The 57,671-nt window shown below is 67.6% G+C and carries 40 protein-coding genes and 1 pseudogene (1 of these 41 running past the window's edge); 12 read left to right on the forward strand and 29 right to left on the reverse strand.

Going from position 1 to position 57,671, the window contains the following annotated elements:
- Nucleotides 1-132 precede the first annotated feature (132 nt).
- Nucleotides 133-1,257: a Gfo/Idh/MocA family oxidoreductase gene (locus AB0M47_RS17890; RefSeq protein WP_363414494.1), complete on the reverse strand. Its 1,125-nt coding sequence runs from the start codon at nt 1,255-1,257 to the stop codon at nt 133-135.
- Nucleotides 1,258-1,362: 105 nt separating this feature from the next.
- Between AB0M47_RS17890 and AB0M47_RS17895 the strand changes: the two genes are divergently transcribed.
- Entirely contained in the window at nt 1,363-1,977 is a 615-nt protein-coding gene (locus AB0M47_RS17895; protein ID WP_363414497.1) for a TetR family transcriptional regulator, read from the forward strand.
- A 104-nt stretch (nt 1,978-2,081) separates the two neighbouring features.
- Nucleotides 2,082-2,554: pseudogene (locus AB0M47_RS17900) on the forward strand (DUF4158 domain-containing protein).
- A 668-nt stretch (nt 2,555-3,222) separates the two neighbouring features.
- Here AB0M47_RS17900 and AB0M47_RS17905 read toward each other — a convergent pair.
- The 11 genes from AB0M47_RS17905 to AB0M47_RS17955 all read right to left on the reverse strand — a co-directional run bounded on the left by AB0M47_RS17905 (nt 3,223) and on the right by AB0M47_RS17955 (nt 15,451).
- Nucleotides 3,223-3,579: a MerR family transcriptional regulator gene (locus tag AB0M47_RS17905; protein ID WP_363414500.1), complete on the reverse strand. Its 357-nt coding sequence runs from the start codon at nt 3,577-3,579 to the stop codon at nt 3,223-3,225.
- A gap of 748 nt (nt 3,580-4,327) precedes the next feature.
- Nucleotides 4,328-5,920 (reverse strand): FAD-dependent oxidoreductase, encoded by a 1,593-nt coding sequence (locus AB0M47_RS17910; RefSeq protein ID WP_363414503.1) that lies wholly within the window; start codon nt 5,918-5,920, stop codon nt 4,328-4,330.
- A complete protein-coding gene (locus AB0M47_RS17915) occupies nt 5,917-7,056 on the reverse strand; it encodes a hypothetical protein (protein WP_363414506.1) in 1,140 nt (379 codons plus the stop codon). The genes AB0M47_RS17910 and AB0M47_RS17915 overlap by 4 nt, the downstream gene beginning before the upstream one ends.
- Nucleotides 7,053-8,024, reverse strand: a complete 972-nt coding sequence (locus tag AB0M47_RS17920; RefSeq protein ID WP_363414509.1) for an acetylxylan esterase — start codon at nt 8,022-8,024, stop codon at nt 7,053-7,055. The genes AB0M47_RS17915 and AB0M47_RS17920 overlap by 4 nt, the downstream gene beginning before the upstream one ends.
- Nucleotides 8,025-8,037: 13 nt before the next feature.
- The gene (locus AB0M47_RS17925) at nt 8,038-8,847 is read right to left on the reverse strand and encodes a hypothetical protein (protein ID WP_363414512.1); all 810 of its coding nucleotides are present in this window, start codon (nt 8,845-8,847) and stop codon (nt 8,038-8,040) included.
- Nucleotides 8,844-9,731: a carbohydrate ABC transporter permease gene (locus tag AB0M47_RS17930; protein WP_363414515.1), complete on the reverse strand. Its 888-nt coding sequence runs from the start codon at nt 9,729-9,731 to the stop codon at nt 8,844-8,846. Before AB0M47_RS17930 ends, AB0M47_RS17925 begins: the two co-directional genes overlap by 4 nt.
- Nucleotides 9,728-10,564 carry a sugar ABC transporter permease gene (locus AB0M47_RS17935; RefSeq protein WP_363414518.1) on the reverse strand — a complete coding sequence of 279 codons (837 nt, stop codon included), beginning with the start codon at nt 10,562-10,564 and terminating at the stop codon, nt 9,728-9,730. Before AB0M47_RS17935 ends, AB0M47_RS17930 begins: the two co-directional genes overlap by 4 nt.
- Before the next feature lie 143 nt (nt 10,565-10,707).
- On the reverse strand, nt 10,708-12,069 hold the full coding sequence (locus AB0M47_RS17940; protein WP_363414521.1) for a sugar ABC transporter substrate-binding protein: 1,362 nt from the start codon (nt 12,067-12,069) through the stop codon (nt 10,708-10,710).
- A 55-nt stretch (nt 12,070-12,124) separates the two neighbouring features.
- The gene (locus tag AB0M47_RS17945; RefSeq protein ID WP_363414524.1) at nt 12,125-13,399 is read right to left on the reverse strand and encodes an enolase C-terminal domain-like protein; all 1,275 of its coding nucleotides are present in this window, start codon (nt 13,397-13,399) and stop codon (nt 12,125-12,127) included.
- The gene (locus AB0M47_RS17950) at nt 13,396-14,301 is read right to left on the reverse strand and encodes an NAD(P)-dependent oxidoreductase (protein WP_363414527.1); all 906 of its coding nucleotides are present in this window, start codon (nt 14,299-14,301) and stop codon (nt 13,396-13,398) included. Before AB0M47_RS17950 ends, AB0M47_RS17945 begins: the two co-directional genes overlap by 4 nt.
- A 151-nt stretch (nt 14,302-14,452) precedes the next feature.
- On the reverse strand, nt 14,453-15,451 hold the full coding sequence (locus AB0M47_RS17955; protein WP_363414530.1) for a LacI family DNA-binding transcriptional regulator: 999 nt from the start codon (nt 15,449-15,451) through the stop codon (nt 14,453-14,455).
- A gap of 143 nt (nt 15,452-15,594) precedes the next feature.
- On the opposite strand from AB0M47_RS17955, the gene AB0M47_RS17960 reads away from it, so the two are divergent.
- Nucleotides 15,595-19,122 carry a hypothetical protein gene (locus tag AB0M47_RS17960; RefSeq protein WP_363414533.1) on the forward strand — a complete coding sequence of 1,176 codons (3,528 nt, stop codon included), beginning with the start codon at nt 15,595-15,597 and terminating at the stop codon, nt 19,120-19,122.
- 39 nt (nt 19,123-19,161) lie between these two features.
- Here AB0M47_RS17960 and AB0M47_RS17965 read toward each other — a convergent pair whose 3' ends face one another.
- Nucleotides 19,162-19,896: a helix-turn-helix transcriptional regulator gene (locus AB0M47_RS17965; protein ID WP_363414536.1), complete on the reverse strand. Its 735-nt coding sequence runs from the start codon at nt 19,894-19,896 to the stop codon at nt 19,162-19,164.
- A 72-nt stretch (nt 19,897-19,968) separates the two neighbouring features.
- Between AB0M47_RS17965 and AB0M47_RS17970 the strand changes: the two genes are divergently transcribed.
- Entirely contained in the window at nt 19,969-21,525 is a 1,557-nt protein-coding gene (locus tag AB0M47_RS17970; protein WP_363414539.1) for an FAD-dependent oxidoreductase, read from the forward strand.
- Between the two features lie 75 nt (nt 21,526-21,600).
- On the opposite strand, the gene AB0M47_RS17975 is transcribed toward AB0M47_RS17970, so the two are convergent.
- Nucleotides 21,601-22,662 (reverse strand): alpha/beta hydrolase, encoded by a 1,062-nt coding sequence (locus AB0M47_RS17975; RefSeq protein WP_363414542.1) that lies wholly within the window; start codon nt 22,660-22,662, stop codon nt 21,601-21,603.
- 135 nt (nt 22,663-22,797) lie between these two features.
- Here AB0M47_RS17975 and AB0M47_RS17980 point away from each other — a divergent pair, with 135 nt between their 5' ends.
- The 3 genes from AB0M47_RS17980 to AB0M47_RS17990 all read left to right on the forward strand — a co-directional run bounded on the left by AB0M47_RS17980 (nt 22,798) and on the right by AB0M47_RS17990 (nt 25,302).
- Nucleotides 22,798-23,940 carry a sensor histidine kinase gene (locus AB0M47_RS17980; RefSeq protein ID WP_363414545.1) on the forward strand — a complete coding sequence of 381 codons (1,143 nt, stop codon included), beginning with the start codon at nt 22,798-22,800 and terminating at the stop codon, nt 23,938-23,940.
- Complete coding sequence (locus AB0M47_RS17985) at nt 23,937-24,656, forward strand: response regulator transcription factor (protein WP_363414548.1); 720 nt, start codon at nt 23,937-23,939, stop codon at nt 24,654-24,656. Before AB0M47_RS17980 ends, AB0M47_RS17985 begins: the two co-directional genes overlap by 4 nt.
- A gap of 190 nt (nt 24,657-24,846) precedes the next feature.
- Nucleotides 24,847-25,302, forward strand: a complete 456-nt coding sequence (locus tag AB0M47_RS17990; protein ID WP_363414622.1) for a MarR family transcriptional regulator — start codon at nt 24,847-24,849, stop codon at nt 25,300-25,302.
- A gap of 143 nt (nt 25,303-25,445) precedes the next feature.
- Here AB0M47_RS17990 and AB0M47_RS17995 read toward each other — a convergent pair whose 3' ends face one another.
- The 10 genes from AB0M47_RS17995 to AB0M47_RS18040 form a co-directional block, all read right to left on the reverse strand.
- Entirely contained in the window at nt 25,446-26,756 is a 1,311-nt protein-coding gene (locus tag AB0M47_RS17995) for an SGNH/GDSL hydrolase family protein (RefSeq protein WP_363414551.1), read from the reverse strand.
- A gap of 79 nt (nt 26,757-26,835) precedes the next feature.
- Nucleotides 26,836-27,873, reverse strand: a complete 1,038-nt coding sequence (locus tag AB0M47_RS18000; protein WP_363414554.1) for a hypothetical protein — start codon at nt 27,871-27,873, stop codon at nt 26,836-26,838.
- Between the two features lie 573 nt (nt 27,874-28,446).
- A complete protein-coding gene (locus AB0M47_RS18005; RefSeq protein ID WP_363414557.1) occupies nt 28,447-29,124 on the reverse strand; it encodes a hypothetical protein in 678 nt (225 codons plus the stop codon).
- Nucleotides 29,125-30,067: 943 nt separating this feature from the next.
- Nucleotides 30,068-32,161 (reverse strand): hypothetical protein, encoded by a 2,094-nt coding sequence (locus AB0M47_RS18010; protein ID WP_363414560.1) that lies wholly within the window; start codon nt 32,159-32,161, stop codon nt 30,068-30,070.
- A 162-nt stretch (nt 32,162-32,323) separates the two neighbouring features.
- The gene (locus tag AB0M47_RS18015; RefSeq protein WP_363414563.1) at nt 32,324-33,253 is read right to left on the reverse strand and encodes a carbohydrate ABC transporter permease; all 930 of its coding nucleotides are present in this window, start codon (nt 33,251-33,253) and stop codon (nt 32,324-32,326) included.
- Nucleotides 33,247-34,164: an ABC transporter permease subunit gene (locus AB0M47_RS18020; protein ID WP_363414565.1), complete on the reverse strand. Its 918-nt coding sequence runs from the start codon at nt 34,162-34,164 to the stop codon at nt 33,247-33,249. The genes AB0M47_RS18015 and AB0M47_RS18020 overlap by 7 nt, the downstream gene beginning before the upstream one ends.
- A gap of 9 nt (nt 34,165-34,173) precedes the next feature.
- Entirely contained in the window at nt 34,174-35,784 is a 1,611-nt protein-coding gene (locus AB0M47_RS18025) for an extracellular solute-binding protein (protein ID WP_363414567.1), read from the reverse strand.
- 2 nt (nt 35,785-35,786) lie between these two features.
- On the reverse strand, nt 35,787-39,182 hold the full coding sequence (locus AB0M47_RS18030) for a hypothetical protein (protein WP_363414569.1): 3,396 nt from the start codon (nt 39,180-39,182) through the stop codon (nt 35,787-35,789).
- Nucleotides 39,183-39,184: 2 nt separating this feature from the next.
- Complete coding sequence (locus AB0M47_RS18035) at nt 39,185-40,696, reverse strand: FAD-dependent oxidoreductase (RefSeq protein ID WP_363414572.1); 1,512 nt, start codon at nt 40,694-40,696, stop codon at nt 39,185-39,187.
- Nucleotides 40,696-42,369, reverse strand: a complete 1,674-nt coding sequence (locus AB0M47_RS18040) for an FAD-dependent oxidoreductase (RefSeq protein WP_363414575.1) — start codon at nt 42,367-42,369, stop codon at nt 40,696-40,698. The genes AB0M47_RS18035 and AB0M47_RS18040 overlap by 1 nt, the downstream gene beginning before the upstream one ends.
- 191 nt (nt 42,370-42,560) lie before the next feature.
- Between AB0M47_RS18040 and AB0M47_RS18045 the strand changes: the two genes are divergently transcribed.
- Nucleotides 42,561-44,171 carry an FAD-dependent oxidoreductase gene (locus tag AB0M47_RS18045; protein WP_363414578.1) on the forward strand — a complete coding sequence of 537 codons (1,611 nt, stop codon included), beginning with the start codon at nt 42,561-42,563 and terminating at the stop codon, nt 44,169-44,171.
- On the forward strand, nt 44,168-45,211 hold the full coding sequence (locus AB0M47_RS18050) for a LacI family DNA-binding transcriptional regulator (protein WP_363414581.1): 1,044 nt from the start codon (nt 44,168-44,170) through the stop codon (nt 45,209-45,211). Before AB0M47_RS18045 ends, AB0M47_RS18050 begins: the two co-directional genes overlap by 4 nt.
- 443 nt (nt 45,212-45,654) lie before the next feature.
- On the opposite strand, the gene AB0M47_RS18055 is transcribed toward AB0M47_RS18050, so the two are convergent.
- From AB0M47_RS18055 to AB0M47_RS18075, 5 genes are all read right to left on the reverse strand, one after another.
- A complete protein-coding gene (locus tag AB0M47_RS18055) occupies nt 45,655-47,523 on the reverse strand; it encodes a family 43 glycosylhydrolase (protein ID WP_363414584.1) in 1,869 nt (622 codons plus the stop codon).
- Nucleotides 47,524-47,708: 185 nt separating this feature from the next.
- A complete protein-coding gene (locus AB0M47_RS18060; protein ID WP_363414587.1) occupies nt 47,709-48,527 on the reverse strand; it encodes a carbohydrate ABC transporter permease in 819 nt (272 codons plus the stop codon).
- Between the two features lie 47 nt (nt 48,528-48,574).
- A complete protein-coding gene (locus tag AB0M47_RS18065; protein WP_363414590.1) occupies nt 48,575-49,537 on the reverse strand; it encodes a sugar ABC transporter permease in 963 nt (320 codons plus the stop codon).
- Between the two features lie 60 nt (nt 49,538-49,597).
- Nucleotides 49,598-50,866, reverse strand: coding sequence for an extracellular solute-binding protein (locus tag AB0M47_RS18070; protein ID WP_363414593.1), 1,269 nt, complete (start codon nt 50,864-50,866; stop codon nt 49,598-49,600).
- Between the two features lie 115 nt (nt 50,867-50,981).
- Nucleotides 50,982-53,294 carry a non-reducing end alpha-L-arabinofuranosidase family hydrolase gene (locus AB0M47_RS18075; protein ID WP_363414596.1) on the reverse strand — a complete coding sequence of 771 codons (2,313 nt, stop codon included), beginning with the start codon at nt 53,292-53,294 and terminating at the stop codon, nt 50,982-50,984.
- Between the two features lie 625 nt (nt 53,295-53,919).
- Here AB0M47_RS18075 and AB0M47_RS18080 point away from each other — a divergent pair.
- The 3 genes from AB0M47_RS18080 to AB0M47_RS18090 all read left to right on the forward strand — a co-directional run.
- Nucleotides 53,920-54,948: a LacI family DNA-binding transcriptional regulator gene (locus tag AB0M47_RS18080; protein ID WP_363414599.1), complete on the forward strand. Its 1,029-nt coding sequence runs from the start codon at nt 53,920-53,922 to the stop codon at nt 54,946-54,948.
- A 52-nt stretch (nt 54,949-55,000) separates the two neighbouring features.
- Entirely contained in the window at nt 55,001-56,545 is a 1,545-nt protein-coding gene (locus AB0M47_RS18085; RefSeq protein WP_363414602.1) for a ricin-type beta-trefoil lectin domain protein, read from the forward strand.
- A gap of 101 nt (nt 56,546-56,646) precedes the next feature.
- Nucleotides 56,647-57,671 carry the 5' portion of a family 43 glycosylhydrolase gene (locus tag AB0M47_RS18090; protein ID WP_363414605.1) on the forward strand. 751 nt of this gene lie beyond the right edge of the window, so the window shows 1,025 of its 1,776 coding nt (coding positions 1-1,025); it begins with the start codon at nt 56,647-56,649; its stop codon lies off the right edge, out of view.

A 57,671-nucleotide genomic window follows, 5' to 3' on the forward strand; every position in this document is an offset into this window, starting at 1 on the left:
CACGTCATCCAGTGTCGCGGTCATCACGGCCGCCTTCCTCGCCGAGCACCACGCTCAGCGTGTCAGGCCGGAAACACCGTTAGATCCACAGTCCCGGCCTGGAACCTGGCTACCGCTGACTGTGGTACTTGGTCAGCGCTGGACTGACTGTCGAAGTCCCGTTTCCGCGGATCGGCGGATCGTGTCGAGCAGGCGGTGCAATCGCAGGCCGGCCGCGAAGTCAGGGACGTGCCGCGTGCCGCTGCGGATGTCGTGGGCGAGCTGTGCGTAGAGTTGGGCCACGTTGCGGACCGCGACGGCGGGCACCGCATCCGGGACGTTCAGGTAGCTGTCGGGTACGGATAGCTCGTGCCAGGTGCCACCGGGCTCCTGGATCCCGTACAGCTGCGCCTCACCTACCTGGATCTGGGCCGCGAGGGGGCCACCGGCGACGACGATGGCGAGGTCGCCGTTGGTGCCGGCGAATTCCAGCCGGGTACGAGTGTCGCCGACCTTGGCGTCGTGAAGGTGGGCCGAGGCGACTGCACCGTTGGTCAGGGTGGCGTGGAGCAACACCTGATCGGGGCTGGTCGCTTCGACGGTCTGGCCGGTCTCGGCGATGGTGTAGCGGGGGCGCTGTACGGAAAGGGCGGCGGAGAGTTCGGTGATGTCGCCGAGCAGGTGCTCCAGGACGTCGAGGGTGTGCCCGGCGGCGACCTCCAGCAGACCGGCGGCGTTCGCCAGGTCGAGTGTGTACGCGGCCCAACTGGGCATCTCCTCGGCGGCGCCCTTGCCACGAGCCGCATAGATGTTAGCCGACGTGACACGGCCGACGTAGCCGTCTGCGAGCAACGTCCGCGCGTAGTTGATCGCCGGGCTATACCGGGCCTGCAGACCCACGACGTGATGCACGCCGGCCTGTTGGGCCGCCTTGGTCAGGATTTCGGCTTCCTCGGTGGTCAGCGCCAGTGGCCACTCGCAGTAGACATGCTTGCCTGCATCGAGCGCGGTCTGGACGAGTTCGGCGTGGGCCGGCACCTTGACGGTGATGACGACCAGGTCCACATCCGGGTGTTCGGCCAGGTGGCGAGCATCGGTGAAGGCGTGTGGCACGCCGAACCGGGTCGCCGCCCGCTGCGCGCTCTCGGCCCTGCTGGTGGCTACGGCGGTGATCTCATACTGCGCGAGCGCCTGCAGCGCCGGGATGTGGGCGCTCGTCGCCCACCCGCGGTCGGGGTTCGCGCCGATGACGCCCACCCGGATCTTGTGTGCAGCCATGTGTTTGCCTCCAGCTCCGAGCAATTAAGCGGACGCGGTACGTCCGCTTGACGGAAGGCTAATCTAACCGGACGCGATAAGTCCACTTATTGCTAGGATCCCCTCATGAGCCACCCACCCCGTTCCGCCCAGCGGTTACTGCCGGGCGGTGCGGCACGCCAACCTCGAGCCGACGCACAGCGCAACGTGGAACGGTTGGTTGAAGCCGCACGGGCGGCCGTCGCCGAAGTGGGGATCGCCGTCACCGCACACGAGATCGCGCGCCGCGCCGGCGTCGGAATCGGCACCTTCTACCGCCGGGTCCCCTCCCGAGAGGCACTCCTTGAAGCCGTGCTGGCCGAACTGCTCAGCGAAGCCGTCGAGGAAGCCGACCGCGCCCTGCGAAACGCGGATCCCTGGACTGGACTAAGCGAATTCGCCACCGCCTACGTACGACTACGCACGGCCAGCTGCGGCGTCAACGAGGCACTGGGCGAGGCATCCGGACTAGACCTGGAACTACCCCTGGCCGAACTAAGGGACCGAATCCAGCGCCTTGTCCAGCGCGCGCAGACCGCCCAGGCGGTACGCGGCGACGTCACCTGGCAGGACGTCGCCTTCCTGCTCGCCGCAGTAATACCCGGACAACACACGATCGGTCTGCGCGCCGACGATCAACAGTGGCACCGCAATCTCCAGATCGTCCTCGACGGGCTACGTCCGACCGACTCGCCCGCATAAACGGCCCTTGACCAACGATCTTGCGGAGACTGGCGTTAGGCCGGTTCGGTGCTGGCAGGGCAGCGTGCGCGGGAATCGGCGCGTATGTTGATCGCCTGTGGTCGATGCTGACGTTCGATGTTGTGGATGAGGACGCGCCGCTCTTTCTGAGCGCGAAGCAGCGTAAGGGGTTCGGCCTGCACGAAGTGCCGCCGACCCGTGACGAGCTGGAGCGGTTCTTCCTGCCGGTCGATCAGGACCGAGCGCTGATCGACCGGCATCGTACGGATGCGAGTCGGCTCGGGTTCGCTCTCCAGCTGACGACGGTGCGGTTCCTGAGGAAGATCCTGGAGGATCCGATCATGTGCCGCTGGTGGTCTTGGACTACATCGCGGCGCAGCTAGGCGTGGCCGATCCGTCGAATGTGAAGCACTATCTCGATCGCGAGAAGATGCGGCTCGATCATCACTGGGAGATCAAGCGTATCGACGGGTGGAGCGACTTTCGGCGTACAGCGATGAGCTGTCCCGGTGGATTGATCACCGGGGCGTGGACGACGGGCGCGGGGCCGAAGGCGTTCGAAGAGGAGGTGGCGTAGCTGCGGCAGCGGCAGGTTCTACTTCCGGCCGTGCACGAGCTGGACCGGCTGGTCAGTCGGGTCGTGAGGCAGGCGCATCTTCGACACCCGGTCAGTCGGTCAGTCGCATCAAGCCACCGATACTGGACGCCACGCCGCGTCTCCGGCAGCGCGGCCAACGACATCGACCACCTTAGCCCTGACCGGGCAGAAGAGGCCTAACGCCAATTTCCGGAAGATCGTTGGTCAAGGGCCATAACCGGAGTCGCCACCGTCAACGTCCCCGCCGCCATCACGATCGCCGTTAACGCCGAACCTTGACCACCACCGGCTCGCGGAGGATCGACGACGGCAGGGCGTCGATCAGCGTGCCGGCGAACCACACGCGCAGGAATCCGGTCCGGGGCAGCGCGGTGGCCTCGGGCCGGGTCGGCTGGTGCTCGCAGGGTCAACGCGGTCCAATATCAAGACATTGACCTTGATCGCCGAGATCGTGAAACCTGCGGATTGTGAAGGGCATGCCGTCGCGGCAGCCAACAACGGAACCTAACAGCTCGCACACAAGCGATGCCCGAAAGTATCACAAAAGGCTCAACCCGGGCCCTGATTCAGGAGAATCAGCAATGCCCCACTGAGCCCGCAAAACGTTCCATCCTGCAGGCGTGAACAGCGGGCCAGCGGTCGGCTGATCAACGCTTTGCTTCGCCGCTCGATGAGTCGCTGATCTCCGCCGCCTCGCTTTCGTAGCGCCTGTTCAGTTCCAGCGCCTCGGCGAGCTGGTCTTCCAGAATCACGATGCGGCATGCCGCTTCCACCCCGGTGCCTTGATCGGCGATGTCCCGTACGCGGGCGGCGAGCCGTAGCTGATAGCGGCTGTAGCGACGATGGCCGCCTTCGGATCGAGCGGGAGCGAACAGCTTGGCCGCCTCGACGGAACGCAAGAACGCGGCAGTGGCGCCGATCATCTCCGCAGCGCGCCCCATGGTGTAGGCCGGGTAATGCTCGTCGTCGAATCGGTCCGGCGACGCAGTGCCGTCAACTGTCATACACGTCCTTTCTGTGATACGTGATAGGGGTCCCGGTGCCATATGGCGGCACCGGGACCCAGGGAGTATTACGGGTTCTAACCATCACCGGCCGTTACGTTGCACCGGTTTTCGTCTGCCCCGCCACCATGCCATGGGACGGCATCGCGGGACTCTGGCGTGGATGTGACCGAGGACCACCTCCCGTTCCTGGGGTCTACGGCTCCCACCGGCGCTGAGCGCGACCAGGTGGGCGATCCGATGGCGTCGCTCCCCTCCCTTCCCTTCTGACCATCACGTGCCGATGACTCGGCAGTTCCGGGCCATCACCCGGCCAGCCACCCTGCAGCCCTGTTCACTTGCCTGGCCGCCGAGCCCGCCTGGCACGGGCCTTTCTTCAGTCTTGTCTTTCGGTGCGCCAGTTCGGCTGTCGCACTCAATCGACCCTCGCAACACCTGTTACTGTACCGACGCTCGTGCCGAATGTCTACAACCGCGCCTAGAGAATTTCCCATATGCGGGGGCATCCTCAATCGGCGCCCGGGCGCCGAAGAATCCGCGCCTCTTCGAGGACGACCGTCCGTGGAGCAGCACTTCGCTGCCATGCGCGCGATCAGACCCAGAACCAGTCAGCGAGCGCACTCCATGAACAGATGTACGCTGCCGGACACCCACACGGACCCACGAATCGGCTCCACCGCGGGCTTGCTCGCCTACGCCGGAATCGGCAGATCCCAGTCCGCACTACAGAGGATGATCGGCTAACCGATCATCCTCTCGAGGTGCGTATCTCGTCGGGCCAGGCCAGGGTGATGCCGAGGGTGTCGCTGAGCAGCCGCTGATAATCGGCGAGCTCGGTGTTGTCGGCGCGCACCTTGCGGGGAGGCAGCCTCCGGTCGAGGCAGTACGCCGCGAGGGCGCCGGCGGCTTCGCCGACGCTCCATTCGACCGGATGCAGCCGATAGCAGCCGTTGGTGATGTGGGTCGTGCCGATGTTCTTGCCGGCTGCGATCAGGTTGTCGGCCCGGCGAGGGAGCAGAGCGCCCAGCGGAATCTGGAATGGATACGACTCGATGTCGACGTAGGTGCGTCCGCTTGTGCTGGGGTGCAGGTCGATGCGGTAATGGCCGATGCCGACGCTGTCTTTGAAGATCTCGCTCCCCGCGCCGCGCGGGCGGGATGCGACACCGACGTGCTGCTCCAGGACGGTGAACTCGGGTTGGATGCGACGCGACTCGCGAATGTACGGGGCGAGGGCCAAGCCGTCGAGGGTTCCGGTGGTGTCGCCCCGCAGCCTCAGCCCGGGATATCCGGCGCTGTTGCCGTCAGGGTGGGGTGCTTCGGTTTGCATCCAGTGGAGGAATGACAGCGACAGGTCGCGCGCGCCGTCGAGGGCCGCGGCCCGGGTCGCGGCGTCGACTCCGAGAAGAGGCTTCTGCCAGTAGTCGATCTGTGGCCAGTTGACCAGCGTGATGTCCCTGAAGCCGGCGTGGGTGAAATTACTGGCGGCCAGAATGCGCCGGTAGTGCCACAGGTCGTCGGCGGGTGGTCCGCCCGGTTCGGCGGCGAAGATCGGCCGATGGCGAGTCTTGAGGCTGACCGGTTCGACGTCGGTCCAGGACAGCTGCGGGCCGGGCCAGAACGGGGCGACCTCTGAACGCCAGAAGTCGTATCCGGCTGGGCGGTCGATGGTGTGGTCTTCGCCGGGCCGGTGTTCGACCGCGAAGCACCACGAGATCGCCTGCTGGTCGAGCGGATCTGCGATGGCCGGAGCATGTAGTTCGCCGGTGGTGTTCTGACTTTCGGCACCGATGACGTGTTCGACGCCGGCCAGGGGCAACACGTCGCCGAGTTCGGTCGCGTCGAGAACGTAGTCGGCTGAGACGGTGAGCTCCGTGCCGTCCAGTCCACGCAGGACTACCGCAGTGATCCGGTCGTCGGCGGTCTCCGCCGCGATCGGCTCATACCGCAACAGGACGGTGAGGCGACCGGTGGACCGCCACGGCGCGAGGAGCTGGTCGATGACGGCGAGCGCCGCCCGCGGTTCGTGGCAGACCCGGCTCACATGTCCCAGTCCGGGGTTGAGCAATGGGTCGGCCGCGGCCCGCGCGGACACCGGATAGTTGTCCCGATAGTAGCGGCGGATACGCTGCCGGAAGTCGGCGTACCCGGTCGCGGTCAGGTCGGTCTCTATCCACGCGTTTTCGTCCGGCGGCACCGCCTGGCTCGTCAGCTGGCCGCCGAGCCATTCGGTGGCCTCGGTGAGGATCACCGTCCGGCCGAGCTTGGCGGCGACGAGAGCTGCGGCAACGCCACCGACTCCCCCGCCGACCACCAGGACCTCCGCACGCAGCTGCGTCATTCGGCGGTCGTCCCCTTCTCGCGTACGATGCGCGGACCGACGTCGGCGCCCATGCCCGCAAACCACTTCTCCGCGAAGTCCAGGTCCGGCACGACGTTCGGCGGCAGTGCGATGGTTTCAGGACCGGGCTCCGGCCTCTCGCGGGCACGCAACTCCGCGACGACGTCGCGGACACGCGCTCCGACCAGCTTGATGGTGTTCGCCGCGTCGATCAGGCCGAGTCCGTACTCCAGCTCGTCGAAGCCGGCGAATCGGTGGTCGATGTCGTGCGACGCCCACCAGGTGACCGCAGCGACTTCGGGGACGGCGGCGATTCGGCGCAGCATCCGCTCGGCGAAGTCGGGTACGGAAGCGTGCTCAAGCCACAGTTCGGACACTCCCACTTCCTGCACCCATAGGGGTTTGCCACGATCGCCCATGGTGGCCACCGCGATCTGCGCCAGGTAGTCGGGGATCGCCCAAGCGCCCCGCTCACCCTCGCCGAATCGCCCCAAGGCCCCGGTGAAGTACGGCCACGCGTGGATCGCGATCAGATCGGAGACCTCCACCACGGCGTCCGCGCTCAGCGCGCAGTCGCTGGTCATCCAAGGCTCGTGGTCCACACCCACAGTTATTGGTACGCCGGGAGCCCCGTCGCGAGCGGCGGCGACCATGCGATGCACCCATCCGTCGCACGTGCCGGGCCCGAGGCCCGCCTTCCGCATGAGGACATTGGGTTCGTTGGCGATGTCGAGGCACCACAGGGCCGGGTGCCCCGCGACGGTCTTGCCGACCTCGGTCACCAGGACGGCCGCCGCCTCTACTGCGGCCGGGTCGGTGAAGGGGTCGGCGTCGCGCAGCCAGGCCGGGCGGAAGTCGAATCCGCTCAGCCAGCCGTCGAGCACCGTCGGGCAGACCGCGAGACCGCGTTCGTGGGCAAGGTCGAGCAGCCGGACGAGCCGGGACAGCAACACCGGGGAGATGTGCGCCGGGTTCGGCTGGAACAGCGGCCACAGGCACTGGATGCGGATGTGGTCGAAGCCGAGTCCGGCGATGACGTCGAGGTCGCGGGCGATGTCGGCGTCGTTCCAGTCGACCCAGGCGTACCACCAGTCGCGGCTGGGCAAGTAGTTCACGCCATAGCGGACGGTGCTCACGAGGCGAGCCGGGCGGCGAGGAAGGCTGCCTGTAGCGGCCATTGGCTCGCCGCACCGCCTTCGTGGTCATTGTAGTGATGAACGGTGATGTCCTTCTCCCCTGCGTACGCGTTGTAGGCGGCGAACACGGTGGACGGCGGGCAGGTCTGGTCGAGCAGTGCGACGGAGAACAACGCGGCGGCGGACGCGCGAGCGGCGAACGTGACCCCGTCGAAGTACGACAGCGTTGTGAAGACCTGCTCTCTCATGTCCCGCCGGACGGCGAGGTAGCGGACGATCTCTTGATACGGATCGCGGCTGGTCATCCCGACGGCTCGTTCGAAGTGGCTCAGGAACGGCACATCCGGCAGCGCGGCGACGAGGCCGTCGGCCAGGCCGGCCGCCGCCAGTGTGATGCCACCACCCTGGCTGCCGCCGCCGACGGCCACCCGAGCCGCGTCCACCATCGGATGGTCCCGCACGGCGTCGATGGCGCGTACGGCATCGGTGTAGAGGCGGCGGTAGTAATAGGTGTCGGGGCTGTCGATGCCCCGGGTCATGACACCAGTGGTGGCTGGGCCGCTGCCGTGCGGGTCAGGCGTCACGCCGCCGACGCCCCAGCTCGCCCCTTGGCCGCGGGTGTCCATGACGAAGAACGCATATCCCGCCGCGACCCAGGCGAGCCATTCGTGTGGCAGTCCACGGCCGGCGCCATAGCCGAGGTACTGCACCATCGCGGGCAGCGGCGCTTCTGCGCCGGACGGGATCAGCAGCCAGCCGGCGACCGGTTCACCGGCGTACCCGGGGAATCGGACGTCGAAGACGCGGCAGGCGGTCAGCGGCGTGTCGACCGGGGTGAACGTCGGCTTGTCACCGGCGGCGCGCGCTTCCGCGAGCGTACGCGTCCAGAACTCGTCGAAGTCCGCGGGCTCCCGGACGACGGGCCGGTACGCGCGCAGCTCGTCGAGGCTGAGGTCGAAGCGGGGCATGGGGTCCTTCCGATCAGACGGTCGGTCTGGTGTGGACGGTGAGAGTGACGGTGGAGGTGAGCTCGGCGGCCGCGGCGAGCGTGAGGGTCCCGAGGTCGTCGCCGGGGTGGTCGTGAGGCTGGGACGCCGGCTCCACGGCGAGCGCGTCGGCCGCCGGGTACCAGGGAAAGCCGGTGGTGGCGCGGCGCTCCTGCCATACGTAGGCCCGGCCGAGCAGTGCGGCGTCCCATCGCAGGTCGACGGCGAGCCCGTCCGGTCCGAGAACGCTGGCCCGGCCGGTCGACATCGATCGGTCTTCGAAGGCGCCCGCGCCGAGCGGGACGACGGGTACGTCTTTCCCGTCGAGGTCGACGCGTCCGCCATCGAAGAGTCCGGCGTCGAACGCGGGATGCTCGGCCCAGCCGAACCGGACCTCGGCCGGGCCCTCGTTGCGTACCGTCGTGGTCACCCGGAGCTCACCGTCGCGGATGTCCATGGTGCGGTCGACGGTCAATGGCACGCTACGCAGCAGCACCTGCGCCTGGCAGGCGGTCGCCGAGATCTGTTCGAGCCGCCATTTCCGCCAGGCGGCCTCACCGTGGAACGGCTGGGCGATGCCCCCCACGGTGGCCGGACCGAGCGGGCGGGGTAGCAGCAGATGCCATCCGCCCCGGTAGCGCCGGTGCCATTCGGCCGCCGAACCCGTCATCGGGGCTCCGTCGTCGAGCCCGGCCCACGGCGTTCGCAGCAGCAGTTCCCGGCCGTCGGCCAGGATCGAGGCGATGCACCCACCATCGGCAAGGATCTCGGCCCGCAACCGTTCGGTTCCGATGTGGAGGTTCATCCCTTCAGCGCTCCGGCGTTGCCGGCGGCCCGCAGGAACTGGCGTTGGAACACCAGGAACAGCGCCACTGGAATGATCACGGAGATGAACAGCGCCCCCATGAACTGAGCGAAGTCCCCCGAGGTCTCCAGCCGGGGCAGGGCGACCGAGATCGGCTGGTCTTGCGGGTTCGGCAGCACCAGCAGCGGCCACAGGAACTCCTTGTATGCCCCGACCAGCGTCAGCAGGCTGACGACGCCCAGGATTGGCCGCGACATCGGCAGCACGAGGGAGACGAAGATCCGGAAGGGGCCGGCGCCGTCGATGCGGGCCGCCTCGAACAGGTCGCCCGGGATGGCGGCGAAGAACCGTTGCATCAGCAGGACGTTGACCGCGTTGGCCGACGCCGGCAGCCACACCGCCCACAGCGTGCCGATCAGGTTGGCGTGCAGCAGCGGCACGTCCATCACGGTCAGGTAGAGCGAGACGAGCGAGATCACGCCGGGGATGAACAACGTCGCGAGGATCGCGGCGTACACGGCTTTGGCGTACCGGGGTTTCAGGACGGCCAGTCCGTAGCCGCCGGTCGTCGCGACCAGCAGTCCGAAGAACAGCGAACCGGCCATGAGCCACAGGGTGTTGACGAAGTAGCGGGCGAAGTCGATCTTCGTCCACACCTCGGCGAAGGTGTTCCAGTGGAAGCCGCTCGGCCAGAGCGAGAACGGCGCGGACAGCGTCTCGGTCGACGTGGAGGTGGCCGCCTTGAACAGCCAGAACAGGGGTCCCACGCACAACACGACGAGTGCGGTGAACACCAGTACCCGGACGATGCCGAGCGCCACGCGCACGCCGGGACGGCGGCGGTCGATGCGTGACAGGATGCTGCGTTCAGTGTCGGCGCTCATGACGTGCTCCAGCGTTGGGTGACCCGCAGGTAGACCCAGGACAGCACCGTTAGCGCGGCTGCCAGAAGCAGGCTCAACGCCGTCGCGCGCCCGTAGTCGCCGGAGACGAACGCGTACCGGTAGATGAGCATGAGGATGGTGACGGTGTGGTTCTCGGGGCCGCCGTTGGTCATGATGTACGGCTCGGTGAAGACCTGGAACGTGCCGATCAGCTGCAGCAGCAACATAACCAGCAGTACGCCGCGCATCTGCGGCAAGGTGACGTGCCAGAACCGGCGCAGCGCGCTCGCGCCGTCGGTCTCGGCGGCGTCGTACAGCTCCGTCTGCACCCCCATCAGGGTGGCGAGATAGATGATGGTCGCCGTGCCGAAGGACGCCCAGGTGGCCTGCAGCACGATCGACGGCATGGCGAGATCGCCGTCGTTGAGCCAGGCCAGCGGCCCGAGCCCGAACCACCCGAGGGCGGTGTTGAGCACGCCTGTGGGGCTGGGGTCGAAGAACGCCTTCCACAGCAGGACGGCGACCACCGGCGGGAAGATGACGGGCAGATAGACCAGGACCGAGGCCAGTCCGCGGGTGCGGCGTAGCTCGGCGATCACCACCGCGAACAGGATCGGGACGGGGAAGCCGATCACCAGGGCCAGCACGGCGAACCACAGCGTGTTGAGCGAGGCGGTGATCAGCAGTGGATCGTTCAGGACTCGGGTGAAGTTCTCCAGGCCGACCCATTGGGTCGTGAGGAAATTGGTGCGCTGGACGCTCAGGGGCAGCGACCGCAGAATCGGCCACCAGGAGAACAATCCGAACGACAGCAGCATGGGCAGGAAGAACACCAGCGTCGTCAGCCCGCCTCGGCGTACCCATGTGATGGGACTGCGTGGCCGGGACCTTGGGGGAGCAGTCAGCGGAATCACCTCGTGTCTGGGCGGCGTTGTCGCGCCGCGGGGCGCGCGGCGCGACAACGGTCGTGCGTTGATCAGCCGGCGTCGATGATCGCCTGGACCGTGCGCTGAGCGTCGGTCAGCAGCGCGTTGATGTCGGCGTCCCGGCGGGTCAGCACGGCCTGGATCACGGTGTCGAGGGTGCCGTAGGTCTCCTGGGCCTTGGTCGGTGGCTCCGGGACGAGGGCCACGCTTTGGGCGGTGGCGAAGAACGACGCGTAGTTCTGCCGGGGGACGTTGACGTAGTCCTTGACCCAGCCGAGGTACTGGTCGGTCGTCGCCTGGTCGAACAGCGGCAGCGCGGGCGCGCCGACCGGCTGCTTGTCGGCCGCCTTGGCCTTCGCGTCGGCGACCGCTTCCTGCTCGCTGCTGTACTTGCGGAAGTTGTCGAACTCGAGCCACTTGATCGCGGCCTTGACCTCGTTCGCCGAGGCTCGCGGGTTGATGATCGCCACTGTGCCGCCGCCGAGCGTGCCCAAGCCGTTACCGGCTTGCGGCAGCGGTGCGAGGCCGAAGTCGTCCGGCTTCATGCCCATGTTCGACACGACGGTCGTGTACGCGTCGGCGCCCTGCACGAACATGCCGACCTTGCCGCCGGCGAAGGCCTTCATCGCGTCGTTGTAGCCGAGCAGGAAGTTCGAGCCGAACGTGTTGTCGTCCCAGCGCAGCGAGCGATAGAACTGCAGCGCGCTGCGGGTGGCGTCGTTGTCGACGGTGGCCTTCTTGCCGTCGGCCGACTGGATCGTGCTGCCGTTGGCGTAGCTCATGGTGGTGAGCACCCAGCCGCCGGTGTTGTCCTTCGTCATGCTGGCGAAACCCTGCACCCCGGTGGCCGTCTGGATGGCCTTGGCGGCGGTGCGGACCTCGTCCCAGGTGGTCGGGGGCTTGTCCGGGTCGAGGCCCGCCTCCTTGAACAGGTCGCGGTTGTAGAGCAGGCCCATGCTGTACGCCTGGATCGGCACGCCGTAGATGTGGCCGTTGGAGTCCTTGGTCACCTTGAGGATCGACGGGTTGATCCGGCTGACGGCGGAATCCGCGCCCACCGCGCTGGTGATGTCGGCGATCTGCTGCCGGGCGATCAGGCCCTGCATCTCGGTGAACGGCACGTAGAAGACGGTCGGCAGCTTGCCCCCGGCGAGCTGGGCCTGGAACGTGCGGATGTCGAAGACGGCTTCGTCGCCGACGACCTTGACGTCGGGGTTGGCCGCGCTGAAATCGGTGATCTTGCGTTTGAACGCGTCCAGCTGCTTGGGCTGCTGGCTGGTGGGCATGCCGGCGACGGTGATGGAAACCGGTCCGGACTTCTCGGTGTCGGATCCGCTGCAGCCGGCCGTCAGGGCGAGCGCCGCGACGGCCAGAGCTGCCGGCGCGAGAATCCGTCTTCTCGTGGTTCTCATGAGTCTCCTCGCAGAATTCGTTGGGCTGGATCACCCCGTGGGAGCGGTGCGCGGATCAGGGAGCGATGAGTCCCCCGTCCCGGCCGCGTACGCGCGCGGCCCAGGCGTCATGACCGGCCAGACCGGCGGGATACCGGGCGGCGGTCTTCTCGTCGAGGTCGATGCCCCAGCCCGGCGTTTCGTGGGGACGCAGCCAGCCTCGCTCGATGCGCAGCGTCCCGGGGAACACCTCGTGGACGGCGTCGGCGTACACGTGTCCCTCTTGAATGCCGAAGGCCGGGCTGGTCACGTCGAGGGCGACGTTGGCCGCCGCGCCGATCGGCGACGTGTCGCCTGGCGCGTGCCAGGCGGTACGCACGCCGACGAGTTCCGCGGCGGCCGCGATCTTGCGTGCCGCGGTGAGGCCGCCGATGCCGGAGATGTGAGAGCGGATGAAGTCGACGCCTCCGCCGAGCACCAGCCGGGCCGCGTCGGTGAGCGACGTGGTCAGCTCGCCCACGGCCAACGGCACCGGCGACGCCGCCCGTACCTCGGGCAGGCGGTCCCAATGCTCGGGCGCGATGACGTCTTCCAGGAAGAACAGGCGGTACGGCTCGAGGGCGCGGGCCAGTACGACGGCCTGTTTCGGGGTCAGACGAGAGTGCACGTCGTGCAGCAGGGCGATGTCGGGGCCGAGCCGATCGCGAGCCGCCGCGAACAGTTCCGGCGTACGCCGCAGGTACTCCTCGACGTTCCAGCCTCCGGCGTACACGTCGTCGGCCGCGGCCGCCGCCGGGGGAACCGCTGGGGCGCCGTAATGCCCGGAGCCCGGCTGACCGGTCTGCAGCCGGATGTGCCGCAGCCCTTGGTCACGAAGCCGTTCGGCGTGGTCGAGGGTCTCCGCCATCGTCGCCCCGCCGGCGTGCAGATAGGTGTCGACGGCTGCGCGTACCTTGCCTCCGAGGAGTTCGTGAACCGGCCGGCCGGCCCGTTTGCCGGCGATGTCCCAGAGCGCCTGATCGAGCCCGGAGATGGCGTTGTTGCCGACGGGTCCTTCGCGCCAGTAGGACGAGAACCGGGCCAGGCGTACGAGGTCTTCGATGTCGCCGGGATAGCGGCCGACCACCAGGCGGGCCAGGTGCTCCTCGACGTAGGCGGCGACGGCCTTCCATCGCTGGGTGTAGGTGGCGCAGCCCAAGCCGTACAGGCCGTCGTCGCTCGTCTCGACCTTCACGACCAGCAGCGGAATCCCTTCGGGGGCGGTCGCGATCGCCCGAACCCGGGTGATGCGCACGTCGTCGGGCGCCTCCCACGGCTGGGCGAAGGCGGACAGCGCCGGCTGCGTACTCATGCGGATGCCTCCAAGGTCTGGCCGTCCTCGATCGAGATGGTGGGAGCCCAGCCGAGGACCCGCCGGGCGGCCGAGGTGTCGACCGGTGCTTGCCGGCCCGCGAAGGACCGATGCCGCTCGACTCCGTCGGCATACTGGTCTAGCAGCTCTTCGGTGGGTTCGGCCATGATCGTGTCGTCGGCGGCGACCAGCAAGGTGTGCATCCCGGATACCGGCTCGATGAGGCCGCGCACGATCGCGTCCACGGCGTCGGCCATCGCCAGGTACGCCCAACCCTCGCGGGCGAGCCGGGCCGGTTCGCCGGGTGCAGCGAGCATCCGCGGCACCGTATTACGTAGCGTGTCCAGCTCGCGTACCAGTGGAAAGCGCAGCGCGACGACGGCCATGTCCCAGCGGCTGGCGGCGTACGCGCCGATGTGTTCGTCCACCCACTTCGACAGGGAGTACGCGTCGTCGTGCGCCACCGGGGAGGCCTCGTCCAGCGGGTAGTACGCCGGCCGGACGTCGTGCCGGTTCATCGGTACGCCGAACGCGTTGATCGAGCTGGCGATGACCGCCCGGCGTACGCCCGCCTCACCGGCTGACGCGAGGACGGTGAAGGTGGCCGACGTGTTGCCGACGAACACCGCCCGGGGCGTGTCGAGGCTCGGATGGGCGGTCGCGGCCAGATGCACGACCGCGTCGACGTCCGTCAGCGCCTCGCGTACCAGGTCTTCATCGGCGGCGTCGCCGGTGACGACCCGGTCCGCGCGGGTGGGCGCGGACCAGGTGCGAGACAGCCCGGTGACCGCGATGCCGCGATCGGTGAGCGCCTCGACCGTAGGCCGGCCGAGTGTCCCGTCGGCTCCGGTGACCAACACCCGGGCGGGTCGGATGAGCTGCGGCACGCGCGTGAACCTCACGTTCGAGATCGGATTTGCGAAACTGCTTTCGCAGCAGAGAAGCACACGCCCGCCGCCAATGTCAACACCCGGTTACGGCAGGCGCACAAGAAATTGACCGTCCTGCTAGGACGGTCAATTGACGAGAACTCTTACAAGATTCGGCGGCGACTCAGGAAGAAGGACCGAGTACCAGTTCCGGCGGCACGAGATGCTCCCCCGGGGTACGGTCGGGCGCGAGCACGTCGGCCGCTGCGAGCCGACCGAGCCGCTGCAGTTCCAGGTCGACGGTGGTAAGCCGGCGGGTGCTCTGGTCGAGGACGACGCCCTCCCAGTTGTCGACGCCGACCACGGCGACGTCGTCAGGCACCCGCAGCCCTCGGGCCTGGCAGGCGCCGAGCACACCCAGCCCGATGTGGTCGTTGCCGCAGAACACGGCATCGACCTGCGCGCCAGAGTCGAGCAGCTCCGACATCGCGTCGGCGCCGGTGTCGGCGGCCCACGTCCCGAAGCGGGTCGGCCCGGCCTGCTTCAGCCCAGCCGCCTTCAGCTCCTCCCGCATCCCCCGCTCCCGCAGCCGGACGGCGATGCTGCCCGGCGTGCCCGTGATGTGGGCGATGCGAGTGCGGCCCCGCTCGATGAGATGCCGGGTCGCCAGCCGTCCGGCGCCTTCGTTGTCGGGCAGGTAGACGACGTCCTCTGGATGGTCCGAAGCGGCGAACGCATAGGTGACGGGCACCCCGAAATGGTGTGTCACCGACGGCGACACCCGCTCGTGGCCGTCGCCGACCACGAGCAGACCGTCGATGCGGCGGGCCTGCAGCGCCCGGATGCTGTCGGTGATCTCGCGCGGCACGAGCAGGTCTTCGTCGAACACGAGCGAGGCCTGCTGAAGCTCACCCAGCTGCAGGACGGCCCCGATGAGGACCGGGCCGGCGAAGGTGCTGGCCGCCCGGTAGGTCAGCACGCCGATCGTGCGGCTGCGCCCGAGCGCGAACGACCGAGCCAGGGCGTTGGGCTGAAAGTCGAGCCGTTCGGCGATCTCGCGTACGCGTGCCCGGGTCTCCTCCGAGATCCGGTCGCCCCCGTTCAGGGCCTTCGACGCGGTGGACAGCGACACCCCGGCGATCGCCGCGATGTCGCTCAACCGGATGCTGCGGTCCGAGGCCATGCCGAAAGCATACCGACGCGAAGCCGTTGACAGAGCCGGGGCAGCCGCGCAAAATCGCCTCAATGCGAAACCGGTTTCGCAGGCATGAATCGTCCGTCCCATCCTCAGCCTCGCGATCATCCGACGCTCATTGAGGAGTGCTCATGCCCGTTTCCTCCCTCGCCCGAAGATTGCGCCCGCCCCGGACGCTGATTTTGTTGACCTGCCTGGCTGCCGTCGTCGCGACGACGGCGCTGCCCCAGCCCGCCGCGGCCGGCACCGGCCCGGTCGTCATCGGCGACTTCGAGAACGGCACCAGTCCCTGGTTCCCGGTCACCTCCGGCGGCGCGACCGCCACGGTCGGCACCACCACCGACGCCCCGGCAGGCGGCACCGCCTCGGCCCGCGTCCAGGCGACCGTCGCGACCGGCACGGTCGAGATGGTGCGCGCGGTCGCATCTCTCGACCTGCAGCGGCTCGAGCTGTCCGTCCGCAGCGCCGAACTCACCGGCCTCGTGCTCCGTCTCGTCGACAGCACCGGACAGGCACACCAGCAGACCCTCGCGCTCACGCCCGGCACCGGCTGGCAGAAGCTGTCGGTCACCACCTTCGCCGGTGGCACGCAGTACGGGCACTGGGGCGGCGCAAACGACGGGGTGTGGCACGGCCAGCTGACCCAGATCTCGCTGCTCATCGACGCATTCCGGGTCAAGCCGGGGCCGACGGTGACCTTGGACGTCGACGACGTCGTGGTGCAGGTTCCGCCGCCCGCCCTGGCGATCCGGCCGACGACGCTCGGCAACGCCTTCACCGCCGGCGACACCGTCTCCTTCGGCGTCGACACCGCCGCCACCTCACTGAGCTGGACGGCGCGCGACGCGTACGGGGCCGTCGTCGCCACCGGCTCCGGCACCCCCGCCCAACTCGGCGGTGTCATCTCTCTCGGGACGCTGCCGACCGGCTGGTACTCCGTCGCCATCGCCGCCGTCCAGCCCGACGGCACCACCGTCACCGGCGGCACCGACGTCTCGGTGTTGCCCGCCAGTACGCTGCGCGAACGGCGTATCGGCGCATCGACGCACTACGGCGGCACCTGGCCGGCCGCATCCGCACCGCTGCTCGGCGAGGCCGGACTCGGCTTCGCCCGCGACGAGGCGTACTGGTCGGAGGTCGAGCGCACCAAGGCCGTCTACGCCTTCCCCGCCCGGGTGGACAGCGCCGTGGCGGCACTGCGAGCCAACGACGTCGACTCGCTGCAGATCCTCGACTACGGCAACGCCCTCTACCACTCCGGCGAGGCACCGGCGACCGACGAGGGACGCGCCGGCTTCGCCGGGTACGCCCTAGCCTCGGCCGACCACTTCGGCACCTCGCACGCGGCGTACGAGGTCTGGAACGAGTGGAACATCCGCGACGCCACTGGCCCTGCCGGAGCCACCCCACAGAACTACGTCGCGCTGCTGGCGGCGACCACCGCGCAGGTGAAGGCGACGCATCCGGACGCGGTGATCGCCGGGCCGGCGCTCGCACCGATGAACGACTGGCAAGGCTGGCTCGACGGGTTCATCGCCGCGGGCGGCCTCGACCACATCGACGCCTTCACCACGCACCCCTACAACTTCACCGCCGAGCCAGAGGTGTTCGAGGCGCACGCGGCGATCCTGCGGCAGAAGTTCGCGGCCGCCGGGCACGCCGACATGCCGATCTGGTTCACCGAGCAGGGCTGGTACACAACGGCGAACGCGCCTGGCGTCACACCCGCGGTCCAGGCGCGCGACCTCGCGCGTGCTCAACTGCTGGCCCTCGGTGACGGCATCGGCCGCTACACCGTCTACGACTTCAAAGACGACGGCACGAACCCGGCCGATCCCGAGCACAACTTCGGGATGATCCGCAACCAGACCGACGCCCGTGGCGCGTACGCCCCGAAGCCCGCCTTCACAGCCGAAGGCGTGCTCACCCGCCAGACCGCCGAACGCCCGGCACGCAGTGTCCTGTCGCTGGGCGCCGGCCGTTACGGCGTCGAGTTCGGTCCGCGTACGGGCGAATCGGCCGACACGCGGATGCAGGCCCTGTGGGCGTTGACGCCGCAGACCTGGAGCGTCCAGGCGACCGGCCCGGTCAGCGTCACCAACCTCTACGGCGGCACGACAGTCGTCGAACCGGACGCCACCGGCCGCGTGCACGTCTCGGTCGGCCCCGAGCCGGTCTATCTGCAGGGCGTTCTCGGCCCGGTCACCACCACGTCAGCGTTCTCGCTGACGGTCACCGGCGCGGTCGGAGGGATCGCGCCCGACGCCAGCTGGCACATCGCCAACACCGGCACGTCGGCGCGGAACCTCTCGCTGGTCTCCGACGGGTTCGCCACGCAGGCAACCGTGCCCGCCGGGATGACTCAGGACGTGGCGGCGCACCTCGCACCGGCTCAGGTCGGTCAGCGCACATGGAGCGCCGTCGTGGGGGAAGGCGGTCACGCCATCGGCGTCCTGACCGCCGTCGGGCAGGTCCTGCCCGCCTTGCAGCTGACGGGTACGCACGCGCTGAGCGCCACGGGAGCCGACGTGCTCCGGCTCAAGGTGCGCAACCGCAGCAGTCAGGAGGTACGCCTCGACGACGTCACCTGGACCGTCGGTGCAGCGACCGGCACCGTGCTGGCCGGTGAGCAGGTCGCCGGTGGGGCGACCGTGGTGCGGGACGTCCCGCTGACCGCCTTTGGATCATGGTCGGCGACCGTCTCGGGGCCCTCGACCGATACGGCGACGGGCGTGATCGTGTCGGCGGGTTCGGTGGCGGTGGATGTGCCCTACCAGTCGGTCGCGGTGGACGGCGTCGTGGATCGCGACGTCGAGAAGCTGCCCGCGCAGAGCCTCGGCGCCGCCGAGCAGGCGATCGCCGGGTGGGGCGGCCTGTCCGACCTGAGCGGAACCTTGTGGATCACCCATGATGACGACCGCCTCTACGTCACCGCGCGGATCACCGACGACGTCCACGCGCAACCGGCACGGGACGCCTCCATCTGGCAGGGCGACGGCCTCCAGCTCGGATCCTCACCGGGCTGGCCGGGTGAGGGCGCTCAGCCGGTGGGCGAGATCGGCACGGCGTTGACCGACGCCGGACCGGTGGACCTCACCCGCTGGCTACCGGTCAGCGGCGGCACCGGCGGCCTCACGAGCGTGGTCAAGCGCAACGAGACGACGAAGACCACCACCTATGAACTGGCGGTGACCTGGGCAGCGCTGGGCGTCGATCCCGCCGACCGCGTGCTGGCCGCCACCGTCGCCGTCAACGAGAACGACGGCTCCGGCCGCCGTGGCTGGAGCAGCTGGGGCAAGGGCGTCGCCGAGTCGAAGAATCCGAGCCTGTTCCGGGCCCTGCGGCTCATGCCGCCCGGCGGAGACGAGGTCGCCTTGTCGACGCGGGCCGTCGCGGTCTGCCTGCCCTCGGGCAGCGCGGTCCGGGTGGAGGCGACGAACCGGGAGGCCTCCGCGGCGGGAATCCGCATCACCACGCCCTGGGGCGTAAAGGAGTTCCGCAACGTGTCACCCGGTACCCAGGTCTCGCAAACCTTCGCGGTCGACGCGGTGTCGTTGCCGGCGGGCAAGGTGACCGTCGACGGCTCCGTGGTGGACGCTGGTGGCCGACCGGCGTACCAGGTTCGGCGGGTTCCCTATCCGCCACTCATCTGCCCCTGATCTGACAGGCTGAGCGGCGGCTGAGACATCAGCCGCCGCTCACACCCGGCTGTCGTGCCGGTAACTCGACGGGGACTGGCCGGTGCGGTCGCTGAACACCCGGCTGAGGTAGAACGCGCTGCGATATCCGCAGCGCTCGGCGATGGTCTGCAGGGTGTCGTCGGTCTCGGCCAGCATCTCCCGGGCCTTCCGCAGCCGGACATCGCGCACGTACGCGACCGGCGTCACGCCGCGTGCGGCTCGGAAGCGCCGAGAGAGTTGAGCGGGGCTGATCCCGAGTGCGGCCGCCAACCGGGTGAGCGAGAGGTCCGGGCGGGCGAAGTGGTCCAGGATGTACGCGGTCGCCTGTCGCACCAGGTCGTCCTCATCCGCCTCCCGCCTGCCGAGCGTCATCAGGATCAGGTCGGCGACCACGTGCGCGGCGACAAGGTCGGCGTGCGCCTGAGCCGCTTCGAGCATCCTGAGGTCGGCCCGGAGCCGGTCGAAATCCTGCACGTGGGTACGCCCGATGGGCGGCTCCAGCTCCGTGCGGAAGCGCGCGTGGAAGAAGGACGTCGGGCTCAGCATCCGACGCCGCAGCGATCCCCCGGGCGGGCAGACGACGATGTCGTAGCTCTGCGCGACTCCCTCCGCGACCGCCTGTGCGCCCTTGACCACCTCGTACGCGAACGACCCCGTGCGGGGCAGCAGCAGACACCAGCCTTCGTAGCTGTCGACGGCTCGCCCGAACTGCTCCCGTGGCCCTGCGAGCAGGTAACCGTCCAACCTGACCATGGCAAGAAAGTACATGGCCGTGATCAGACTTGGTATGTTCAGCCGAAGTCGGGCTGCGCAAGAGTGCATGCCATGACCACCGCAGTGACTTCACCGATCACGGCCGACGTTTGCGTCTACGGAGGTACGCCCGCCGGCTGCGTCGCCGCGATGACGGCGTACCAGGAAGGCGCCTCCGTCATCCTCATCGAGCCCAGCCGCTGGCTCGGCGGCATGCTCACCTCGGGCATCAAGCCCCGGCAGGACTGCCCGGTCCCGGCGGCGGTGGGCGGTCTGACCAGGGACGTGATTCTCGAACTCGGCGACGATCCGCGGGACATCACCCGTCGGCTCCACGAGTGGATCGACGGCAGCCGTATCCGGGTGATCTTCGAACGACGCGTCCGTTCGGTCCGGCGCGAAGGCAACCGGATCGTCGCCCTCCAACTCGAAACCTCGCAACCGGACCGGCGGGGCGTTCCGTTGCCCGCTTCCGAGTCCGTTCTCGACGCCGTCGTCGAGGCCAAGGTCTTCATCGACGCGTCCTATGAGGGCGACCTGATGGCTTCGTCCGGCGTCTCCTACCGCACCGGACGAGAGTCGCAGGACGCCTTCGGCGAACAGGTCGCCGGCGTACGCCCCGTCACGAACTGGACGCCCATCGACCCCCACGTCGTGCCGGGCGACAGCACGAGTGGACTGCTTCCCCACGTCGAGGCCGATCACGGCCGGCCCATCGGGTCTGGCGACGACTACACCCAGGCCTACAACTATCGGCTGTACGTGACGGCTGACCCAGCGCGCCGGGCCGAGATCACTCCACCCGACGACTACAACGCGGCCGACTTCGAGTTGGTCCGGCGATACGTCGCCCACCAGCGAGGAGATCTTGAGGCGCTACGGGCCATCTTCCCGGGCTGGCTCAACTCAGGTGAATACAACTATCAGCGTTCGTCGCTGATCAGCAACGCTCCGCTCGGGGTGAGCCGGGCGTACCAGGACGGAGGCTGGGACGAGCGGTCGCATGTGTGGCGCCATCACATCGACTACCTCCGCGGACTACACCACTTCCTGTCGACGGATCCGGTGGTGCCTGCGCAGTTCCGCGCCGAGACAGCGGCGTACGGGCTGGACGCGGCGATGTTCCCCGAGACCGAAGGCTGGCCATCCCAGTTGTACGTGCGCGTGTCGCGACGGCTCGACGGGCGATACACCGTCACGCATGACGACGTGCTGAATCGCACAGCCCCCGCCGACAGCATCGGCCTCGCACTGTTCGGAGTGGACGTCTATCCGGTCCGGCGGATCGCCTATTGCGACCCGGAAGCCGGGCACGTCGGCGTCGCGACCGAAGGAGACATGTTCATCGGCGGCCACCTCGGCACCGGCAAGCCGTACCCCATTCCCTACCGGGCTCTCACCCCGAAACAGTCCGAGTGCGGCAACCTTCTGGTCCCGGTGTGCCTGTCCGCCACACACATCGGCTACGCCGCCACCCGCATGGAACCGGTGTTCTGCGTACTCGCCGAATCCGCAGCGGTCGCGGCGATACAGTCCATCGAGCGGCGGATCGACGTCCAGGACATCGACATCCACAGCCTTCAGACCCGACTCCTCCAGCGCGGTCAGCGGATCACGTGGGCCGCCTAGGCTCCACTGACCTCGGCGTCGACGTGTGCGCCGCATCCCGTACTCGATGGGCGTCAGATGCATTGCGCCACGTCACTACTGGGCTTTGAGCACGGAACTGGCGAAGCTGAGCAGAAGTGCGGCGGTCCGCGGCGGATCCTCGATCATGGGTGTGTGTCCAGCACCCGGCACCAACTCGACTCTCGCGCCCGCGACGGCTCGGTATTGGTCGGCGGATGAGGATGGAAACCTCTGGTCCTGCTCGCCGAAGATCACCAGCAGTGGTTTGCCGAGTTCCGTGAGCCGATCCGGGAGCGGATGTTGTAGCAGATAGTCATCGGAAGCGTGGGATGTCGCGGTGAGCGCGTGGTAGGTCATGCTGCGCGTGTCGTCGACAAGCCCTTGCGGGATGTTCTTGAAACCCGGTGCGAACGCGGAGCTCATACTCCGGCGAACGATCCCGTCGGTCCGAAGTCGCCACAGTAGTTGCCCCAGCACGGGAGTGAAGACGAGATCGCCGACGGCCCCGGAGGAGACGAATGCGTCCAAGCTGGGTCCGGTGTCGATAAGTGCTATCGCGGTCACTAGGTCGCCTCGTTGCACGGCGAGGGCGGTGGCGACGTAGCCGCCAGTGGAATGACCGACGACGATGGCGTGCTTGACGCCGAGCTGGTCCAGTACTTGGCCGACCCGGTGTCCTTGCTGTTCCATCGCGTAGAGGTCGTCGGCCGGTTTGGCGGACCGGCCGTGCCCGAGCAGGTCGATCCGGATGACGCGGTAGGACGTGGCCAACATCGGCACCACGGGATCCCACGAGCGCAGTGAACTGCCAGTCCCGTGGATCAGTACGAGGGCCGGGGCGTCGTGGGGGCCATCCTGGCTCATGTAGATGCTCCCGCCGTCAACGGGCAGGGTCGAGTTCCCGGTGGCGTCGGCGTCCTGCCTGTCCACCATCAAGGCGTTTCCCAGGAGCAGCCCGACGATGGCGATGAGGACCGCTGAGGCAACGATGAGGCGCCGTCGGCGCTTCGTCGCAGATCTCGGGATTGCTTGTGGTTGTGGTTGTGGTTGTGCAATGACTGACATGATCCTGCATTCCTTTCGGTTCGGCTCCTCATCGTCTGGGTCTTCGCCGCTCCAGTCGTCGGCTTGCCGCACCGATTACGCAAGGCGTTACCGCGCCATCCGGTGCGGCTTCCGGCCTCGCCTACTGCGTTCGCAGTAGTTCAGTGGCCGATGGCGAGGGCGGGTGCTTACAGTCCTGGCATGTGGGCGAGTGCTTGGAGCAGGCTGATGGCCAGGCAGCAGTTGCTGCTGATGTCGGCCTTCACCGCGATGGTGCTGTTCGCGGTGGTGACGATCCCCGCCGACGTCCGGCATGCGCTGAGTTCTCACCAGCCGCTGAGCTGGGCGGTGGCCGTCGTGGTCTACGCGGTCTTGGCGGCGCGCCGGCGGTTCCCGGTCGGCACCGTGGCGGTCGCCGTCATCGGGTCGGTGGTGCTGATGGCGGACGGTTTGGCCTACCCGCTGACGTTGCCGGCGGTCTTCTACGCGTTGTACTCGATTGCGCTGGGTTCCGGTCAGGGTCGGACGCTCGCCGTCGGCGTCGCTGTGAAGGCGACGCTGCTCACCGCCTCGCTGATCACCCATCCCGGCATCACGGGCTTCGTCGTGCTGCTGTGGGCGGCCCTAGCGGTGACCACCGGCTTCGCCGCCCGTAGCCACCATGCCTACGTCGCCGAAGCCGACGAGCGCGCCAGGCGGGCCGAGCAGGATAGAGAGCACGAGGCGAACCGCCGCGTTGCCGCCGAACGGCTGCGAATCGCCCGGGAACTGCACGACGCCATCGGGCACCATGTCGCCCTGATCAACGTGCAGGCCGGTGCGCTGGCCTACCTGCTCGACGACGAGGACCGATCGCAGGCCAGAGAGTCCGTCGCGCACATCCAGCGGGCCAGCGAGGAAGCCCTCGAGGACCTGCGGCTGACCGTCGGGCTGCTGCGCGAGCCCGGCACGGAGTCGGCGCAGCCGGCGGAGCCGGCGCCGGGACTTGACCAGCTCGAGGAGCTCATCTACTCATTCGCCGGCGCAGGCCTGCGGGTCACTCGCGAGGTGACCGGCCAGACGAGGCCGTTGCCCAAGGCGGTGGAGCTGACCGCCTACCGGGTCATACAGGAGTCGCTGACCAACACCCGCAAGCATGCGGACTGCGATACTGCGGTGGTGCGGCTCGGGTACGCGCCCGGGGCGCTCAGGCTCACGGTCGAGGACGCGGGAGAAGCGGTCACCCATAGGCCCGAAGGGCACGGCATCGTGGGCATGAGAGAGCGGGTAGCTGCCCTGGGCGGACGGCTGTCGGCAGGGCCGAGGCCCGAGGGAGGCTACCGCGTCGTCGCCGAGCTTCCGCTGCGAGCGGGCGGGATCGAAGGTTCATGACCGGGACCGCGGCGGCCCCGCCAGCGTCCGCGACCACAGCCCTGACCCGAGTAGTCCTCGCCGACGACCAGGAACTCATCCGCGCAGGCCTGCGGCTGGTGATCGACCGTGCGCCGGGGCTGACGGTCGTAGGCGAGGCGGCCACCGGCCACGAAGCCGTCCGGGTTGCCCGCGAGGCACGTGCCGACGTCGTCTTGATGGACATCCGGATGCCGGACCTTGACGGGCTGGCTGCTACCCGGCGGATCGCCGCTGACGACGGCCTCGCAAGGGTTCGGGTGCTCATCCTGACGACGTTCGAGATCGACGAATACGTCTTCGAGGCGCTACGGTCGGGGGCCAGCGGGTTCCTCGGCAAGGGCGCACGCCCGGACGCCCTCATCGACGCGATCCGCACGGTCGCCCGCGGCGACGCACTGCTTTCGCCGTCCGCCACCCGGGGCCTCATCGCCAGGTACCTCACGCTGCACGACAGCGAGCCGGTCCCCCCCTCGCCGCTGCTTGCCACTCTCACCGACCGCGAACGTGAGGTGGTAGCCCTGGTCGCCGACGGGATGTCCAACTCGGACATCGCCCGCCAGCTCACGCTCAGCCCGCTCACGGTCAAGACGCATGCCAACCACGCCATGACCAAGCTCGGCGCACGCGACCGCGCGCAACTCGTCGTGCTCGCCTACCAGACCGGCCTGGCCCACACACCTCGTCCCCGGCCGTGACCTAATGTCGATTTCGTCGGGGTTGGGTTGTCGTCCCACAACCGAATCACCGCGCCGTAGCGGTCATCCCACTTGTCTGCCAGGGCGTCGCCACGGGTCGCCAACCCGATGCGCGGACCGCACTAATATTGGTAGCACCAACAGAGCGAGAGTTGGCGCGGCCCACAACTGTTATCCTTGACACGTGCCCATGCCTCGCCATGACGTCGGCCGCACTCCGGCTCGACTCGAAGGACGCGCCACCTGGTTGGTCAGTCGGGCGTACACACGCTCCGCCGGACTGCTCAGCGTCGGGTTCGAAGCCCATGGCAGCGGACTGCGCGGCTACCATTACCGACTCCTCGCCGCACTGGAGGAGTGGGGGCCCGCAAGTCAGGCCGAGCTCGGCCGGAATACCGGTATCGATCGTAGCGATGTGACCGCCGCGTTGACCGATCTCGAGTCGCGTAACCTGGTCGAGCGCTCAGTCGATCCCCAGCACAAGCGCCGAAACATCGTCACGATCACAGCGGAAGGCGTCGAACAGCTGCTCGATCTCGACAAAACCATCGACGGCATCCAGGACGAGTTCCTCGCGCCACTGACGGCCTCCCAGCGGCGCCAGTTCATCACCCTCATGTCGCGAATTGTCAACGCACAACGCTGACGGGTCATCTCGGCGCCCCGCGCGGACCGGTGCGCTTGTGCGGCTGGCGCCCTCCCATCTACCTGACCGATGGGAGGGCTCCCCAGCTCACCGTGTGGTGTCGACCGAAAACCGTACGGCCCCGCAGGAGGTCGGCATGAGCGCTAGAGGATGTTGAGGTCGATCGCATCGGCGATCGCGCGCATGCCCGCGTCGTTGGGATGTGCGCCGTCGCCGCTGTTGTACTCGGGCCGCATCCGTCGCGGGTCGGCGGGATCGGCGATAGCCCGGTCGAGGTCGACGACGGCGTCGTAGGCGCCACTGGTACGGATCCAGTCGTTTACCGCTTCGCGTACCGCCTCACCGGACTCGGTGTAGAAGGGGGTTTCCATGGCTGCCTTGGTCGGTGTGATCGTCGCGCCGATGATGTGGATACCACGCTGGTGCGCCCTCTGGATCAGAGTCTTGTACCCGGCGATGAGCTGGGCGGCGGTTACCGGCTCGCCGGTGGTCAACGTGCCGATGGCAATGTCGTTGATGCCCTCCAGAATGATTATGGATCGGACTCCAGGCTGGTCGAGCGCGTCATGGTGGAACCGGTCGAGCGCGCTCGCGCCGCCCCCGGGGAAGGTACCGAGGACCTGGTTGCTCGCGATGCCCGCGTTGAGAACGCTCACCGGGCGCCCAGCGGCGACCAGTCGCTCGGCGAGGAGGTCCGGGTACCGGTGGTTCGCATCCACCGTTGAGATTGCTCCGTCGGTGATCGAGTCGCCGAACGCTATGACCGCGCCGCTGCCGTGTTCATCTGATCCGTTCACGTCGACGCCGGTCAGGTAGTACCAGGAGGTCGTGGTTTCCCCGAACGCCGCGGCGCTCTGGTCGAGTTGGTGGTCGCCTGGAGCCCGGTAGGACGTTGCAAAGGAATGCATGTGGAATGTCGCCGGCCCGGTCGGCTGGGCGAAGTACAAAGTGATGGTGAGTCGCTGTAGCGGCGAAACGTGCATCGGTACCACATCCGAGGCTGCCTCTCGTCCAGCCGGTATCACCGTCGACGGCGATCGGTCAAACGTCACGGTATGCATCGTTCCCGGCTTCACCGACGCGCCGTCGCGTGCGACGCCGACGGACGCGCCGGCGACAGCCAGGGGTGCGGAGCCATACGCGTTGGATAGCCTGACCCGCAGGGTCGACCCGCCGCGGGTAACCCTGACGACCTGCCGGACAGACTGGTCGGTAAACCCGTCGAGAGACCAGTTGTCCGGTCCTTGCCCGAAAAGCGGTGGTGAAGCGGCAATCATCGAGGCCGTCCACGCCGCGGTCCAATGAGTGTCCTCCCGCCGGGCCTCCGCACCGGCGGTTGACGTCGCCAGGGCGAGTGACGCGACAGCGGCAAGGACGGCGACCGACGACCCGACCACGGCGCGCGGCGATCGCCACCGGCGCCGTCTCGCGAGTCCGAAACGATAGAAGCTCACGTGTGACCTCCTGAATTGATTGACACGGATGACTGGGAGCTGCCTACCTCGGCGTGTGATGAGTCACCATCCGCTCCGGTCATTCTCCGGTGAGCGAACTGATGAAGGTGTAATTGTTTGTCAGACCGTTTTCGAAGGTGTATCCAGACCTGAAGGCACTGAGGCGCTTACCATCGTCGGTCACTATTGCCCAGTAGCGGAGCGATACCGTGTTCGAGCCAACCTGGCAGCTTTGTGTGGCTGGGTCGAGTAGTTCAGCGGTGTTACCTTGCACGCCAAGAGCCCAATTGCAACCATCAGGGGTGTGGGCAACAATCTTGTTGCCGTCGATGCGGTCGATGTGGACCACCCCCACTTCAGGAGCGGCGCTGCCCTTGTCGGTCACCGTGATGTTGTCCAGATTCTGGAAGCTGTATGGATCATAGGTGAACGAGCCGACGAACTTATTCGCTGCGGACTTGTCTCCGTCGCCGGCGACTTTGTGCCGGGAGGGCCGGCCCCTGGTGCCGAAGTTCATCGTGGTGTAGAGCACGTCGCCATTGGGTTGGATGCTCTGCGAGATGATCTGCTCGTATTCGACATCGCCGGCCACCTGCACCGACCATTGTTTGATGCTGTAGTACTGCCCGATGGTCGAGTTGAAACACAACTGGTTCGTGGACGACAGCTCCAGACCGCCGGGCTTCACGGCGAAGTTCCAGGTGCACCCTTGGTCGGTGTGCCCGTAAAGGCTGCCGTTCGGCCCCGGAGAGAAATCGATCCACCCGACCTGGGGAATGCTCAGCGGGAGCGGCAGCTGCGGATTCTGGCTGCAGGAGGTTCCACCGTCCCGGCACGCCAGCACGGCGACATTGTTTCCCGTGGCCGGATCCGGCTGATCATAGTTCCACCGGCCGAGATATCTTTCCCCAAGGCGAGCAGATGGATTGCCCTGAGAGATGGATGCCTGGGCAAGTCCGGCAGGAACGTTTGCCGCCGGTCGCGAGGACGCCGCCGCCACACCCACAGGAACCCCGAAAGCGAGGAGGACGGCTAGGCCGAACAGCAAGGCCGTCCATAGTCGAATGCGCAGGCCGTGTTGCCGCCGAGCACCGGCGGACCCTTGTTGGTAAAACACAACAACTCCTTCATATGGCTTGTGCTATTGATCAAAGCCCCCGCGGAACGGTCGGCACGAGCAAGTCGCCGGACCCTTCGTGCCTCATCCCAGAAGCAGTGACGCCGCAACGAAAACAGCCGACGGACGACGCAATCAACGGCCTGCTGAATGGCAAGGGCTAAGAGGCGGCTCTCTCGCCCGATGCCATGCGTTTGAGCAGACGACGGGTTTCCCATTGGTCTGCTATATGTAGCGCGGGGTCGGTGGCAGGGCACGACGCCACTCGAGTAGACGCCGACGGCGCGAGGGGAAGCCTCGGGTCATCGAGGCGTGAGCTTGACGACCTGCGCACTTTCAACCCAGGCCAATTGCAGGTCGCATTGGTTGGCGTTCGGTCTTGATCTACGTGGATCCTGCCGAAGTGGACGAATGCCGGCTTCGCGGCCGCCCTGTGCACGTATTCCTTGACGGCGTCGGGCTCAGCGGTCGAAGTCTGGACGTTTGCCATCGGGTGCGCACAGCAGGGTACGCACCAACTGATTGAGCAGTCCCTGCGCGCGCATAGTCCGTACGGCTGAGGTGCTCGGCTTGTCAGTCACTGCTGTGGGTCGCCACCGCAGGCACAGCAGGCAGCGAGGGGGGCTGGTTCGGGTCGCCGGATGGAACCATGCGCAAAACCGCCTCCGGCATCGCGCCGACCGTGAACAAGCGGACGGCTGGCCCGACGGACACGGCGACGAAGGACGCCACAGGCGGAACCTCGACGGGGAGCGGAATAAAGTACTCCCCTGAATGGAAGTGGGAGTCGATCACACGCATCGAGGTGCTCTTTGGCTCGGGCGGCGTGAACGAGACGGCCCACCACACCTCGACGACCACCTGGGCCGGTTCCCGCAAGGTGAGCCGCAACGTCCTCTTTGTCGGGTCGTATGCCACCCCGTTGTCGTCTCCGCCAGTCCACGTGACGCTCTCAACCTGGGCAGCGATGAGACCTGCGATTCCGGCGAGTCCCTGTACGAAGATGACGTGGCCGTTGACCTTGGAGATCTCCTCTCTGAGGTACTCCTTGGTGTTAGCCGGCACCATGCCACCGAAGACGACGACATCGATGTTCGTAGTCTCATACTCGGTCAGCACCTCGTCGAACTGGTTTGTTGCATCTGCGTGGTAGCCCTTGCTGCGCAGGATGTCGGCAGCGTCAAGGATCACGTTTGGGCTTCTACCGATGACCAGTATCCGTGCGGGACCGCTGGCGGTGGGTTCGTTCATGAGCAAGTCTCCTAAACAGAACCAATGTTGGTAGGACCAACTTAGCATATGTTGGCCATACCAACAACCGATCGGCCCACGCATTCGGATGGACCACCCGCCAAGGCGTACTCCCGCCCGCTTTAGGGACCGTCCGATCTGGCGCATAAGCTGGCCCTTCGCTCGCTCGTCGGGTCTCCTCGTGCCGGGTTCGAGCCATACGGCCGCGGCCTTCGCAGTCGCCACAACCGCCTCTTGGCTGCGCCCGACGAGTTGGTGTCGGCGCACGGGTCAAGGTGCACCGCCGAATACGACTGAACGGGCTCTGGCGCTGATCTTGTGGCGTCACGCTGCAGCATGCGTTTGCGGGGGAGGTCGAACGTTGGCGCGGCCGAAGCCCATGCGTTTGATCAGCTTGACGCGGGTGTTATCGCCCTAGACCTGCCCGGAACTCCTGGGGTTGGATAGTCCGGCTGCAACAGCGTCGATGTCGTAGAGCAGTCCATCAGCGAACTGGCGCAGGTGCGACGGGCCAGTGTCACGCACAGCGTCGAATCATGCGGGTAGCCGGCAGCCTTGCAGTTCTTTGAGCGTGGTGGCGAATGCGCGCTCGTCGTGCACGGTGGCTCGGATCTCGGCGAACGCCGTGACCTGGCCGGCGCCGACGCTGCTGGGAGGTCATGACCCACCGTGAGGTAGCTGAGCTCGCGGTGGTGGCGGGGCGATGGTGGAGGTCTTGAGCGGCGCGCTAGTGACCGATCGGACAGGTTGGGGTACATGCGCGGGCGGATACTGGCAAAGACCTCGTCGTGGTGATCGTTGTGTGGAAACTCGATCAACCCCGACGAGGTCTTCCTATATCGTCTTACATCGAATCGGCCGAGGTACGGACAAGACTTCGGCCAACGTACTGAGGTGAACAGGTGATCCGCCGCGCGGCGCTACCACGCGACTGGCGGACGAGTCATCCGAGGATCTGGTAAGCGAACTGCACCTCCAGGTCGCTCGCCGAGGTCGCGTTGAGAACCCGCAGTCGCAGGCGCGGCGGCGTACCACTGCCGTCCACGGTGAACGGTGAGGTCAGCGTCATCGTCTGCGAGGTCGTCGTGGCGCCGATCGCGTCTCCACCCGCGCTTTCACTGTCGGCGTCGAGGCGTACGTCGCAGGTTCCGACGCCCAGTTTGCGGGACACCTTGACGACCCGGATCCGCTGGCCGTCCAGGTAGAGCAGGTTGCCGAAGTCGTAGAGCCCATCGGCGACTGCTCCGGTGACGCGAGCCACGAGGCGGCCGTCGATCTGCTCGACCCCCTTGTTCCCACTGAACCTCGTCTGCCCGGTGATCGATCCGGTGATCGCGTACGGGCCGACCAGGTTGCCGTTGAGGTCGTTGTCGGCGACCAGCACGTCCGGTGCGGCGCTGACGATCCCGTAGTCCTGCCGGTTGATCCCGTCGGCCAGCCCGCCGATAGCGTTGCCCACCACGACGACGCGGCTAGCCGCCGACCGGATGTTGACGCCGGTCCCATGCCGGTATGCGCTGCCACCGCCGGTGTACGAGTGGGCGAACTGGACGGGCATCTCGAACGCCGTGGTACTGACGACGTCGACGGTCCACTTGCCGTTGGCCTCGGTCGTGCCGGTGAGGTCCAGGACCGAGATCCGGTCACCGGTCTCCCAGCCGTGCTCGGCGCCGGTGGTGAGCCGGACTCTCCCGCCGCTGCCGGCGGCTGCTCCGGTGATGGTGCGGGCGAACGCCGGGTGTGCCGTACGCCCGTTGTTGCCGATGACACAGCCGGTCACGGTGACTCGGGTGGATGCGATGTCGAGCCCGTTGTGCCCGCAGCCGCGGATGATGCAGCCGGTGAAGGTGGCGGTGCCGGTGAAGCCGTCGGTGATCCGCACGTTGCTGAGCTCGTTGTCGGCGGAGATGTAGACGTTGGCGAATTGGGCTTGTGCGCCGGCTTCGAGGAGCACCGGGTAGCCGTGGCCGTTCTCGAAGCCGCCCCCTTCGAAGTAGAGGAACTTCGGGTACGAGCCGCCGGTGCTGTTCTTGAGCCAGATGCCGTGCCTCCCGAACAGGACCGCGACGGCGAAGAACTTGATCGATCCGCCGAGCCCGTCGATCACGAGGTTGTCGACGCCGGTGTTGGCGGGACCGGCCGCGATGCCGCATTGGACGAACTCGATCGGGTCGGCCCGGGAGGTGTCGCCGACGCCGTTGAGCAGGATGACGTACTGCCCGTTGAAGCCGTTCCAGACGCAGTTGCGGAACCGGATGGTGTTGCACGCGCGCAGTGTCATGCCGTTGTAGCCGTCCTTGAAGCGGACGTTGATGAACGACACCATGTAGTTGCGGTCGCTGCCGGCTGCCTCGGTCGCCACCAGGCTGCCGCCGGTCAGGCCGGAGCCGCGGACGACGAGGTCGCGCATCCCACCACCGTGGACGTTCTTGAGCCGGAAGCCGTCGGCGTTCCCGGTCGCCACGATGTACTGCGTCGCGTAATCGTCGACGTCGGTCGCCCCCGCGCCTTGGAACAGGATCGGGATCGAGGTGATCTCGATCGTGGACTCCAGGCGTACCTTGCCGGGGCCGGTCTCGATGATGCCGCCGGTGGGCAGGGCGGCGACGGCCGCGCGTACTTTCGGCGAGTCGTCGACGTCGCCGACGCCGGTCCAGCCGAACCAGGCGAGGTCGATGCGGGCTTCGACGGGGCGTTTCCAGCGTCCGGTGGCAGTCCCGGTCACGGCGATGACGGTGCCGCCGTCGTCGGCCTCGGTCGCGTCGGCGTCCCAGTAGAAGACTCCGCCGCCGACGCCGGGCCGGTCGGCGTGGTACCCCACCACGTGGGCCTGTTCGCCGTCGGCTGCTCCAGCGGTGGCGCGCAGGTCCTCGACGCTGAGGTAGCCGTCTCCGGCGGCCAGCCGTTTCTTCGGGGCCGAGGCGGATCCCAGTGTGGCGGCCGACGCGCTGCCCGGGATCGCCTGGCTGCCGGCCAGTGCGGCGCCGGCCAGGCCGAGCGCTGCCAGGGCTTGCCGGCGGCCGGTGCGGCGGTTCACTGCGGCCTCCGCGGCAGCGAACGCGTCATCAGCCGGCGACGGGACGGCTGGAGAACTTGGCGAGGTGTCGTGCATCTTCGTGCCTCCTCGAATGCGCAGGCGGCATCGCGGCGGGACGGGTGTCCCGGCCGGTGCGGCTGCGGTGGTTAGGGGTGAGCGGGGTCAGCCCTTGACGGCTCCGACGACCACGCCCTTGGCGAAATGCTTCTGCAGGAACGGGTAAACCAGGCAGATAGGGACGAGTGAGACGACCAGAATCGCCATCTGCAGGGACTGCTGCGGCGGGACGACCTCGCCAGGCAGGTCGGTCCCGATGGCCGTGTTGTCGACGACATAGGTGCGCAGCACCAGACTCAGCGGCCACTTGTCCGGGTCGTTGATGTACAGCAGCGCGTTGAAGAAGGCGCTCCAGTACGCCACCGCCTGGAACAGGCCGACGACGGCCAGCACTGCCTTGGAGAGGGGCAGCATGATCCGGGTGAGGATCTGCAGCTCACTGGCGCCGTCGATGCGCGCGGCGTCGATGATCTCGCGTGGCACCTCCATGAAGAAGGCGCGCACGATGATGACCTGGAAGGCGGAGACCACGGGCGGCAGGATCAGCGCCCACCAGGAGTCGATCAGCCCGAGCTGTTTAATGAGCAGATAGTTCGGGATCATGCCGGCGTTGAACAGCATCGTGATCAGCACCAGCATGAGCAGCGGCCGGTGACCGAAACTGCCCGGCCTGGACAGGGAGTAGGCCAGCAGCGCGACGACCGCCATCGACAACAGCGATCCCACCAGCGTGATCCCGATGGAGACGAGGGTGGCCCGGGTGACCGCGCCGCCTCGGAAGATCGCCGCGTACGCGTCGAGGGACGGATGCGAGGGCCACAGCACATAACCCCCGGCCTTGGTGATCTGCTCCTGGTCGGCCAGCGACGTGGAGATGACCCCGATGAACGGGATCGCCACGGCGGCGCAGCAGATCAGCAGCACGACCCCCTTGAGCGCCCGGACGACCGGGTTGGGCGCGGGCGCGCCGTTGACCAGTTTGGGCGTGCGGGCGGTACGCCGGACCGTCCTCGATCGGGAAGCCAGAGTCACCATTTTGAGTAGATTCCTCTCTCCCCGAACAGGTGCGCGATCTTGTTGGCGATGAGCACGAGTGCCAGCCCGACGACGCCCTTGACCAGGCCGACCGCGGCGGCCATGCCGAAGTTGCCGTCGAGGATGCCGCGGTTGTAGACGTAGGTGTCGAGAACCTCGGAGACGTCTTGGCCGACTGCCGCCTGTTGCAGGTAGATCTGCTCGAAGCCGACCGAGAGGACGTCGCCGAGGCGCAGGATCAGCAGCAACACGACGACCGATCGGATCGCCGGGAGGGTCACGTGCCACAGCTGCCGCAGGCGGCCGCCGCCGTCGACGGCGACCGCCTCGAACAGTTCAGTGTCGACGCGGGAGATCGCGGCGAGGAAGATGATCGTGCCCCAGCCGACGTCCTTCCAGATCGCCTGGCTGGTGATCAGCGGCAGGAACAGGTCGGCGTTGCCGATGAGGTGCAGCATCGGCAGGTCGTGGACGCGGGCCCAGGTGTTGTAGAGCCCGGCATTGCCCAGCATCTGCTGGAACAGCGCCACCACGATCACCCAGGACATGAAGTGCGGCAGGTAGAGCACCGACTGCACGACCCGTTTGATCTTCTCCGAGAGCAGGCTGTTGAGCAGCAGCGCCAGCGCGATCGGAATCGGGAAGACCACCACCACCTGGATCAGCGAGATGATCAGGGTGTTGGTCAGGGCGTTGAGGAACGCCGGGTCGCCTTCGTAGATGACGCGGAAGTTGGCGAAGCCGACCCAGGGCGCCTCCCAGATCGTCAAGTAGGACCGGTAGTCCTTGAACGCGATGACGTTCCCGGCCAGCGGCACGTAGTGGAACAGCACCACCAGCAGGATGCCGGGCAGGCCCAGCATCAGCAGGAACCAGTCCCGCCGCAGCCGTCGCATCATCGTCGTCCTCACCTACTCGCTCTACTTGGTGGTTTGTGCTTTTTCGAATTCGGCGCGCGCGGCGTCGCCACCGGCCTTCTTCCACGCCGCCACCGCCTCGTCCCAGTACGCGGCGGGCTTGCGGCCCGAGACGATGTCGAGCTCGGCCGCGTCGATGATCTTGCTCATCTCACCGGCCTTGTCAACCGCCGTCGCCGAGTAGAGGCCCTCGGCCGGGCTGCGCAGGAGAGTCGGGACGACCTTCTCCTGGTACGCCCGCTGGGCGTCCACCCGTGCGCGGTCGCCGGGCCCGAGGACGGGCGGGGCGTCGATGATGTACTCCAGCGGCAGCTTGACCTCGACCTTGCCCTTGTCGGTCAGGACCGGCTTGCCGTTCTGCATCGTGTAGTGCGTGCCCTCGACGCCGAATTTGCGGAACATGTATTCCGTCGTCCCGAGCGGGGCGGCCAGCCAGTCGCAGATCTTCAGCAGCTGCTTGATCCGGGCCTTGTCGCCCTTCTTGAACGCGGTGATCGCGAACGCCGCGGCTCCGGCCGGATGCTGGGCGACGCCGCCCCCGTCGGCCTTCGGCGCCGGCATCGCACCGATCTCCACTTTGTAGGCGGCGGCCATGGTGTCCCAGGCGGCGTACCCGTCGCCGTGGAGCGCGATCGTGCCGTTGCCGAACAGGTCGCGTACCTGGAGTTTCCCACCGAGGCTGTCCGGGTGGAACAACCCCTTCTTGTACAGCTCGGCTGTGCGGGCGACCGCTTCCTTGCGCTGCTCGGTCTCGTACTCGGAGACGAACTTCCCGCCGTCCACCCGCCAGGTGTTCGGCACGCCCAGCATGGTGCCGACGAAGACGATGACGCGCTTGACGCCGCCGAAGGCCCACTTGTTCGACTTGGCGTCGGTCAGGCCCTCGGCCAGCGTCACGAACTCGGCGTAGCTGGCCGGGGCGCTGTTCAGTCCTCGGGCTCGGATGAGGTCGTCCCGCGAGAAGAAGATGGTCCCGGCGACGCCGCGCGGGATCGGCACGCCGTAGATGCCGCCGCCGTACGCGGTCGGCAGCCAGGCGTCCTTGGGGATGTTGGCCAGGAACGGGTAGTCCTTGACCGCGGAGCCCGAGACGAACTCGCTGAGGTCGGCGCACATCCGGGTCAGCACGTCGGCGCGGTGGGCGAGTTTGGCCGAGATCAGCGTCATGTCCGGCAGGTCACCGCCGGCGATGACGGTGGACAGCTTGCTGAGGTAATCGGCCGAGGGCGTCATCGTGATGTCGAGGGTCGTCCCCAGCCGGTTGTTCACCTCCTGCCAGTACGCGTTGGAACCCGCGCTGGGCGGCACCGGGTTGAACATGTTGGTCAGGACGGTCACGTTCCCGAGGCCCTCACCGGGCTTGCTCGTGAACGCGGTCGCGAGGTTCGCCGGGTATTCGTAGAACCCGGCCATCACGCCGTCGGCGGTCGCGGGGAGATCCGGCTTGACCAGCGTCGCCGGGGCGTACTCGGGGAAGGTGACGCTGCCCGCGCCACCGGTGGTGGGCGTGGACGAACTGCCGCAGGCGGCGAGCAGCCCGGACCCGGCGACGGCGGCGGCCGTGCCGCCCGTCAGTGCCAGGAATCGGCGTCGACTCAGAGCGTTATCAGCCATGATCAGTCCTTCGGGGAATCCGTCGGGAAGGGATGCAGGATCAGCGAGATGACCTGCCACGGTCCGATCTCGACGGTCAGCCGGCCGTCGTCGTCCGGGACCAGCCGGCCGAGCTCGCGTTCGTCGGCGGTGCACAAGGTGGCGCCTCCGGGCACCGGCAGCGGGATGCGGGCTGCCCGGCCCGAGAGGTCTTGCAGGCGCAGCAGCAGCCCTTCGCCGGTCCGCGGCTGCGCGACGGTGGCGTGCACCGTCTCCGGCAGGTCCAGGTCCAGCAACGATCCGGTCGCCGGCAACGGCCGCGGATCGACGTCGAACTTGTCCAGCCAGGTGATCTCGGTGGCGGTGGCGGCCGCGCGTACCTCCCGGCCGAAGCGCCCGGCCGCCACCGGGTCGAACGCCGGCAGAGGCGTGAAGGCGTACCGGAGGGTCAGAGTTCCGTCCTGCTCCGGCGGGGTGTTGGTCGGCCAGTAGTTGTTGAGGACCCAGGAGAACAGGCTTGCGCCCGGCCGGAACTGCTCCCGCCATTCGCCGCGAACGATGTCGTCGACGGTGAACAGGGGCGCGTCCGCCGAACTCCAGGCCACCGCCGGACCGTCGTTCTCGGACACCACGACGGCGTGCTGTGTGGTGAACCAGTCGTGGCAGGCGCCGGGCGCGGTGTCGGCCGCCGGATCGATCCAGCCCTGCTGCCGGTCGTAGCGCACTACAGGATCGGTTCCGGCGAACGGGAACGCCACGTATACCGACTCTTTGGCCAGCACCCGGGTCTTGTCGAGGTCGACCGTCACGTCGACCCGGTCGGAGTCGTCGCGCAGCAGCACGTCGACCTCGATCCGGGGCAGGCTCGGTCCGCTCCCCACGGTGCGCAGCCGCCAGCCGTCGTAGGTCCGCCGCAGCCCGATCGGCTGCATCTCGGCCGCTGTCACGGTCAGCTCGGGCGGATCCGCTTTCGGGCGGCGGCCCGACAGCGTGCTGCGCGGAGCGGGCTCGTGCCGGTGCGGTTCGCCGGTGTGCGCAGGCTGGTCGCCGCGGGTCAGCGACACCGGGCCGTTGAGCGCGTACAGCACCTGCCCGAGCGTCCGCTCACGGCTGTCAAGCAACTCCCGCCCGCTCGCGCGGTGGCGCAAGCCGCTGATCGCCCCGGTCGCCGGGTCGAGGGCAACCTCCCACCGCGCGGTGGTCAGGCTCGCCGGGACCGTCTGCCACTCGTCCTGGTCCGCGGCCGGCCGCCCGGTGGACCCGTCCTCGGATCCAGGCGTGAGCGTACGCCCAGCGCCGAGTGCCAGCGCCCGATAGCCGAAGGCCGGCACCCCGGGGACGGTGACCCGCAGCCGTTTGAGCCCATTGCAGTCGGCCGTCACCTCGCCGGGCAGCCCGTCGGGGCTGCCGTGCAGGGTCTCCAACTCGACGTCGACGTCGCGCGCCCAGCCGAGCGGGTTGTGCACGAGCAGCGTCGGCCCGGTCGTGCTGACCAGTTCGCCGAGTTGGCTGAGCGCCCGGCGGGTCTCGTCCGTCGCGATCCGGTACGCGGTGTGCACCTGGTGCCGCTTCCAGTCGAGCTGGTCGCCGACCTGGTGGCCGTGCGGATGCGCGTTGCCGTGTGCCCACGTCCAGGTGTGCTCGCAGCCGTAGAGCGCGCCTTCCCAGGCGGTGTCCAGAGCTGCGCGATGCGGCCGATAGCCGGGTTCGGCGAGGCCGACCAACGCCGCGAGCCCCTCCGCGGCGGGCAGGGCGGACTGCGTACGCCGGTGCTCGGCGGCCACGGTGGCGCCGGTGCCGACCCCGTCCTCCCAGTAGGAGCCGCCGTCGCCGCGCCAGACGGGCAGCCGCTCTGCCAAGGGGCGTACGGCGTCGAGGTATCCGGCCATCGTCGACACGACCAGCCTCGGGTACGCGTACCGCTCGTTCCAGCGGGCGGCGAACCCGGCGTCACCGTCACCGAGATCCTCGTTGTCGGCGTGCGTGCCGATGACGGCCAGATCGCTGGGCAGGTAGTCGGGCCGGTCGTAGCGGGCGAGCAGCCGGGTGAAGGCGTGCGCTCCCCCGGCGACGGTCTGCGGGTCGCCCACCATGAACCGCAGCTGCGAGTAGGTGTCGGAGAAATGCGTCAGGATCTGCGAGCCGTCGACGCCCTCCCACATGACCGGGCTGGCCAGGTGCTGGGCGTCGCTGTCGGCGTTGCCGCCCCGGTGGTGGTTCTCGATCCCGACGAAGGCGTCGATACCGAGCGCTCGCACCATCGACGGGATCGCCGCGGAGTACGACGGGACGTCGGTGAGGTTGGCGTACTCGATCGGGACGCCGTGGTCCTCCCGTAGCCGCGCCGCCGCGTACGCCGCCCGGTAGACCTCTTCCAGGCTGGCGATGCCGGACAGGAACAGGCTGTGGAAGGCGTTGACCGTCAGCCGGCCCGCCCGCAGCGCCGCGAGCACCTGCTCCGAGCGCTGCGCCGACCGGGTCGCGAGGTACTCCCCCACGATCAGCGAACCGTCGACCGAGAAGGCGAAGCCGGGGTCGGCGGCGAGTGCGTCGAGCGCCCGGTCGAGGTTGCGGCTGTGCAGCTCCAGCACCTTGCCCTGCACATCGGTGTAGCCGACGTCCAGGTGCACGTGCGGGATGAGGTGCAGGCTCCACTGGCGGGCCGGGCGCAGCTCGAACTCCTGTTCCGGTCCGCCGTCGATGCTGACCGTCGCCCTCACCGGTTCGGTGAGCTCCGGCACCGGGAACCGTACGCGGACGTCGCCGAAATCGCGGTCGCCCCGGCGCAGCTGCACCGGATACGTCCGCTGCTTCAGGCGTACCAACGCTTGGGCGGCAGTGGACCGGGCCGGCGCCGAGACGGTGAGCTCGACCAGCGGGGAGCCGTCGTGCAGGTAGAGCGGGGTCGCGGTGAGCGTGACACCGGTCGTGGCTGGACGGTCCGCGGGTCGGAGCGTGATCTCGTGCCAGACGACGCCGCTGCCGAAGTGGTGGCCGAACTGTTCGCGGTGACGCGGGGGTGGGCCGCTCTCCGCCGGCACCGGGCCGGTCGCCGCCGCCTCGTCGAGCACGGTCGTGATCGTGAGGCGATGATCGCCGGGGCCGAGCCAGGCGGCGGGCAGCCACACGTCGAGCGTGACCTCGCCCGCGATCGGACCGTGCCGGTAAGTCTCCGAGCGGTCGTCCCGGCGCACACGGGGGTGGAAGAACCCGCGATGCGTTCCGTCGACCACGATGGACAGATCGGGGCACGGGCCGTGACCTGCCGCGAACTCCAGGCGCAGCACGCATCCGTCGGCGGGCGCCGGCTCCGCGAGGTGGAACACGAGCTCGACGGTGTGCGGCCGCCAGCCGGACGAGGCGTCGAGCGGCCCCGGCTGGAAGGCCGGATCGGGCCGGGCGAGCGTGATCGGCAGCACGGCTACTCCAGCCCGGGGAGGGTCAGGACGCTGCCGTGTTCGCGCAACGCGGCCGCCAGCTGCGGATAGTCGTAGTCCTGCACCGCCCGGCCGGTGCCTAGCGACTGGGCGGCGAGTTCACCGGCGGCCTCGCCGAGCATCCCGTAGTTGGGCTCCATGCGCGGCGAGGTGTAGCCGATGTGGCTGGCCGAGAAGCAAAGCGGCACCGCGATGTTCTCGACACCACCATGAGCTGGGAACAGCACCTCGGCCGGGATCTGATAAAGGTCGACCGGCGGATTGCTCTCGGTGCCGGACAGCGTGCCCTCGCCGACGATCGTGTCGTCGCCCTCGGCGTAGTACTGGACGATGTGACTGTCCATTCCATACTTCCAACAGCAGACCGGCGTCGCCTTGGTGTTGCCCGGCTTGAGCAGGTCGTGCTGGGTCAGCACGTGCGCGCCGAGTAGGCGGCGGGCCTCGCGGATGTAGAGCGCGTGCGGGAAGCCGGCCCCGTGTGGACTGTCGGTGAACTCGTCGGCGGGCAGGCCGAACGTTTGGGTGTCGGCCCGGAAGCTCTCGGGTAGCGACGGGTCGTTGGCCAGCCAGTGGAGCATTCCCTGATGCCAGCGGACGTGCTCGGCGATGACCTCGTCGCGCCGGGCCCAACTGCCGTCCGGGTAGTCCCACGAGGCCCCGGGCAGATCGAACCCGATGAACAGCGCCTGGTTGGTCTGGTACTTGCCGTTCGGCAGCAGGGCCGTGTGGGTCACGATGTCCGACAGCCCCTTGACCCCCCGCTGCTCCAGCAGCTGCCCGAGGTACGCGTAGAGCCTCGGGTCGTAGCCCTCGGGTTTCGGGAAGGGCAACCGGTCGGGACCGGTCGAAAGCACGCCTCGGAAGTTGTAGGCCTGCGTCTTCTCGTCGGCCTCACCCGCCCGCTGCGGCGGGACCGGCTTGACCGGATAGAGATTCCCGGGCCGGAAGCTGCGCCGCCGGTACGCCTGCACCGGCTGGAACCCGGCGAGGGGCTCCCCATACTTGTCGTGTCCTTCCCGGCCATACGCGTACGGCACGCCGGCCGCCGCCATCAGGTCGCCCTCGTAGGAGGCGTCGATGAAGAACCGTGCCCGGATGCCCCTCACCGCCTGGATGCGGCCGCCGACGACGTCTACATCGGATGCGCCGTGAAGGCGTTCGTTGAGGCGTACGGTGGCCTGAGCCTCGGCGATCAGGTCGTGGCTGACCTGCTCGGCCACCTTGGGCTCGAACCGGTACGCCGCACCGTCGAGTCCGTAGGCCCGTCCGATGCCCTCGAAGAACCGGGTGAGAGTGAGCCCTGCCAGCGCCTCGATGACGTTGGGGCAGTCGGATTTGACCAGGCCGCCCGCGACGATACCGCCGACGTGCCCAGTCGGCTCCAGAATGACGGATCGGTAGCCGCGCATCCGCAACCGCAGGGCCGCCATGATCCCGGCTAGGGTCGCGCCATAGATGACGACGTCGGGATTGTCCACCGTGTCCACCGCGTTCATCAGGCGACCTTCACCCGGCGCTCGGGCATGGCCAGCAGCGGAGTAGAGTTCTTCGAGGCTTGTGAGGGCCGGGTGCGGCGTACGTCGTCGGGCCAGGCGATCGGGATGCCGAGCGTCTGTGTGAGCAGATTCTGGTAGTCCTCTGTGAGGCGGGGCGAGTCGGCGACCGCGTGCGGTTCGGTGCCCTGCCGCAGGCAGTACGCCGCCAGCGCCCCGACTGCCTCGCCGATGCTCCACTCCACCGGGTGCAGGCGGTAGCAGCCGTTGGTGATGTGCGTGGTCCCGATGTTCTTGCAGGCCGGTAGAAGGTTGCGCATCCGTACTGGAATGAGCGCGCTCAGCGGGATCTGGAACGGGTAGCACTCCAGGTTCACGTAGTTCACCCCGGCAGTGCTGGGGTGCAGATCGATGTTGTAGTGCCCGACGCCGACCGCGTCCGCGAACAGCTCCGAACCGCCGCCCTCGGGCCGGTCCACCACGGCGACGTGCTGCTCCAGCACCGTGAACCGGGCCTTGATCCGGCGCGATTCCCGGATGTAGGCGTACTTGGCGAGGCCGTCGTCGGTGCCGGTGAGGTCGGGCCGCAGCTTCAGGCCCGGGTAGCCGTGGCCGCCGTCGTGCCGGGGCGCCTCGGTCTGCATCCAGTGCAGATAGGACAGTGATAGCTCCTTGCACCGTTGGAGAGCCCGGGCCCGGGCGGCATCGTCGACGCCCGGGCCGATCAGGGGCGCTTCCCAGTAGTCGATGTTGGGCCAGTTCACCAGGGTGATGTCGGTGTCGACGAGGTCGCGGCGGAACTGGCTGCGCGCCCGGATGCGCCGGAAATGCCACAGGTCCGGCAGGCGTACGCCGTCGAGGTCGCCCTCGAAGATCCGGTTCTCCTTGCCCGCGTTCGTGTGGATGTCGATCTTGAACCAGGACAGCTGCGGCCCCGGCCAGAACGGGTCGACGTGGGTCTTCCAGTGGTCGTAGGAGGCGGGCTGGTCGATGACGTGGTCCTCGCCCGGCCGGTACTCCAGCGGAAAGGTCCAGGTGATGGACTGCTGATCGGTCCAGTCCGGCTCGGGCGCGGCGAACGGCTCTCCGGTCTGATCCTGTGACTCCGCGCCGATGACGTGCTCGACCCCGGCGACTTCCAGCAGGTCGCCCAGCTCGGTGGCGTCGGCGACGAGCTTCGCGGTGATGGTGCGTTGTTTCCCGGTCACCTCGTCGCGCAGCGTGACGGCTTTGACACTGTCGCCGTCGGTGTCGGCGCTGACGGGAACGTGGCGGTAGAGGATCGTGATGCGCCCGGCCGACACGTAGGCGGCCAGCATCTCGTCGATGACGGCCACACCCACGCGAGGTTCGTGGCAGAGCCGGCTAACGTTGCCCAGGCCCGGGTTGAGCGTCGGGTCGGCCGCAGCCTCCGGCAGCAGCGGGTAGTTGCGGCGATAGTAGTCGCGGACGCGTTCGCGCAGCTCTCGGTACCCAGGCGAGATGTGCTCCGTCTCGATCCAGGGGTGCTCGTCGGACGGCACCGCCTGCGCGGTGAGCTGGCCGCCGAGCCAGTCGGTCTCCTCGGTCAGGACGACGCGGCGGCCCAGTCGCGCGGCGGTCAACGCCGCGGCGACGCCGCCCAAGCCTCCGCCGACCACCAGAAGGTCGGTCTCCAGCTCGGTCGCCATGCTCATGCCGGTGTCCCCTAACTTGCTAATATATTGGCGGCCATCAGGGTCGCCCAAGATTGCGGCTACGTTACATCGCTTCGTCGTGGTGATGTCAAGACGTTGGTACGCAGCAGATTTGGGCACGATTCCATTTCGCGAAATTAGCAAATATTAGCTATGTACAGTGCTCGGATCGGGGTGTTAGAAATCCGGGCATGACTTCGCCGCTCCCCGGATTGCGCTATCACCTCTCGCCTTCGGCGTCGTCCGGCGAGACCATGCCGTCCCACGAGACGGTCTCGGACGTGGTGGTCTACGGCGCGACCTCCGGAGGCGTGACGGCAGCGGTCCGGGCAGCCCGCGACGGGCACTCGGTGACCCTTCTCGCCTTCGACGACCATGTCGGCGGCCTGAGCAGTGGCGGTCTCGGCGAGACCGACGTCGGCCGGGCGTCCACCGTGGGCGGGCTGGCCCTCGCGTTCTATCGCGCGGTCGGTGTCGCGTACGGGGTGCCGGACGTGCACTGGCGCGTGGAGTCCCACGTCGCGGAGACGATCTTCGTGGACTGGCTGGCTTCCGCCGGAGTCAGCGTGTTGCATCGTCAGCACCTCTGCGGTGTCACGCTGTCCGGGGATCGGCTGGCTGAGCTGCATACGGACGACGGCGGGCGGCATCGCGCCAAGGTTTTCGTCGACGCCTCCTACGAGGGCGACCTGATGGCGGCGGCCGGGGTGTCGCACACCATCGGCCGGGAGGCGTCGGCGGTCTACGGCGAAACACTCGGCGGAGTGCAGCCCAGCTCCAGCCATCAGTTCACCGTCCCGGTCGATCCCTACGTCGTCCCTGGCCAACCTGCGTCCGGCGTGGTGCCAGGAGTGTCCGCCGACGCGTACGGGACGATCGGCGACGGCGACGAACGAGTGCAGGCGTACACCTTCCGGCTGCACGTGACCGACGCAGCCGACCGAGTGCCCTACCCGGAGCCCGACGGCTATGATCCCGGCCGCTACGAACTGCTCCGGCGCTATATCGAGGCAGGCGTCTTCGAGCTGTACGGGCGGACGACGCGCGTCCGCGGCGACGTCTACGACATGAACAATCACGGAGCCGTCTCCTCCGACCACATCGGAGCGAATTACGCATGGCCGGCCGCTGTGTCGTTGTCGGCCAGGTCCTCCCTGCCTGATCAGGCAACGGCGGCCGCAGCTGGGTATGCCCGACGCGAAGCGATCTTCGCCGACCACATCCGGTATCAGGCGGGCCTGCTGCACTACCTGACCTCCACCCGCTCCCTGCCATCCGCGATCCGCTCGGCGGCCCAGGCGTACGGGCTCGCGCCCGGCGAATTCGCGGAGACCGCACACTGGCCGCATCAGCTCTACATCCGTGAGGCGCGCCGGATGGTCTCCGACTACGTGATCACCCAGCACGACGCGACTTCTCGGTCGGGCGTAGACGATCCGGTGGCGCTCGCCTCGTACGTGATGGACTCGCACAACGCCAAGCGCGTCGTGGTCGACGGACGTCCGGTGAACGAGGGCAACGTGCAGCATCCGCTGGCCGCGCCGATGGGTGTGCCGTATCGGGCGCTGGTTCCGCGTACCGGTGAGTGCTCGAACCTGCTCGTCGCGTCGGCGATCTCGGCCTCACACGTCGCCTTCGCTTCGGTACGCATGGAACCGGTGTTCATGATGCTCGGCGAGGCGGCCGGCTGCGCTGCCGGACTGGCCGCCACCACCGGGTCCGGCGTACGCGACGTCGACTATGAGACCCTTCGCAAGCAGTTGCTCGCCGGTGGAGCGATCCTGTCGGGAGGAGTCAGGTGAACGGGGAACGCGGCATGATCCGGCAGTCCGACATCGCCCGCGAGGCGGGTGTCTCCCAGTCCACGGTTTCGCAGGTGCTGCGAGGGGCCGGCGACCTGAGCCGGATCTCCGTCGAAACCCAACGGCGTGTGCTGTCGGCCGCCAAAAGGCTGCGCTATACCACCAGTCCACAGCAGCGTACGGCGGTTGAGAAGCGCCACGCTCCGCCGCTGCTGGGCGTGCACACCTTCGAACCCATCTTCCCGACCAGCGCAGGGGACTACTACTTCGAGTTCCTTCAGGGCATCGAGGAGCAGGCCGGGGTCGAGGGCTGCAACCTCGTGCTCTTCACGGCCGCGCGGGACGAGGCAGGCGTACGCCGCATCTACCGCGGTGACGTGAACGGACTCGGCCAGGCGGCCGGCAGCGTGATCCTCGGCCACCGGGCGCACCAGGACGACCTGGCCCGGCTGGCCTCCGACGCGCACCCCTTCGTCTACATCGGGCATCGCGAGGTGCCCGGCTTCGAGATCAGCTACGTCGGCGGCGACTACCGCTCGGCCACCGGCCGCATCGTGGACGACCTTGTCGCGCTGGGGCACCGCACGTTCGCGTACCTCGGCGAGGCAGTCCGTTACGAGCCCCAAGCCGACCGATGGGACGGCTTCTCCGCCGCGCTCGACCGCTTCGGGCTCACCGTGCCGGTCCCCGCGTACACCCAGCCGGATGAGCTGGCGACCCAATGGCTCGACAGCGCCCTGGCCGCCGGAACGACCGCCGTCCTCGTGGAATCGGTCAGTCTTCTGCGGGTACTGCACGCCATCATCGGGTTGCGCGGACTGTCCGTGCCCGACGACGTTTCCATCGTGCTGCTCGTCGACGACACCGGCGGGCCCGGCGCGTGGGCCTCCATGCACGTGCCCCGCAACGCCATGGGGCGGCGGGCCGTGCGGCTGCTGACCACGCTGCTCGCCGACCCCGCCGGCGACTATGAGCGGCAGATCCTGCTGCCATGCGCGCATACCCTGGAGCCCTCGGTCGCGCCACCGCGGCACAGCTGACCGTTGTCGACCTCGGCCGACGTCGCCGTCGGCCACGTGTTTCTCGACGGGATCCGTCCGAGATGTGCAGTGCTGTGGCGATGGGACGTGTTCGAGCGGCCTTCGGCCATGGATGACCCGACTCCTCCAGCGCAGTCAGCGGATCATGTGAGCCTGGGCTCGACCGACGACCCGGCCATGATCTGGCCTTTCCGCTGCGGGTCGACGAGGTAGAGCTGGAGAATCCCTTGGCCTCGCGCGTCGCGGTGTTTCTCTCCGCACCGCAGCTGGACTACGGGCGGCTTCAGCGGAGCCTGAAGGGTCTCCAGTTGGCTGACCGAGCCAATGCGTCGAGCTTGCGTGAGACGAAGATCGGCACGGCTAGATCCCGACGTGAAGCCACCTGACGATCTTCGTCAGGTGGCTTCACCGGATATCGGTGGGCAAACATCCGCGGGGGCCGGTTACTCCGTTTTCGACACAGCAACGCGTACGACCGTGCGGACACGACGCAGGTGCGGCGCGACCTCCTCATCGGGTCGCTGATCGAGCACCAGATGTCCGTCGGCGGCCCAATGGATGCGTCGTAGCGCGGTGCTCCGCCCGCGCGTGGTGATCGTGGGATGGGCATGGAAGACGACGAGCTCGAGGCCGTCCTCGTCGTGGCTGAACGTGTTGTGGCCTGGCCCCCAGTAGCTGAAGTTGCTGCCGGTGCCGAGCACGGGCGCTGGTGCCTTGGTCCAGGCATTCGGGTCAAGGAGGTCGGCTCCGCTGCGTGCCTCGATCGCACCGGCCGCGTAGGTCGGCCCGACTGCTGATCCGGAGTAGGTGACGACGAGACGGTCGCCGTGCCGGAGCGCGAACGGGCCTTCCGCGACTTCGTGGTCCCAGCCGTACTCTGCGGTGACGACGCGTACGGGGTCGCTGGTCAACCGCCATGGGTCGGCCGGGTCGATGGTCGCGATCCAGAGCTCGGCGTCGCCGATGCGGTCGGTGATGTACCGCTGAGACCACAGCACGTAGCTTCGCCCGGCGTCTTCGAGATAGGTCATGTCCAGGCTGAGACCAGGGTGCTCAGGGTCGCGCTGCAGGGGCGAGCCGTCCATCTGAAGAACTGGACGGGGCGGCTCCCAGTCCGCGGCGACCGTGGGATCGCCGCCGTCGCGTAGCCGCATCACGTGGCAGCGCACCCGTTTCCAGTCCGCGGCGCCGATGCTCGGGGCGAAGAAGCAATGCAGGCGGCCACGGATCAGATGAAGTTCGGGGGCCCAGAAGCAGCCGGCGATGTCCGTGGTGCCGACTTCGAGGATGGCGTGGTCCGGCGCGGTGGCCAGCTCGGCGATGCTGTCCGCGACGCGCAGCAACAGCCGGCGCGGGTCCACACAGTTGCCGTCCGGGTCGTCGGTGGCGATGAAGAGATACCGGCCCTGGTACGCGAGGACGGTGGGATCGGCCCGGTCTATGACGAAGGGAAAGGGATAGACCCGTTGGCGTACCCTGCCGGTCACCACGTATTCGCCTGGCTTGTCCCAACCGACCTGGGCGAGGCTGTCGGGATCCCAGTCGACCGGCCGCCGCGCAGTGGAGCCGTCGTCGTAGGTCAGCTTCGCCCAGGGCAGTTCACAGGCGGCGTCCCCGGAGGTCGCGTCGAGTACGGGCAGCTCGACGGCCACATTGCGGATACGCCCGAAGCGGCGTCGCAGCCGCGCGGCGTCGGCCTCGTCGATGGGCAGAGCGCAGGTCTGGTGGTGCCCTGGTCCCCCGTCCGGTATCGGCGGCACAGGCACCACGGGTTCCGCCGGGACGGCCGGCGACCATGGCCCACGTGGCTCGGCCGCCGACGAGGACCAGGGTTGATCCTCGTCATCCGTCCACCACAGGACGAGTTCGCCACGCATGAGGTCGTACACGCCGCGCGGACGCCGTACTCCGCCTCCCGTCGCCACCTGAAAGAGCCCGACTTCTTCGAATATTATGAGGTCTGTCGTGTGGAACAGCAACACTGAGGAACTGGCCGACGGTTCGGGGGAACCGTCTGGCGAGGCGGGCGAAGCGACGACCATGTACCCGTCGGGGACGACGAACACCCATGGATCGGTGAGCGTACGCACGCGGTAGATGTCCGTATGTTCCGTGGGGACCGCGCGGGGGAACAGGACTCCCCGGTCGTCGTTGAGGCGGATGATCGCACCGTCCGGTGTGGCGAGAGCCAGGTGCAGGCTGTACGCGATGCGTGCCGAGTAGACGGCCGGGTCGGCATCGGGGAGCCGAGTGCCGACGAGCAGCACCGGCGTACCCGCCGGCAGCACCGTGACGTCGACTGTGTCCGTCACGTCGGGTGTGGACGCCACCGTGACGCGAGCGACGATCGCGGGCGCCGCGCGACTGGTGATGACGCCGCTCGTGACGTCGACATTCGGATGGTGAAAGGTGAGTTGAAGTCCAACCGGCAACACGGTGCCTGAGCCCACGACCGGCGGCAGCGCCACGTGACTTCGTGGAACGTCATCAGAGTGTGTCATCCCTTGAAGGCGCCTTCCATGATCCCTTGCACCAGGCGACGGCCGACGAAGACGAACAAGATCAGCAGAGGCACCGTGGCCAGGAACGAGCCGGACATGGCCAGGCCGAGGTCGATGTCCCGGTTGTTCTGCAAGGCCTTGATGGCGATCTGGACGGTGTATCTCTCCGGCGACTTCAGCACGATGAAGGGCCAGAGGAAGTCGTTCCAAGCGTTGACGAAGCCGAACAGACCCAGGACCAGAGCCGCCGGGCGTACCAGCGGGAAGGCGATGCGCCAGAAGATCTGCCAGGTCGTCGCGCCGTCGACGCGGGCGGCGTGGATCAGCTGCTCGTCGATGGCGCTGCTGATGTGCTGACGCATCCAGAAGATGCCGAAGGCGCTCACCAGCCCAGGCACGATCACCGCCTGAAGGGTGTCCACCCATCCGAGCCGCGACATGATCAGGTACTGCGGGATGACGGCCAGCTGGGCCGGCACCGTCATGGTCAGCACGACGATGAGGAACAGTGCGTTGCGGCCCGGGAACGACAGCTTGGCGAAGGCGAACCCGGCCAACGCGCACAGCACAGCCTGACCTGCGCCGATCGTGGTGGCGACGAGGAGACTGTTGGCGAGCGCCTGGACGAACGGCACGGTGTCGACGACCAGGCCGGCCAGGTGCAGGAAATTGCCGCCGGGAATGACGTGCGGTGGCAGGCTCGTCGCGGTGGCGGAGTCCGTCGTGGACACCACGAACATCCAGTAGAGCGGGAACACGCTGATGAACACCATCGCGCCGAGCACCGCGTACACGACGAACGGGACCCGATGCACGCTTCGTCGGCGAGTTTGGGGGGACGCGGCGGTCGAAGGCTCGCGGTTCATGGGCGCTCCGAGCGAATTCGGGTGGCCAGGAGGTAGTTGATCGCGGCCGCGATCACGACGAGCACGAAGAGCGCGACGCCGACGGCAGCGCCGTAGCCGAAGTGGAACCGGCCGAAACCCTGTTCGTACAGGAAGAGCGTGAGGGTCTGGCACTGCCGGGCCGCTCCGCAGGTGAGTCCGCCCACCGGGTTGGCCAGCAGCGGCTCGGTGAAGACCTGTAGTCCGTAAATCGTCGACGTGACGACGGTGAACACGATGATCGGCCGCAAAGCGGGAATGGTGATGTGGCGGAACTGCTTCCAGCCGTTCGCGCCGTCGGCGGCGGCGGCTTCGAACAGCTCACGCGGAACCGCCTGGAGCGAGGCGAGGTACAGCAGCGTGTTGTATCCGGTCCACCGCCACATGATCATCACGGCGATCATGAAGTGGCTTCCCCACACCGACGCGGTGAAGTCGACGTGGTCGAAACCCAGCAGCCCGAGAAACCAGTTGAGCATGCCGTAGTCCCGGTCGAAGAGCTGAGCGAACACGATGGTGGTCGCCGCCACGGAGGTTATGTAGGGAACGAGCACCGACATCCGGAACAATGTGGCCGCCCGCAGCCGCAGGTGGTTGAGCAGGTGTGCCAGGCCGAGCGCCAGCAGCAATTGCGGGACCGTCGACAGCAGCCAGATGCTGAACGTGTTGCGCAGCGCGCCCCAGAACCGTGGATCGTCGACGAGCTGCGCGAAGTTGTCCAGTCCCACGTACTGGTGCTCGCCGATGGGGTTCCAGTCGAAGAAGGCGACATAGAACGTGAAGAGCAGCGGGAAGAGTCCGAAGATGAGGAAGAGCACGAAAAACGGCGCCACATAGGCGTAGGGTGCCAGCCGCTCGCGTACGCCCAGCCGGAGGTGGCGGCTCCGAGTGGGCGGTGCGATCGCTCCGGGAGCCGGGGCGGGGTTGAGCGTAGTGGTCACAACGGACACCTTCCCGATGTGGCGGCCGGGCTCCTCGGCTGCCATGCATCAGTCGTCGTTTCAGCCGCGGAGGGCGTTCTTGACGTTGGTCAACGCCGTGTTCCACGCGTCGGCCTCGGCGACCTTGCCCTGCTCCACGCTGACGAGGGTGTTGAGCATCTCCGAGCCGACCGTGGCGTCCTCCGGTCCGATGTAGAACGGTTTGATGCCCAGCACGGACTGGGTGTAGATCTTGCCGATCGGCGCGTTGGAGAAGAAGGGATCGGTCTTCGCGATGAGCTGCGGGTCCGAGTAGACCGATGGTGTCGTCGGGAGTGCGCCCTGCTGCAGGAAGTGGGCGAGCTGCCCGCTGGGCGACTGCATCTCGGCGATGTACGCCCAGGCCGCCTTCGGGTTCTTCGCCCGCTTGGGGACGGCGAGGTAACTGCCGCCCCAGTTTCCCGCGCCACCGGGAATGACGGCGACATCCCACTTGCCGGCTGTGTTGGGTGCGTTCGTGTGGATGGCGTTGAGCATCCACGACGGGGCTGAGACGACCGCGAAGTCGCCCTTGCCCATTCCCGCCGTCCAGCCCGTCGACCATGAGGTGATCTTGGAGGTGATGCCGGCCGCGTGGATCTTCAGTGCCAGGTCGAAGGCCGCTTTGACCTGTGGGTTCTTGTCGTACGACAGCTTGTGGTCCGCGTCGTAGTAACGCTCGGTCCCCTGGTTGACCGCCTGGAAGAAGACGCTCGTCGACGTGTTGTCCAGGAACGGCTTGCCGGTGGCGTGCACGTACTTCTTGCCGACCTCGAGGAACGCGTCCCAGGTCGGCCACAACTTGGAGACCTCGTCCCGGTCGGTGGGCAGTCCCGCCGCCTTGAACAGGTCAGTGCGGTACGCGATGGCCATGCCCCCGACATCGGTCGGTATTCCGATGATCTTGCCGTCGGAGGTCATCGACTGTTTCATGACCCAGTCGAGGTAGTCCCCCTTCATCTTGTCGGCGCCCAGGCTGGACAGATCGACGAAGTTGTCGGCGGACTGCATAAACTTCGGCAGGTCGTCACCCTGGATCAGCACAAGGTCGGGCACTTTGCCGCCGGCCAGTGCGGTGGTGAGCGCCTGAGCGGTCTCCGTCGTGCTGCCCACCTCGGTGAGTTTTATCTGCACATCAGGATGCGCCTTCTTGTAGACGTCGACGTCGGCCTTCTGATTGATTCCGGTGAAGGACCAGAAGTCGAAAGTCTTGGAATCGACGGAGTCGCCGCCGCCCGATCCCGGCGAACAGCCGGCGACCAGGAGCATGGCCGTGGCGACAGTGGCTGCGGTGGTGATGAGGCGCTTCACACAGTCCTCCGAGGGTGGTCGGGAGCTGGGTTGGGAGGCGGGCGTGCCCGGCCCGGGCCGAAGCCGGGCACGCCCGAGTGGTTGCGACGGGGTCTGCCTGGCGGCAGTCCGCCGCTCAGCGCTGCAGGGTCAGCACGCCCGGGCGCCACGGCAGCAGGTTGTAGTCGCCTCCCGCGCTGGGGTTCTTGCCCTGGTATAGGAACTGGAGGTTGCAGGCGTCGATGGTCTTGGTCTGGTCGGGGTTGGTGCGGACCAGGTCACCGTGGCTGATGTCGTTGGTCCACGTGGCACCGCTGTTGGCCTTGCCGGCGAAGGGGTTGCTCTCGCTCGCGGCCTGCGGAGTCCACGAGCCGCTCAGGCTGCTGGATGTGAACGAGCGGAAGTAGCGCCCGTTCGCGCCGATCGCCTCGACGATCATCAGGTACTGGTTCTGGCCCTGAACCTTGTAGACCTCGACCGCCTCGAACAGGTTGTTCGTGGAATCGGTCATGACCGTCGTGTAGCTGGAGCCGAAGTTGCCCGGGAAGTTCCCGATCGGCATGCTCTGCCGATAGATCTTGCCGTTGTCCCCGGCGAAGAACAGGTACATGTTCTGGTCGTCGCCGATGAGCGTCTGGTCGATCACGCCGTACGGAGCGTCGGCAAGGGTGGCGGTGGACAGCGCCTGCGGCGAGGACCAGCCGTTGGCGTTGGTCGGGTCACTGGCGGTCTTGTAGTTGAACGAGTTCGGACCCCACTGGTACGCCAGCACCCAGACGTTCTTAGGTGCGAAGTAGATCAGCGTCGGGGCCACCGTGCCCTGGCTCATCCCGGTCTGGGTGGCGGAGGCCATGTCGGACCAGTTGGTGAACAGGCTGAAGTTCATCGACCCGTAAGATCCGCCGCTGTTGACGTCGGATCCGTAGACGAGGTGCTTGCCGTTGTAGACCACGTTGGTGAAGTCCTTGAGCGAGACCCACCCGTTCTGCGGGTTGGTCAGCGCTCCGGTCGACGTCCAGCGGTAGGTCGACGGAAGCGCACAGCCAGTCGGCGGCGACGACGATGACGGCGAGGGGCCGCTGAACCCGGTACGCCACTGCTGGTTGGCCTGCCCGTGGCAGTCGTACAGCTGGACCTGCTGCCCGTTGCCGGTGCCCCACACATCCAGGCAGCGACCGGACTGAGCGCCGCTGATGGTGCCGTTGGAGTTGATGTTCCACTGCTGGTTCGACCCGCCGTTGCAGTCCCAGATGATGATCGCCGTGCCGTTCGCGGTGGCCGCGCCATTCGCGTCGAGGCACTTGTTGCCGTACACGGTCAACTGCCTGCTGGCGGTGTAGGTCCACTTCTGGTTCGCCTGGTTGTTGCAGTCGTAGAGCTGCACCCGAGTACCGTTGGTCTGCGACGCGTTGGGGACGTCGAGGCACCGGCCGGACTGCACCCCGACGATCGTGCCGCTTCCGCCCGGGGTCGTGCTCGAGCTCGGCGAGGTCGTCGGGTTAACGGCGTTGAGGGCGTTGAGCACCGACGTGTACGCCGCCTTCTTGTTGCCGCCGCCGTCGAACAGCAGCGGGCTCTCACCGGACCGCCACGAGTCGCTGTCGCGTACGCCCCACACCGTGATGCCGATGCAGCGCGGCACGTTCAAACAGGCCTGGGTCAGCCCCGCGTACTGTGACGTCGACGCATTGGTCACGTCGACCTCGGTCAACGCCACATCCACCCCGAGCGCGGCGAAGCTGGACAGCGTCGTCTGGAAGTTGCTCGGCAACGAACTGCCACCGGTGAAGTGCGTCTGCAGCCCGACACAGTCAATCGGCACACCCCGGGACTTGAAGTCCTGGATCATCCGATACACACCCTGCGTCTTGGCGTACGACCAGTTCTCGATGTTGTAATCGTTGTAGCACAGCTTCACCGACGGATCGGCAGTGCGAGCGGTCCGGAACGCCACCTCGATCCAGTCGTTGCCGGTGCCCTGAAGGTTCGACTGACGGCGGCTGCCGTCCTCGTTGAACGCCTCGTTCACCACATCCCACGCGGCGAGCTTGCCCTTGTAATGCGCCATCACACCGTTGATGTGATCGATCATCGCCTGACGCAGCGTCGACCCCGACAGACTCTGCATCCACCCCGGCTGCTGGGCATGCCAGGCCAGCGTATGACCCCGCACCTTCAGACCACGCTGCGTCGCCCAGTTGTAAATGTTGTCGCCGGCGCTGAACGAGAACTGCCCACGCTGCGGCTCCGTCGCGTCGATCTTCATCTCATTCTCGGCCGTCACCATGTTGAACTCACGCCCAGCAATAGTGGTGTACGCCGAATCACCGAGCCGACCACCCGCGATCGCCGTGCCGAAATACCGGCCCGACTGCGCAGCCGCGGCACCGAGCGTGGTCTCTGCCGCGTCGGCCGACGGCATCATCACCGCAGCCGCGGCGACTGCCACGACACTGACCGCACCGACGACCAGCGCTCTGACGATGAGCGATCTGCGCCGCCGGCTCTCACCATGGTGGACAGAGGGGCTGATAGCCACCTTGGCCTCCTCACTGGCCGGTGCCCGAGCCGTCGAAGCGAGACGGCCGGACGTCCTTTGTCGAGAGATTTATCCGCGCCAATGCTGCCATCGAGCTCTGTTGCAAGGCAATAGTTTCGGAAAAGTTCCGGAAACAATCTTGTGACGTCCGCGATCCACAAAAGAGCAGGCAGATAGGGATCAGGCACGGCATGAGGCCTGATCTAGCGACACCTGTGTTGGAAATGTGCGCGTTAACGTTCCCCGGAAATTTCGGCGCCAGGCGATCGCCGTCTCCTGGCGCCGCGCTACCCGTGGTAGCGCTCCCATCCAAGACGGTGAGGTTGCCAGCTCGAAACGAAACATTCAAGTGTTGACCGGTCGAGTTTTCTGCGAGGCGTACCCGGGCAAGGAGGCCTGGCCGCCAATGAGGAGCAGGTCAAGAGTCTGATTTGCGCTGCGCCGGACGGTCGTCGTCAGGCGCGCCCGGCGCAGAATTTTCGCGATCGACCCGGTAACTCGGACACATTCCGCGCTCCTGCGTACACTCGCTGCCATGTCGGAGAGCTCCAGACCCCATCGACGACGGCGCAGCGGCGACCTGCCCGTGACGGCGATCGCCGAACTCGCCGGGGTCTCGGCGCCTACGGTGTCAAAAGTCCTCAATGGTCGAGCGGGGGTCAGCGAGGAGACCCGTCGACGCGTGGAGGCGCTGTTACGTGATCACGGCTACCGCAAGTCGACGTCCGACCAGTCGACTCGGCACCTCGAGGTCGTGTTCCACGGCATGCTGAGCTCCATCGCCATGGAGATCATGCGTGGAGTCGAGGAGGTCGCCGCCGCCCACGACATGACCTTCGGATACCTCGACGTGTACCGGCGGGGCAAAGCGGGCCGCCTGTGGGTGGACACACTGCTGATTCGCCGGCCGGCCGGGGTGATCGCGGTGTCCTCAGCGATCACCCCGGAGCACCGCGAAACGCTGGTGTCCCATGGCATCCCGCTGGTCGCTCTCGACCCCACCAGCGACCTGCACAGCACACCCTCCATCGGCTCGACGAACTGGAGCGGTGCCCTCAACGCCACCCGCCATCTGCTCGATCTCGGGCATCGGCGCATCGGAGTGCTCTCCGGACCGGTCAAGGACCTCGCGTCCCGGGCCCGCCTGGACGGTTTCCGGGCCGCCATGGACGCCGCTGGCGCGCCGTTCGACAAGCAGCTCTTGCGAAACGGACTGTTCACCTTCGAGCAGGGTCGCGACCTCGCGCTCAAACTACTGCGCCTGCCCGAACCGCCCACCGCGATCGTCTGCGGCGACGACCTGCAGGCACTGGGTGTCTACGAGGCAGCCCGGCAGGTCGGCCTGCGCATACCCGAGCAACTCAGCGTCGTCGGCTTCGACGACGTCGAGCAGGCCGTCTGGTGTGCGCCGCCGCTGACCACGGTGCGCCAGCCGTTCGCGGAGATGGGCGCCGCCGCCGCGAGGTGCGCCGTCGCCCTGGCCACCGGGGAGATGCCGAAACGTACGCGAGTCGAACTCGCCACGAACCTCGTCGTACGGGGCAGCACAGCTCCGCCAGCGTGAGGTCCCGGCAAGCCCGTCAGCCGCGGCCGGCAAGGCGAACATCTCCGGCTCCATGGGCTGGGCAGCGTTCGACTACAACACCACCTTCGTCACTCCCCCGTCCTGCGTCGACTTCACCTGCTACCACGGCGTCTCGGACATCTATCGGATCCCGAAGCTCGACGCCGCGGCGTTCGCCTCCCAGCGCGATCCCGCGCTGTACGGGGCATACGTCTCGATCGCCAGTCAGTGGACTCCAGGCGTGTCGAGCGGCACCGTTCTGGTGGCGGGCAACTGCCAGCAGGTCGAGCTGTTCGCCAACGGCGTGTCTCGCGGACGGATCAACCCGAACGCGTACACCAGCCTCCCCTATCCGTTGTTCCAGTTCACCGGTCTGACCGTGACCGCCGGGCAGCTACGCGCGGACTGCTGGATCGGCGCCCGGATCGCGGCGAGCGACACCCGCTACACCCCGGGAGCGGCGACCCACCTGGCGCTGGTGGCCGACCACTCGGCGATCAAGGCCGACGGCTCCGACATGACCCGGGTCGTTGTCAAGGCCCTGGACAGCAACAACCAGGTCGTGCCCACGAGCAGCGCCGCCGTGACGTTCGCCCTCACCGGGCCGGGCGCAGTCGTCGGCGAGAGCCCGCTCACTCTGGAGGCAGGCACCGGAGCGGTGTACCTCAAGAGCTCGCTCGGGCAAACCGGCTCACTCGCGCTGACCGCATCGTCTCCCGGCCTGACGTCGGCGAATGTGAACGTGAACATCGCCGCGTTCACCGACCCGGTCGTGCCGGGCGGGGGCTCCTTCGCCTTCGGCTTCCCGACCGACGTCAACGACCGGCAGCGCTTCAGTTACAGCGGCACTTGGCAGACAGGCACGGACAACCAAGCGTTCAGCAAGGACAACACCTCGAGCATCACCGCCGGCAACACGGCGCCCCTCTCCTTCACCGGAAACCGGGTCGTCCTGTACGGCGTACAGGATCCTTCGCACGGTTCAGCTGCGGTATCGGTCGACTCCGGACCGGAGCAGACGGTCAGTTTCCGGGCGTCGTCACGGCGGACCAACGTCGCGCTTTTCACCAGCGGAACCCTTCCGCAAGGTACGCACACCATCCGCGTACGCGTTGTGGGAGACGGCGCGGTCTCGCTCGACCGAGCAATCGCGGTCTCGGCTGCACCCGCCCTGGTCACGCCACCGCCACCGGGAAGCGACGGCAGCCGGGCTGGGGCACTCGGCGGCACGCAATCCAGCCGGTGCCTGGACGTTCCGAGCGCCAGCACGACCAACGGCACCCAGGTGCAGCTGTGGGACTGCAACGGCGGCACGAATCAGCGGTGGGCGTACACGTCGGGCCGGCAGTTGACGGTGTACGGCAACAAGTGCCTGGACGCCAACGGTCAAGGGACGTCGAACGGCACGACGGCGATCATCTGGGACTGCAACGGCGGCACGAACCAGCAATGGAACCTCAACGCCAACGGCACGATCACCGGTCAGCAGTCCGGGCTGTGCCTGGACGCGGCCGGAACCGCGACCGCCAACGGCACCAAGATCCAGCTCTGGGCCTGCACCGGCGGTACCAACCAGCAATGGACCCTGCGCAGCTGACCCATCTCCGGACCCGTGGGTGTAGGGACACGCCGTCCCCTCGTCCCTACACCCACGGCCCCACTTTCAAGGCGGCTTCGATGAGGAAATTCTTCAGATTCGTGATCGCGACACTGCTTGTCGGCGTCGTGCTCGTCCCCGGCCCGGCCCGGGCCGACAATCCCATTGTTCAAACCATTTACACGGCCGACCCGGCGCCGCTGGTCTACAACGGCCGGGTCTACCTCTACACCGGCCACGACGAAGACAACTCCACCTACTTCACCATGCGCGAATGGCGGGTCTGGTCGTCGGCCGACATGGTCAACTGGACCGATCACGGCTCCCCATTGAGCCTGGCCACCTTCAGCTGGGCGAGCTCCGACGCGTGGGCCGGCCAAGCCGTCTACCGCAACGGCAAGTTCTACTGGTACGTCCCCGTACGGATGTCCAACGGATCCCAGGCCATCGGCGTGGGCGTCGCCGACTCCCCCACCGGGCCATTCCGGGACGCCCTCGGCCACCCGCTGATCCAGAACTCCGAGATCGACCCGACGGTCTACATCGACGACGACGGCCAGGCCTATCTCTATTACGGCAATCCGCATCTGTGGTACGTGCGGCTGAACGCTGACATGATCTCCTTCTCGGGCAGCCCGACGCAGATCCCGCTCACCACAGCGGGGTTCGGCACCCGGACCGGCGACGCCAACCGCCCTACGTTGTATGAGGAAGGGCCGTGGTTCTACAAGCGCGGCGGCCTGTACTACATGGTGTTCGCGGCCAAGTGCTGCTCGGAGTTCATCGCATACTCCACCGCGCCTGGTCCCACCGGACCCTGGACCTACCGCGGAACGATCATGCCGACCCAGGGCAGCAGCTTCACCAACCATCCCGGGCTCGTCGATTTCAACGGCGGTTCGTACTTCTTCTACCACAATGGCGCGCTACCAAGCGGCGGTGGATACACGCGGTCCGTCGCCGTGGAGAAGTACAGCTACAACGCCGACGGCACGATCCCGACGATCAATATGACAACCACAGGCGCGCCACAGGTCGGCGTACTGAACCCGTACGTGCGGCAAGAGGCCGAGACGATCGCGTGGGAGTCGGGCGTCGAGACCGAACCCGCGGCCGAGGGCGGCAT

It is taken from the genome of Hamadaea sp. NPDC051192 (assembly GCF_040682475.1).
Classification (GTDB): Bacteria; Actinomycetota; Actinomycetes; order Mycobacteriales; family Micromonosporaceae; genus Hamadaea; species Hamadaea flava.

Excerpts from the sequence above, each read along its gene's own strand:
- AB0M47_RS17890 (WP_363414494.1), bottom strand. The coding sequence starts at position 1,257 with ATGGCTGCACACAAGATCCGGGTGGGCGTCATCGGCGCGAACCCCGAC.
- AB0M47_RS17895 (WP_363414497.1), top strand. The coding sequence starts at position 1,363 with ATGAGCCACCCACCCCGTTCCGCCCAGCGGTTACTGCCGGGCGGTGCG.
- AB0M47_RS17905 (WP_363414500.1), bottom strand. The coding sequence starts at position 3,579 with ATGACAGTTGACGGCACTGCGTCGCCGGACCGATTCGACGACGAGCAT.
- AB0M47_RS17910 (WP_363414503.1), bottom strand. The coding sequence starts at position 5,920 with ATGACGCAGCTGCGTGCGGAGGTCCTGGTGGTCGGCGGGGGAGTCGGT.
- AB0M47_RS17920 (WP_363414509.1), bottom strand. The coding sequence starts at position 8,024 with ATGCCCCGCTTCGACCTCAGCCTCGACGAGCTGCGCGCGTACCGGCCC.
- AB0M47_RS17925 (WP_363414512.1), bottom strand. The coding sequence starts at position 8,847 with ATGAACCTCCACATCGGAACCGAACGGTTGCGGGCCGAGATCCTTGCC.
- AB0M47_RS17930 (WP_363414515.1), bottom strand. The coding sequence starts at position 9,731 with ATGAGCGCCGACACTGAACGCAGCATCCTGTCACGCATCGACCGCCGC.
- AB0M47_RS17940 (WP_363414521.1), bottom strand. The coding sequence starts at position 12,069 with ATGAGAACCACGAGAAGACGGATTCTCGCGCCGGCAGCTCTGGCCGTC.
- AB0M47_RS17945 (WP_363414524.1), bottom strand. The coding sequence starts at position 13,399 with ATGAGTACGCAGCCGGCGCTGTCCGCCTTCGCCCAGCCGTGGGAGGCG.
- AB0M47_RS17955 (WP_363414530.1), bottom strand. The coding sequence starts at position 15,451 with ATGGCCTCGGACCGCAGCATCCGGTTGAGCGACATCGCGGCGATCGCC.
- AB0M47_RS17960 (WP_363414533.1), top strand. The coding sequence starts at position 15,595 with ATGCCCGTTTCCTCCCTCGCCCGAAGATTGCGCCCGCCCCGGACGCTG.
- AB0M47_RS17965 (WP_363414536.1), bottom strand. The coding sequence starts at position 19,896 with ATGGTCAGGTTGGACGGTTACCTGCTCGCAGGGCCACGGGAGCAGTTC.
- AB0M47_RS17970 (WP_363414539.1), top strand. The coding sequence starts at position 19,969 with ATGACCACCGCAGTGACTTCACCGATCACGGCCGACGTTTGCGTCTAC.
- AB0M47_RS17980 (WP_363414545.1), top strand. The coding sequence starts at position 22,798 with ATGGCCAGGCAGCAGTTGCTGCTGATGTCGGCCTTCACCGCGATGGTG.
- AB0M47_RS17985 (WP_363414548.1), top strand. The coding sequence starts at position 23,937 with ATGACCGGGACCGCGGCGGCCCCGCCAGCGTCCGCGACCACAGCCCTG.
- AB0M47_RS17990 (WP_363414622.1), top strand. The coding sequence starts at position 24,847 with ATGCCTCGCCATGACGTCGGCCGCACTCCGGCTCGACTCGAAGGACGC.
- AB0M47_RS18005 (WP_363414557.1), bottom strand. The coding sequence starts at position 29,124 with ATGAACGAACCCACCGCCAGCGGTCCCGCACGGATACTGGTCATCGGT.
- AB0M47_RS18015 (WP_363414563.1), bottom strand. The coding sequence starts at position 33,253 with ATGGTGACTCTGGCTTCCCGATCGAGGACGGTCCGGCGTACCGCCCGC.
- AB0M47_RS18025 (WP_363414567.1), bottom strand. The coding sequence starts at position 35,784 with ATGGCTGATAACGCTCTGAGTCGACGCCGATTCCTGGCACTGACGGGC.
- AB0M47_RS18035 (WP_363414572.1), bottom strand. The coding sequence starts at position 40,696 with ATGAACGCGGTGGACACGGTGGACAATCCCGACGTCGTCATCTATGGC.
- AB0M47_RS18040 (WP_363414575.1), bottom strand. The coding sequence starts at position 42,369 with ATGAGCATGGCGACCGAGCTGGAGACCGACCTTCTGGTGGTCGGCGGA.
- AB0M47_RS18045 (WP_363414578.1), top strand. The coding sequence starts at position 42,561 with ATGACTTCGCCGCTCCCCGGATTGCGCTATCACCTCTCGCCTTCGGCG.
- AB0M47_RS18080 (WP_363414599.1), top strand. The coding sequence starts at position 53,920 with ATGTCGGAGAGCTCCAGACCCCATCGACGACGGCGCAGCGGCGACCTG.
- AB0M47_RS18085 (WP_363414602.1), top strand. The coding sequence starts at position 55,001 with ATGGGCTGGGCAGCGTTCGACTACAACACCACCTTCGTCACTCCCCCG.